This is a genomic window from Hymenobacter fodinae (assembly GCF_004745825.1).
Classification (GTDB): Bacteria; Bacteroidota; Bacteroidia; order Cytophagales; family Hymenobacteraceae; genus Hymenobacter; species Hymenobacter fodinae.
In genome coordinates this window covers 1-49,869 of sequence record NZ_SRLA01000009.1, presented here as the reverse complement: position 1 = coordinate 49,869, position 49,869 = coordinate 1, and the positions used below count along the sequence as shown (strand labels likewise).

Annotated in this window: 55 protein-coding genes and 2 pseudogenes; 28 read left to right on the top strand and 29 right to left on the bottom strand. The window is 54.3% G+C overall.

Features of this window, described 5'->3' with window-relative positions; translation table 11 throughout:
• Both EU556_RS25840 and EU556_RS25835 read right to left on the bottom strand, forming a co-directional pair.
• A partial coding sequence (locus EU556_RS25840; RefSeq protein ID WP_135437119.1) for a PAS domain-containing protein occupies positions 1–3,005 on the bottom strand: 3,005 nt, incomplete at its 3' end.
• A gap of 143 nt (positions 3,006–3,148) precedes the next feature.
• Positions 3,149–3,454, bottom strand: coding sequence for a hypothetical protein (locus tag EU556_RS25835; RefSeq protein ID WP_135437118.1), 306 nt, complete (start codon positions 3,452–3,454; stop codon positions 3,149–3,151).
• Positions 3,455–3,761: 307 nt separating this feature from the next.
• Here EU556_RS25835 and EU556_RS25830 point away from each other — a divergent pair.
• Positions 3,762–4,112: pseudogene (locus EU556_RS25830) on the top strand (Tn3 family transposase); the annotation flags it as partial.
• Between the two features lie 100 nt (positions 4,113–4,212).
• On the opposite strand, the gene EU556_RS25825 reads toward EU556_RS25830, so the two are convergent.
• Both EU556_RS25825 and EU556_RS25820 read right to left on the bottom strand, forming a co-directional pair.
• Positions 4,213–4,524, bottom strand: coding sequence for a hypothetical protein (locus EU556_RS25825; RefSeq protein ID WP_135437117.1), 312 nt, complete (start codon positions 4,522–4,524; stop codon positions 4,213–4,215).
• A gap of 79 nt (positions 4,525–4,603) precedes the next feature.
• Positions 4,604–5,260: a nucleotide-binding protein gene (locus tag EU556_RS25820; protein WP_135437116.1), complete on the bottom strand. Its 657-nt coding sequence runs from the start codon at positions 5,258–5,260 to the stop codon at positions 4,604–4,606.
• A 221-nt stretch (positions 5,261–5,481) separates the two neighbouring features.
• On the opposite strand from EU556_RS25820, the gene EU556_RS25815 reads away from it, so the two are divergent.
• From EU556_RS25815 to EU556_RS25805, 3 genes are all read left to right on the top strand, one after another.
• The gene (locus EU556_RS25815; RefSeq protein WP_135437115.1) at positions 5,482–5,925 is read left to right on the top strand and encodes a hypothetical protein; all 444 of its coding nucleotides are present in this window, start codon (positions 5,482–5,484) and stop codon (positions 5,923–5,925) included.
• Between the two features lie 236 nt (positions 5,926–6,161).
• Positions 6,162–6,830 carry a recombinase family protein gene (locus tag EU556_RS25810; protein WP_135437114.1) on the top strand — a complete coding sequence of 223 codons (669 nt, stop codon included), beginning with the start codon at positions 6,162–6,164 and terminating at the stop codon, positions 6,828–6,830.
• A gap of 81 nt (positions 6,831–6,911) precedes the next feature.
• A complete protein-coding gene (locus EU556_RS25805; RefSeq protein ID WP_135437113.1) occupies positions 6,912–7,325 on the top strand; it encodes a hypothetical protein in 414 nt (137 codons plus the stop codon).
• An 18-nt stretch (positions 7,326–7,343) separates the two neighbouring features.
• Here EU556_RS25805 and EU556_RS25800 read toward each other — a convergent pair whose 3' ends face one another.
• Positions 7,344–7,685 carry an STAS domain-containing protein gene (locus tag EU556_RS25800; protein ID WP_135437112.1) on the bottom strand — a complete coding sequence of 114 codons (342 nt, stop codon included), beginning with the start codon at positions 7,683–7,685 and terminating at the stop codon, positions 7,344–7,346.
• A gap of 204 nt (positions 7,686–7,889) precedes the next feature.
• Between EU556_RS25800 and EU556_RS25795 the strand changes: the two genes are divergently transcribed.
• Positions 7,890–8,291 (top strand): hypothetical protein, encoded by a 402-nt coding sequence (locus EU556_RS25795; RefSeq protein ID WP_135437111.1) that lies wholly within the window; start codon positions 7,890–7,892, stop codon positions 8,289–8,291.
• 168 nt (positions 8,292–8,459) lie between these two features.
• On the opposite strand, the gene EU556_RS25790 is transcribed toward EU556_RS25795, so the two are convergent.
• The 4 genes from EU556_RS25790 to EU556_RS25775 all read right to left on the bottom strand — a co-directional run bounded on the left by EU556_RS25790 (position 8,460) and on the right by EU556_RS25775 (position 14,863).
• The gene (locus EU556_RS25790) at positions 8,460–12,626 is read right to left on the bottom strand and encodes a coiled-coil domain-containing protein (protein ID WP_135437110.1); all 4,167 of its coding nucleotides are present in this window, start codon (positions 12,624–12,626) and stop codon (positions 8,460–8,462) included.
• Positions 12,627–12,664: 38 nt separating this feature from the next.
• Positions 12,665–12,940 carry a hypothetical protein gene (locus EU556_RS25785; RefSeq protein WP_135437109.1) on the bottom strand — a complete coding sequence of 92 codons (276 nt, stop codon included), beginning with the start codon at positions 12,938–12,940 and terminating at the stop codon, positions 12,665–12,667.
• 878 nt (positions 12,941–13,818) lie between these two features.
• Positions 13,819–14,424, bottom strand: coding sequence for a hypothetical protein (locus EU556_RS25780; protein WP_135437108.1), 606 nt, complete (start codon positions 14,422–14,424; stop codon positions 13,819–13,821).
• A 118-nt stretch (positions 14,425–14,542) separates the two neighbouring features.
• The gene (locus tag EU556_RS25775; RefSeq protein WP_135437107.1) at positions 14,543–14,863 is read right to left on the bottom strand and encodes a hypothetical protein; all 321 of its coding nucleotides are present in this window, start codon (positions 14,861–14,863) and stop codon (positions 14,543–14,545) included.
• A 117-nt stretch (positions 14,864–14,980) separates the two neighbouring features.
• Between EU556_RS25775 and EU556_RS25770 the strand changes: the two genes are divergently transcribed.
• Both EU556_RS25770 and EU556_RS25765 read left to right on the top strand, forming a co-directional pair.
• Positions 14,981–15,403 carry a hypothetical protein gene (locus EU556_RS25770; protein WP_135437106.1) on the top strand — a complete coding sequence of 141 codons (423 nt, stop codon included), beginning with the start codon at positions 14,981–14,983 and terminating at the stop codon, positions 15,401–15,403.
• 189 nt (positions 15,404–15,592) lie between these two features.
• Positions 15,593–15,775: a hypothetical protein gene (locus EU556_RS25765; protein ID WP_135437105.1), complete on the top strand. Its 183-nt coding sequence runs from the start codon at positions 15,593–15,595 to the stop codon at positions 15,773–15,775.
• On the opposite strand, the gene EU556_RS25760 is transcribed toward EU556_RS25765, so the two are convergent.
• From EU556_RS25760 to EU556_RS26245, 9 genes are all read right to left on the bottom strand, one after another.
• Complete coding sequence (locus tag EU556_RS25760) at positions 15,772–16,419, bottom strand: hypothetical protein (RefSeq protein ID WP_135437104.1); 648 nt, start codon at positions 16,417–16,419, stop codon at positions 15,772–15,774. The two genes, EU556_RS25765 and EU556_RS25760, sit on opposite strands and share 4 nt — an antisense overlap.
• Before the next feature lie 24 nt (positions 16,420–16,443).
• The gene (locus EU556_RS25755; RefSeq protein WP_135437103.1) at positions 16,444–17,298 is read right to left on the bottom strand and encodes a hypothetical protein; all 855 of its coding nucleotides are present in this window, start codon (positions 17,296–17,298) and stop codon (positions 16,444–16,446) included.
• Positions 17,299–17,328: 30 nt separating this feature from the next.
• On the bottom strand, positions 17,329–19,356 hold the full coding sequence (locus tag EU556_RS25750) for a primase C-terminal domain-containing protein (protein ID WP_135437102.1): 2,028 nt from the start codon (positions 19,354–19,356) through the stop codon (positions 17,329–17,331).
• On the bottom strand, positions 19,353–19,862 hold the full coding sequence (locus EU556_RS25745) for an HNH endonuclease (protein ID WP_135437101.1): 510 nt from the start codon (positions 19,860–19,862) through the stop codon (positions 19,353–19,355). Before EU556_RS25745 ends, EU556_RS25750 begins: the two co-directional genes overlap by 4 nt.
• Before the next feature lie 40 nt (positions 19,863–19,902).
• Positions 19,903–20,796, bottom strand: coding sequence for a hypothetical protein (locus tag EU556_RS25740; RefSeq protein ID WP_135437100.1), 894 nt, complete (start codon positions 20,794–20,796; stop codon positions 19,903–19,905).
• A gap of 12 nt (positions 20,797–20,808) precedes the next feature.
• Positions 20,809–21,240 (bottom strand): hypothetical protein, encoded by a 432-nt coding sequence (locus EU556_RS25735; RefSeq protein ID WP_135437099.1) that lies wholly within the window; start codon positions 21,238–21,240, stop codon positions 20,809–20,811.
• Positions 21,241–21,273: 33 nt separating this feature from the next.
• A complete protein-coding gene (locus tag EU556_RS25730) occupies positions 21,274–21,729 on the bottom strand; it encodes a hypothetical protein (protein ID WP_135437098.1) in 456 nt (151 codons plus the stop codon).
• Between the two features lie 192 nt (positions 21,730–21,921).
• A complete protein-coding gene (locus tag EU556_RS25725) occupies positions 21,922–22,704 on the bottom strand; it encodes a KilA-N domain-containing protein (protein WP_135437097.1) in 783 nt (260 codons plus the stop codon).
• Positions 22,704–22,919 carry a helix-turn-helix domain-containing protein gene (locus EU556_RS26245; protein ID WP_167855722.1) on the bottom strand — a complete coding sequence of 72 codons (216 nt, stop codon included), beginning with the start codon at positions 22,917–22,919 and terminating at the stop codon, positions 22,704–22,706. The genes EU556_RS25725 and EU556_RS26245 overlap by 1 nt, the downstream gene beginning before the upstream one ends.
• Positions 22,920–22,930: 11 nt before the next feature.
• Here EU556_RS26245 and EU556_RS25720 point away from each other — a divergent pair, with 11 nt between their 5' ends.
• From EU556_RS25720 to EU556_RS25705, 4 genes are all read left to right on the top strand, one after another.
• A complete protein-coding gene (locus EU556_RS25720; RefSeq protein ID WP_167855721.1) occupies positions 22,931–23,773 on the top strand; it encodes an XRE family transcriptional regulator in 843 nt (280 codons plus the stop codon).
• A 188-nt stretch (positions 23,774–23,961) separates the two neighbouring features.
• The gene (locus EU556_RS25715) at positions 23,962–25,002 is read left to right on the top strand and encodes a CBASS cGAMP-activated phospholipase (RefSeq protein ID WP_135437095.1); all 1,041 of its coding nucleotides are present in this window, start codon (positions 23,962–23,964) and stop codon (positions 25,000–25,002) included.
• A gap of 23 nt (positions 25,003–25,025) precedes the next feature.
• Positions 25,026–26,111: a nucleoid-associated protein gene (locus EU556_RS25710; RefSeq protein ID WP_135437094.1), complete on the top strand. Its 1,086-nt coding sequence runs from the start codon at positions 25,026–25,028 to the stop codon at positions 26,109–26,111.
• Positions 26,112–26,120: 9 nt separating this feature from the next.
• Complete coding sequence (locus EU556_RS25705; protein ID WP_135437093.1) at positions 26,121–27,116, top strand: GTP pyrophosphokinase; 996 nt, start codon at positions 26,121–26,123, stop codon at positions 27,114–27,116.
• Between the two features lie 205 nt (positions 27,117–27,321).
• Here the strand turns inward: EU556_RS25705 and EU556_RS25700 are convergent, their stop codons facing one another.
• A complete protein-coding gene (locus tag EU556_RS25700; RefSeq protein ID WP_135437092.1) occupies positions 27,322–27,765 on the bottom strand; it encodes a hypothetical protein in 444 nt (147 codons plus the stop codon).
• Positions 27,766–28,067: 302 nt separating this feature from the next.
• Between EU556_RS25700 and EU556_RS25695 the strand changes: the two genes are divergently transcribed.
• Both EU556_RS25695 and EU556_RS25690 read left to right on the top strand, forming a co-directional pair.
• Entirely contained in the window at positions 28,068–28,556 is a 489-nt protein-coding gene (locus EU556_RS25695; RefSeq protein WP_135437091.1) for a zincin-like metallopeptidase toxin domain-containing protein, read from the top strand.
• On the top strand, positions 28,553–28,873 hold the full coding sequence (locus EU556_RS25690; RefSeq protein WP_135437090.1) for a hypothetical protein: 321 nt from the start codon (positions 28,553–28,555) through the stop codon (positions 28,871–28,873). Before EU556_RS25695 ends, EU556_RS25690 begins: the two co-directional genes overlap by 4 nt.
• A gap of 143 nt (positions 28,874–29,016) precedes the next feature.
• Here EU556_RS25690 and EU556_RS26905 read toward each other — a convergent pair whose 3' ends face one another.
• The gene (locus tag EU556_RS26905; protein ID WP_394346136.1) at positions 29,017–29,466 is read right to left on the bottom strand and encodes a type ISP restriction/modification enzyme; all 450 of its coding nucleotides are present in this window, start codon (positions 29,464–29,466) and stop codon (positions 29,017–29,019) included.
• 17 nt (positions 29,467–29,483) lie between these two features.
• Positions 29,484–32,174, bottom strand: a pseudogene (locus EU556_RS25685) (type ISP restriction/modification enzyme); the annotation flags it as partial.
• A 258-nt stretch (positions 32,175–32,432) separates the two neighbouring features.
• Between EU556_RS25685 and EU556_RS25680 the strand changes: the two are divergent.
• Complete coding sequence (locus EU556_RS25680) at positions 32,433–32,765, top strand: TfoX/Sxy family protein (RefSeq protein ID WP_135437089.1); 333 nt, start codon at positions 32,433–32,435, stop codon at positions 32,763–32,765.
• A gap of 20 nt (positions 32,766–32,785) precedes the next feature.
• On the opposite strand, the gene EU556_RS25675 is transcribed toward EU556_RS25680, so the two are convergent.
• Entirely contained in the window at positions 32,786–33,118 is a 333-nt protein-coding gene (locus tag EU556_RS25675; protein WP_135437088.1) for a hypothetical protein, read from the bottom strand.
• A gap of 116 nt (positions 33,119–33,234) precedes the next feature.
• Here EU556_RS25675 and EU556_RS25670 point away from each other — a divergent pair, with 116 nt between their 5' ends.
• Positions 33,235–33,660: a hypothetical protein gene (locus EU556_RS25670; RefSeq protein WP_135437087.1), complete on the top strand. Its 426-nt coding sequence runs from the start codon at positions 33,235–33,237 to the stop codon at positions 33,658–33,660.
• A 51-nt stretch (positions 33,661–33,711) separates the two neighbouring features.
• Here EU556_RS25670 and EU556_RS25665 read toward each other — a convergent pair whose 3' ends face one another.
• Positions 33,712–34,386 carry a hypothetical protein gene (locus tag EU556_RS25665; protein WP_210116385.1) on the bottom strand — a complete coding sequence of 225 codons (675 nt, stop codon included), beginning with the start codon at positions 34,384–34,386 and terminating at the stop codon, positions 33,712–33,714.
• A 1,394-nt stretch (positions 34,387–35,780) separates the two neighbouring features.
• On the opposite strand from EU556_RS25665, the gene EU556_RS25660 reads away from it, so the two are divergent.
• From EU556_RS25660 to EU556_RS25645, 4 genes are all read left to right on the top strand, one after another.
• Positions 35,781–37,076, top strand: a complete 1,296-nt coding sequence (locus EU556_RS25660; protein ID WP_135437085.1) for a PDDEXK-like family protein — start codon at positions 35,781–35,783, stop codon at positions 37,074–37,076.
• A gap of 305 nt (positions 37,077–37,381) precedes the next feature.
• Positions 37,382–37,678: a type II toxin-antitoxin system HigB family toxin gene (locus EU556_RS25655; RefSeq protein WP_135437084.1), complete on the top strand. Its 297-nt coding sequence runs from the start codon at positions 37,382–37,384 to the stop codon at positions 37,676–37,678.
• A 27-nt stretch (positions 37,679–37,705) separates the two neighbouring features.
• Positions 37,706–38,083, top strand: coding sequence for a helix-turn-helix domain-containing protein (locus EU556_RS25650; RefSeq protein WP_135437083.1), 378 nt, complete (start codon positions 37,706–37,708; stop codon positions 38,081–38,083).
• A 58-nt stretch (positions 38,084–38,141) separates the two neighbouring features.
• Positions 38,142–38,372, top strand: a complete 231-nt coding sequence (locus tag EU556_RS25645) for a hypothetical protein (protein ID WP_135437082.1) — start codon at positions 38,142–38,144, stop codon at positions 38,370–38,372.
• Positions 38,373–38,374: 2 nt separating this feature from the next.
• Here EU556_RS25645 and EU556_RS25640 read toward each other — a convergent pair whose 3' ends face one another.
• Both EU556_RS25640 and EU556_RS25635 read right to left on the bottom strand, forming a co-directional pair.
• Positions 38,375–38,920 carry a hypothetical protein gene (locus tag EU556_RS25640; protein ID WP_135437081.1) on the bottom strand — a complete coding sequence of 182 codons (546 nt, stop codon included), beginning with the start codon at positions 38,918–38,920 and terminating at the stop codon, positions 38,375–38,377.
• Positions 38,921–38,971: 51 nt separating this feature from the next.
• Entirely contained in the window at positions 38,972–39,244 is a 273-nt protein-coding gene (locus EU556_RS25635) for a hypothetical protein (RefSeq protein ID WP_135437080.1), read from the bottom strand.
• Positions 39,245–40,496: 1,252 nt separating this feature from the next.
• Between EU556_RS25635 and EU556_RS26740 the strand changes: the two genes are divergently transcribed.
• Both EU556_RS26740 and EU556_RS25630 read left to right on the top strand, forming a co-directional pair.
• Positions 40,497–40,628 carry a hypothetical protein gene (locus EU556_RS26740; protein WP_262709691.1) on the top strand — a complete coding sequence of 44 codons (132 nt, stop codon included), beginning with the start codon at positions 40,497–40,499 and terminating at the stop codon, positions 40,626–40,628.
• Positions 40,629–40,846: 218 nt separating this feature from the next.
• Positions 40,847–41,173, top strand: a complete 327-nt coding sequence (locus tag EU556_RS25630; RefSeq protein ID WP_135437079.1) for a hypothetical protein — start codon at positions 40,847–40,849, stop codon at positions 41,171–41,173.
• Positions 41,174–41,184: 11 nt separating this feature from the next.
• Here the strand turns inward: EU556_RS25630 and EU556_RS25625 are convergent, their stop codons facing one another.
• Positions 41,185–41,409: a hypothetical protein gene (locus EU556_RS25625; RefSeq protein WP_135437078.1), complete on the bottom strand. Its 225-nt coding sequence runs from the start codon at positions 41,407–41,409 to the stop codon at positions 41,185–41,187.
• A gap of 359 nt (positions 41,410–41,768) precedes the next feature.
• Between EU556_RS25625 and EU556_RS25620 the strand changes: the two genes are divergently transcribed.
• The 4 genes from EU556_RS25620 (at position 41,769) to EU556_RS25605 (ending at position 43,881) form a co-directional block, all read left to right on the top strand.
• Complete coding sequence (locus EU556_RS25620; protein WP_210116384.1) at positions 41,769–42,365, top strand: LuxR C-terminal-related transcriptional regulator; 597 nt, start codon at positions 41,769–41,771, stop codon at positions 42,363–42,365.
• 82 nt (positions 42,366–42,447) lie between these two features.
• Positions 42,448–43,050: a BLUF domain-containing protein gene (locus tag EU556_RS25615; RefSeq protein WP_135437076.1), complete on the top strand. Its 603-nt coding sequence runs from the start codon at positions 42,448–42,450 to the stop codon at positions 43,048–43,050.
• 105 nt (positions 43,051–43,155) lie between these two features.
• Positions 43,156–43,353, top strand: a complete 198-nt coding sequence (locus EU556_RS25610) for a hypothetical protein (protein WP_135437075.1) — start codon at positions 43,156–43,158, stop codon at positions 43,351–43,353.
• 186 nt (positions 43,354–43,539) lie between these two features.
• Positions 43,540–43,881, top strand: coding sequence for a hypothetical protein (locus EU556_RS25605; RefSeq protein ID WP_135437074.1), 342 nt, complete (start codon positions 43,540–43,542; stop codon positions 43,879–43,881).
• A gap of 4 nt (positions 43,882–43,885) precedes the next feature.
• Here the strand turns inward: EU556_RS25605 and mobV are convergent, their stop codons facing one another.
• Positions 43,886–45,523: a MobV family relaxase gene (gene mobV / locus EU556_RS25600; RefSeq protein WP_135437073.1), complete on the bottom strand. Its 1,638-nt coding sequence runs from the start codon at positions 45,521–45,523 to the stop codon at positions 43,886–43,888.
• Positions 45,524–46,697: 1,174 nt separating this feature from the next.
• On the opposite strand from mobV, the gene EU556_RS25595 reads away from it, so the two are divergent.
• Genes EU556_RS25595 through EU556_RS25585 form a run of 3 tightly spaced genes read left to right on the top strand, consistent with a single transcriptional unit; the run spans position 46,698 to position 48,716 of the window.
• A complete protein-coding gene (locus tag EU556_RS25595; RefSeq protein WP_135437072.1) occupies positions 46,698–47,636 on the top strand; it encodes a replication initiation protein in 939 nt (312 codons plus the stop codon).
• A 25-nt stretch (positions 47,637–47,661) separates the two neighbouring features.
• The gene (locus EU556_RS25590) at positions 47,662–47,952 is read left to right on the top strand and encodes a hypothetical protein (protein ID WP_135437071.1); all 291 of its coding nucleotides are present in this window, start codon (positions 47,662–47,664) and stop codon (positions 47,950–47,952) included.
• Positions 47,949–48,716: a Fic family protein gene (locus tag EU556_RS25585; protein WP_135437070.1), complete on the top strand. Its 768-nt coding sequence runs from the start codon at positions 47,949–47,951 to the stop codon at positions 48,714–48,716. Before EU556_RS25590 ends, EU556_RS25585 begins: the two co-directional genes overlap by 4 nt.
• A 135-nt stretch (positions 48,717–48,851) precedes the next feature.
• Here the strand turns inward: EU556_RS25585 and EU556_RS25580 are convergent, their stop codons facing one another.
• Both EU556_RS25580 and EU556_RS25575 read right to left on the bottom strand, forming a co-directional pair.
• Positions 48,852–49,262, bottom strand: coding sequence for a response regulator (locus EU556_RS25580; RefSeq protein WP_135437069.1), 411 nt, complete (start codon positions 49,260–49,262; stop codon positions 48,852–48,854).
• 11 nt (positions 49,263–49,273) lie between these two features.
• A partial coding sequence (locus tag EU556_RS25575) for a sensor histidine kinase (RefSeq protein WP_135437068.1) occupies positions 49,274–49,869 on the bottom strand: 596 nt, incomplete at its 5' end.

Sequence of the window (49,869 nt, the reverse complement as noted above, 5' to 3'; positions counted from 1 at the left end):
GCCGTAACCGGCAGCTGCGCGGGCGCGTGCAGGCGGGTCACGTCGGTCAGGTGCTTGAGCGTGTGCTGGAACCGCTGCACCGAGTCGTCCATCAGGTGCAGCACGGTCGCCGTATCGGCGGTAGCGGGGGGCAGGACCAGCTCCTCCCGCAAGGCCGTGAGCAGCCCTTCAATGTTGGTGATGGGGCCCTTTAAGTCGTGCGAGGCGGTGTAGATGAACGTGTCCAGGTCCTTGTTCACGCGCGTGAGCTCGGCGTTGCTGGTGTGCAGCGCCTCGTTGGTGGCCGTCAGCTCATCGTTGACGGCCTGTTCCCGCTGGCGGGCCCGGACCTGCGCGGTAACCTCCGTGGCCACGCACACGATGCCGGCCACCAGGCCCTGGGCGTCGCGCAGCGGCTCATACACAAAGTCGAAATAGCCCACTTCCCCGGCGGCATGGCGCGCCAGGTGGATAGCCTGCGCCTGGGCGCGGTAGGCCTCGCCCGTGGTGCGCACGGCGTCGAGCAGCTCGGGGAACCCCTGGTCCGCCAGCTCCGGCAGGGCCGCAAAAAAGGCCTGGCCCAGCAGCTCGGCCGGGGCGTGGCCGAGCATCTCGCCCATGAGCGGGTTGACCACGTCCAGCACGTACGCAGGCCCCTGGAACACGCAAATCGCCACGGGCGCCTGCGTAAAGACGGCGTGCAGCTGGCGCTGCTGGGCCTCGCGCAGCTGCCGCGCCACGACCTGTTCGGTCACGTCGTAGACGAAGACCGATACGCCCACGATGCGCTCCTGCTCGCGGTAGGCCTGGTAGGTGAAGTTGATATACCGCTCCGGCCCGGAATTGAAAGGCGCCAGCGACAGCTCCACGCCCACATGGGCTTCCCCGGTTTGGTAGACCCCGTCGAGCAAGGCCACCAGCCCCAGCTCGACCGCGGCCGGCTGGCTCTGGGCAATGGTGGTGCCCACGGCCGGGGGGTGAGGAAACAGGGTGCGGTAGGCGGGGTTAAAGTACTCGACCCGGTGGTCGGGCTCGCGCAGGAGAATGATGGCCACGGGGGCTTGCTCAAACACCTGGTAGAGGTTTTGCCGCTGCCGGGCCTGGGCCTGGGCCAGGTGGAGCCGCTCGGCTTGCAGGGCCTCGGCCTGCTGGCGGGCAAGCACCTGCTCGGTGACTTCTACGCCGAGGGCCAGCAGTCCCGTCACCTCGCCCTGCTCGTTGCGCAGGGGATGGAAACCGAAGTTGACGTAGGCCGGTCCGGGGGGCTTGTCTCCGCGCGCGGGCAGCCGGACGGGGGCCTCCGTCACGAAGAACGGCTCGCCGGTGGCCAGGACGCCGGCCAGGATGGCCTCGAAGCCCTGCCCGGCCGTTTCGGGCAAAGCCTCGAAATAGGGCCGGCCGACCACCTGGGCGGCCGTACGGCCCCAGATGGCCTGCACGGCCTCGTTGGCCAGCTCCACCACGAGGGCCGGGCCGCGCAGGATGGCAATGCCCACGGGGGCCTGCGCGAACAGGCGCTCCAGCTCGGCTTGCTGCGCCCGCTGGGCCTGGCGGGCGCGCACGCTCTCGGTTACGTCGTAGGCAAAGACGAGCACCCCGTCCACCTGCCCGAAGGCATCGCGGCGGGGCTGGTAAGTGAAGGTCCAGTGCAGCATTTCCACCGGGGCCGCGGCCTCGCGGGCCAGCGGCACCGGCATCTCCTCGGCGTGAAACGCCTGGCCGGTGGCCATGACCTCGCGCAGGATGCCGGGGATGGGGGAGTCGCGTAGCTCGGGCAAGGCCTCGAGCAGGGGCTTGCCCAGCAGCAGCCGACCGGGAAACGCCTGCTGGTACCCCGGATTCACCAGCTCGTACACCCACTCGGGGCCGTGGAGCACGCAGATGGCGGCCGGGGCCTGCATAAACAGCGTGTTGAGCTGGGCGCGCTGGTGCTCGGCCGCGGCCTGGGCCAGCGTGGCGGCGCGGGTGCGCTCCTGCACGCGCGTTTCCAAGTCCTGGGTGAGCTGCTGCAACTGCAGCTGGGCGCGCAGCAGCTCCTGATTGGTGGCCTGCAACGCGTCGTTAGCGGCGTGTAGCGCCTGGTTCGCGTCAACCAGGCGCTCGTTCAGGTGCTGCACCTGCTGCCGCGCCACCACCTGCGCCGTCACGTCAATGGCGATGTCGAGCACGCCGAGTAACTGCCCGGCCGCGTCATAGAGCGGCTGGTACACGAAATTGAAGTAGTGGGTGGCCACGTCGCCGGCGGGTTGCCGCAACGCAGCGGCCACTTCCGTGCCCACGAACGGCACCCGGGTGCGGGCCACCTCCGTCAGCAGCGTGTCGAAGCCTTGCTCGCGGAGCTCGGGGACGCCCTCCAGCAACGGCCGGCCCAGCACGTGCTCCGGGGCATAGCCCCACATGCGGCACAATTGGTCGTTGGCCGCCGCGACGGTTAAGTCGGCGCCCTGAAACACCCCGATGGCTACCGGCGCCTGCGTCAGGACCGCTTGCAGCACATTCCGCTCGCGCTCCGCCGCTGCCAGCTCGTCGTGGCGGGCCGGCTCTTGCCCCAGGCGGTGGCACAGCTGGCTCGGCGGCTGCTCCGCGTCGACGCGGCCGGCCGCGTCGCTCGCCGGCCTACTGGGCGGGCCCCCCTTTAAGTCTGGCGCGAGCCCGGTTAGTAAGCTACCGACCAACCACTCCCCGCTGCGCCGCGCGGCGACGGTATCCTGCTGGGCCTGACCCTGGGCAAGGGAATCCACCGAGTAGCGCCCCGGCTCCCCCGTGGTAAACACCTGCCGGTAGAAGGCCAGCAAACCGGGGTGGTCGGTCGCCGGGAAACACGCCCCCAGGGTACGGTCTGGTCGCTCGGGCAGGCCGAGCAGCGCTTGCCCGGCGGGGTTCAGGTAGGCGAGCGTAAAGTCGGTTATCACCCCCTCGGCACTGTGAACCGGGCGGCCCAGGTACATGGGCGTCAGCGACGTGGCCAGCACATCACGCAGCAACGCCAGCAGCTCGTCAGCGGTGGCCGGGAAAAGATACGACATGGAATAAAGGCAGGATAAAGCCGACAACTACCGCGCAGCCGGTGCAAGTTCGGCAAATCCAACTAGCATACCAATGGCCGTTGCGTAGGGAGAGAATCACGCCTTACTATACAACAATTCAGCCCTACGGACAGCGCGCCCTGTTAGCGTAAGGAGCGCGCCAGGACAAGCAGGTACTGGTGCTGGGTCACTAGCACGGAAGGTAAGTCGGCCAGATCGGCTATCACACGCACCTGCTCGGGTATCGGGTACCCCTGTGGGCTGAATTGAGGCCAGGTCTGGGCGGGCCAGTGTTGCACGGCATACTGCATCTGATCTGCGATGCGCCGCAGGCGAGCCGATCGGTAGGGCGTTGTTTGCTGTAGGGCCAGTAGGTCCCAATAGAGTAGGCGAACGATTCGCGCAGCAGAAGAGTTGCTGCACTGGCTAGAAGTGGTACTAGTGGACATACACGAACGAGAGGGCTTGTAACGCTACATAGTTCAGGAGCAAACCGAAGCGGACAGCCCCGGCACAAAGTCGTCCAAGACTCGTAGCGGTAAGCAGCGGCAATAGACTTGGAGGTGCACGGTAATACTCCGGCGCCCTGATAGATTGTTCGCAGCTCGGGGTACGCGATACGACCTTACACGACCCTACGCTTCTTGGCCTTTTGAGCCAGTAGAAACTGGCACGGAATGGTCTGGGGTTGGGCTAAGTTACGCGTTTGGCTCAAATAGGTAGATGGGTATCCGGTGGGTCTGCTTGGCCCTCTGCGGGCTGGGGCGGGCCGTGGCCGAAGTCGGGCGGGTGGAGAAAACCCTGTACCTGCTGGCCTACATGCAGGACGAGGCCTAACGGCGGCGCATCCTGGGCCAGCTCAACCGGGGCGAGGGGCGGCACGCCATGGCCCGAGCGGTGTTCCACGGCAAAAAAGGCGAGCTGCGCCAGACGGCCGCCGAACCACCGGAATCAGGCGACGTGGTCCGGCTCTCGCCCTTGCTGCACGAGCACATCAACATGCTCGGCCGCTACGATTTTACCTTGCCCGAGGGCATTGCTGCCGGGCAACTGCGCCCGCTACGCGACCTGACCAGTTTAGAAGAACAGCTCGCCCAACTGTCCTAACGGGAATTTCTGTTCTTACTCTTGTGCTACCCCTCTACCAATGTGAATTGGTAGAGGGGTAGCAGGCTTTTTGCAACTAGAACGACAACTAACCCCGCAACTACTTTGGGTTGTTCTTTTTTGCTGACTTATCGATTTTCTCCTTTACGGCAGCCACGACGAAATCGTGAATGGAGATCCGGTCCCGCTTGGGTAGGCTATCCTGAATGGCCCGGATCTGGGCCAGCTCACTCTCGTAGATTTTGAAGGTAAACGACTTGAGTTTGTCCTCTTCAGGCTCTGCCTTGGTAGGAGCCGTTACCACTGGCTCCAGCACAGAACCGCCCTTGTTAATCATTTCCTGCATGGCAGAATTTGAAAGAGCAGCAGGTGGCGTAGGAGGGAGGCCTAGTTTGGGTTTCTTGGTGGCCATAGGTTGCGAATAACGTTGTACAACAGGACCTGTTTTTACAACTTATTTTAGTTGTAAAACAAGTTGCAATTGTGATTCTCTACTTAGTTGCTTCTACCGCAGCTTGTACACTTGCACACAGCTCGTTGACTTCAGCAATTGCCTTGTCGTCTGCCGGCTTTACTTCCAGCACGCCCAGCCCGGATGCAGCTGCATTCGCAAAAGAGATGCGGTTGCCAACAGAAGCCTCCAAAAACTGCATGTACTCCGAGCCACGCAGGAGTTCTGCTGCTTCCTCTTTGTAGGTGCCGCGTGCATCCGTCTTGTTGATGAAGGTGAGCGCACGCAGGCCTGGATTGAAGGGCGCTACTTCGGCGATCAGGTTCTCCACTTTTCGCAGCGTCCAGATGTCCAGGGAGCGAGGAGCGAAAGGGACCAGGTACACGTGGGAGATAGTCAGGGCGGATCGCTGGCTGACGGTATCTCGACCACCGGTGTCAATCACGATGTCGTCGCACTTCGTGGCTAGGCGCTGCACCTGCGCGTTGAGCTCCCGGCCGGTCACCTTGACAGCGGTATAGCCCAAGTCTCCATCGAGCGACTGGTGACGGAAGGAAGTAAAATCCGTGGCCGACTCTTGATCATCAGCATCAATGAGAATAACGTCACGGCCCTGCTGGAGCAGGTAGACTGTCAGGTTCGTCGCTATTGTGGTCTTGCCGCTGCCGCCCTTGATGCCGCCTACCGTGTAGATCATGTTGCCGTGGTTGAACTTATACAGGTTGCTGATTTAGTTGTAAATCTAGTTGTTCTACTCGAAGTAGCATAGGATGTGTAATTGTATAGCCAGAGTAACTATACGGCGAGCGATTAAATTGCCTACTCCTGGTCGACGCAAGAAAATGTGTTGTGCAGCAAAGGGCAACTATCCTTTCTCGAAAGTATCCGCTCTCCAGTTACCTATATCCACGTATGCTTATGGCTCCCATCATAACCGCGCCTTCCCTTACGTCTCTTGCCGGGCGTCTGCTCTTAGCAGCCCTACTGCTGGCTTGTCAATCGGAGGTGTCTCCAGCCCTCCCTGCCGAAACGACCTGGGGAGCAAACCAAGCCGGCTGTTTGGTCGATGGCACGGTCCTGATTCCTCGAAATGGCTGGGGCCGTTCTGGTACCAGCTTAGCCTTCCGGCTCGGCACCACCGCCGACCGATCAAATTTTTCGCTTAGTATCAAGGACGAAAAAAATTCTGGTTCCCCCTTACTTCTCCTTGAAGCAGACAGTATGGTGCTAGAAGAAGGTGCAACGTACCCTTTCTCGCTTTCCCCTCATAAGGGGGTGGCTAAAGGCTGGTACTACTCCTCAGATGGCCAGTACAGCTCCCAAGCTCCAGCTTCGGGCACGCTGACGATTAACCCGAGTTGATCGGCAAACAAGGATTTTGGCAGGGCGCTTCGAATTTGTGGCCACGAATCGGTCCACTGGTAAGCACGTGCAGGTCACTCAAGGGCGTTTTGATTACAAAGTGGAATAGCAATACTTCGCTTGGCATAAAACTTATCAGCAGTATTATGAGTGTATAACATTTTTTAAACGACCGTTTGTAAAACGTTATAGACCCTATCTTGCGGGCCCTTTCTTCCCCAACCGCCCCAGCACGCATGGCCATCCCGTCTAAGAAGTACATTCCCTACTACCGCGTTTCTACCCTGAAGCAGGGGCAGTCCGGCTTAGGCTTAGAAGCGCAACGGGCGGCTGTGCATAGCTTTGCCGCAGGACAGGGGCAGCTCGGGGAGGAGTATGTAGAAGTAGAGAGCGGCAAGCGCAACCACCGGCCCCAGCTGCTGGCCGCCATGGCCGAAGCCCGAAGGGTAGGAGGGACGCTGCTCATTGCCAAGCTGGACCGGCTCTCGCGGAATGCCGGCTTTATCTTCGCCCTGCGCGACTCGGGCGTCGACTTCGTGTGCTGTGACATGCCCGATGCCAATACGCTTACGGTGGGCCTGTTTGCCGTGATCGCCCAGCACGAGCGCGAGACCATATCCAAGCGTACCAAGGATGCCTTGGCGGCCAAGAAGGCCCGCGGCGCTCAGCTCGGTACGCCGGCCAACCTCACGACGGAGGCCGTCACGAAAGGACGGGAGGTGCGCCAGGCCAATGCCCGTACCCACCAGGCCAACCGGCAGGCTGCTCGCCTCGCTGCCTTGCTGCAGGCGCAGGGTCATACGCTGCAGCAGATCGCCCATGAGCTTAATGAGTCAGGGTACCGCACCCGGCGAGGGAAGGAATTCTTCCCCATGTCTGTGCAGCGCCTGCTCCAGCGAATATAAATTCATCCGTTACCCCCCTACCTGAATTAAGAACGTACTACTGGAAGGGCCTTATTCTGAAGGTCCGTGTAATACTAGGCCATGGACACGCACGTTCGCTTGCCAGCTGGAGACCTGTGGGTTCGGCCGGAAGGCTATATCCACCTAATGTGGAATGCCAACTCAATAGACTCTTCTGCCGCACAGAACGTCTTTTATAAATTGCTACACTTGTTGCAGCACACAGGCCATCATAAACTGTTGACGGATCAACGCCAACGAGCGACGGCAACAGAGGAGTACATGGGCTGGTTGCTGGCCATTTGGCTCCCCCAGGCGGCAGGGGTCGGCGGCCTGACGCACGTCGCCATCGTACTGGCTCGTCCACTAGAATTACGGTTGCAGGCAGTGGATGTCTGCGCGCAGGGGATGCATCATTACGGCATTCACTGCGAATTTTTTACTACTCTCGAAGCCGCCCGCGAGTGGCTTCAGTCTCCGAATAGTTTAGCCTAGTATTCAGCGGCACTGCGCCTATAGAGCGCGATAGCTGCTCAGGGGCACGTTGTGGAGCAGTAGATACAAGCCCGAGTCCGCCAACTCCTGCTTCACGCGCGCCGAGAAGCCATACCAGAACAAGGCCAGGTTCGCAGCGGCGGCGCGGCGCATCAAGTTCAGGATGGCCTGTTGGCCATAGTACGTCAACGACTCTAATTGCTGGCAGTCTAGCCAGAGCCGTCGAATTCCCCGGTGGATGAGCTGCTCCAATGTCTGCTGAAGTTGGGCGGCTACCGTGGGGCCGAGTTGACCGCTGCGTATGGTGACTTCACATTGGCCGTAGAAGTGGCCTAGTTGGATAGGGTGGGAGCGAGGCATAGGTGGGTCAGAATAGCGGAAGTTTTCCCTGCCTAGGAAACTCCACATTAGAAGGATGCAGGTAAATTATTGCATTTATCTACGCACTATGGACGCACCATGGTTTGCTGCCTAGTTCACCTTTGACTATATGGTGGATCATAGAAAGCTAGCACCATCTTTGTATTGCGCTATTTGTATTAGTTTTATCCTACCCTATATCTTATGTCACTCGTGGAAGCACACGCGGCTGGTTGCCTCGCCCTATCTCCCCAGGGCGTAGTTATGCTCACGCTGGAAGCGGGGGCGGTTGGCCTAGAGGCCGCGCAAGAACTGTTCGAACGCGCGCTGACGCTGCTCAAGCGCAGCCAGCGGCCCAAGCTGCTGCTAGACCTGCGGTATTCGGCTGGATACGAGCCGCCACTGCTGAACTGGTTAGTGCTGGATTGGGCTCCCCGAGCCATCGCCACGGGGTATTTGCGGCAAGTAGCGGTGCTACTAGCCACACTGCCACCAGTTCGTTTACAAGCCACCCAGTTTTGCCTGGAAACCCAGCGGCGCTATGGCTTAGTTAGCCGGTTATTCTGCGCTCAGCCCCCGGCTACGGCCCTAGAGTGGCTAGCGTAAACGATACAGCCGTACCTTTGCCCTCGCCTGCCGGGTTTCTCAGGTGTGGGGTACCGGCTGGTGGGCCCGCCTGTTGCAATTAAAAAGCCCCATCTGGTTGCAGGATGGGGCTTTTTCATTCTACTCCTCATCACCTGTAGCAATAAGAGAAAGCTTTTAGAGGCTTAGCTATTCATACGTGGTCTGTACTACACTTCTAGTAGCAGGGTCATAGGCTACTACCTTACCGTCTGGTGTGGTAAATACGTCCGGTCTAGCTGCCGTCGCGCCAACGTGCTGACGAATAGCAGCTAGTTCAGTTTTCATCCCTTCGAACTCCCGTTGCATAGGGGCAAACTGGTGCAATACCTTTAGTTCGGCTGCGGCCTGTTTCTCCTCGCGCAGCTTTTTCGGCAGTTCCATATCTGGCAGAATAGCCTTCATAGTGGGGTGCTGCCAGTCAATATCTTGCGGCCGGCCTTTGTGCAGGGCTTCAAACAAGGGTATCCGGTACTTCTCCGTAACCTCGGCGGTGTGCACGAATTCTTTGCCATGTACTACACCGCGCTCCTCATGCTTATCGCTGCCGCCGGTGTAGCCTCCTTGAAAGTATCCTTCACTATTGGATTGGGCGGCGCTCTTGGCCTTGGCTTTCGTAGCTACAAACGAAGCAACCATGGCCGCGGCGGCCACGGCCCCCAGAATGGAGCCGACCAACGGAATGGAGGACCACCCCGCAATCACATTCGCGACTGCCAGGGAAATAGAGCTGACGGCCTGTAGATCATTAATAAGCTGCTGCTGTTTGGCGGCGCGCTTTTGATCCTCCAGCGCTTCCCGGCGGGCAGCTTTGGCGGCCGCAATCTCCGCGTGGGTGTTGGCGATGTTCGATGCGCTTCCCTCCTTATTGTACTGTAGCTCCCGGTCCAGATTACGCTGCAGATCATCTATCTCCCGCGTTTTTGCATCAATCTTGGCTTGGGCGGCCTGTTGTTCCGCGGCCAGAATCGTATTGATGGTAGCCAGCACCTGTCCTACGACCGCATCCACCTGCTGCCTTGCCTCGTCGGAGTCCTCCTCACCCAGTACGAGCTTGTAGAGAAAGTCTTCGGCGGGGTGCGCGGCCTTTTCTCGCTCTACGTCGCGGATGGCATTCTTCACCCGCGCCAGTTGGGCCGCCGCGGCCGTCCGGGCAAGTGTTCCTTCCTCACCGGTGAGCTTCAAGGCATTGTTGAGCGTGTCTTGGGCATGCTGACGATCAATTTCCAGCAGTTCGGCCTTCTCTTTGCGTTTGGCTTCAATGACGGAGATGCCCGTACCCTCCCCGTAGACTTCACCTACCGTTTGGCTCACTAGGTTACGGCTAATGTCTGCCCTGGTATCGATGGTCCGCTGCTCCTGCCGTTGCTGGAGCGCCAGCAGGTCGCGCTGTTTGGCTTCTTCAAGAGCGAGCTCCAGATCCGCTTGGCCCCGGGCGGCAAACGCCAGCTTCTCATACTTGCGGTCAATCGCCTCTGTTTCCTTCCGGTCGGAGTCGGCTTGCAGATCAAACAGCTCATCGCTGTGGCGCTGGGCTATCTCACGCAGGGTGCGGTAGTAGTCATCGAGCTTACCAAGTCGTAGGGAGTTTAACTGGTCGCGCTGTACGTCGTCGATCACACCATCCCGCCCGGCGAGTTTCTCCAGTCGCTTGAGGTTCTCCTCGACGCGGTTGATTTCCGCTTGGGCCTGGCTTAGTTGCTCGGCGGCTTTGGCCTGGCCCTGATCCTTGAGCATTTCCAGCTCCAGCTTGTTGGCGTCGTCCCGTAGCTTGGCTTCGGCCGCCAGCAGCTGTTTCAGGTAGTCGGGACCCTTGCGGGCTTCCTTCTGCTTGCCTAGTAGGCGTTCCAGTTCCTCCCGTTCCTGCTTGAGCAGTGTTACCTGGGCTTTGCGTTTGGTCTCGAAGTCCGCCCCCTGGGATAACTGCTCTAGTATCTTCTCGTCCGCCGCGATCTTCTTGCGGAGGGCCTCGATAACGCCCAGTTGCTCTATCTCCGACTGGTTGCCCTTCAGCGCCAGCTCGTACCGTTCTTTGAGGGTATTGCGTTCCCCCTCCGCCAGCTTCAAGCGCGTCTTCGCCGTGATCTCCGCATCCTTGGCCAGGCGCATGCCCTCTACTATCCCGGTATCTCGCCGGAACTCGTCGTAGAGGGGGCTGGCCACGGGGGAACCAGCCTGCCGAAAGTCGGTGATGGCCTTGGCCCGGGCGGCCGCTTGCTGCTGTTGCTTGGCCAGCAGGGCATCCTGCTGCTCGAATGCGGCTTTCAGGGCGGCATTGCGGTCGGTGCCGGCTCTCTCGGCCGCGGCAGCCGCATCGGCAAATGCCTGATCGGCAATCTGCGCGTAGTCCTGTATTCCTTGGGCAGCCGCTTCCGTTGCTTTCCGATCCGTGCTTTTGAAGAACTCCGCTACCGAACGGGTAGCCCGGGTGACCCGCTGAATGAATTCGGCCAGTGGGCCGTTGGTGCCATCTCCCAGCACATCGAAGAGCTCGGTCAGGCTGGCGCTGAGCTTCCCCGAGGAGCCCGCGAATCCATCGGCCGCGGCGGCTGTGGCGCCCATCACGCCCTGCACGTCTCCCAATCCGAAAAGGTAATCGGCGACGGCCTTGGTGCTGTTCTGTACTTCCGTCGTGGTACCGCGGAAGGTAAAGGCAATCTTGTCGCCGTTTACCTTCGCTTTGATGCCGAACTCCGTCAAACGCTCGAATTGGCCCTGCTGGGCATCGACAATGGCTTCGACGTACTGATCGACCGTCTTACGGGAGGTGATGGCGACATCACTGAGTTGCTCCAGCTGCCGGCGGGTCGGCTCAATGCCCCGGTTCACGAGCGTCAGGTAGCTGTCCGTGAGTTTGGTGACGTTCTGTCCGGTATCGCGGGCAAACGTGGCCACGAGGCTCAACGCCTGCTGGGCCTTGCCCTGGTTGCCCCCGAAGGTGTTGGTCAGCACGGCCTCCAAACGTTCGAACTCGGCGCGGGTGGAGACAATGTTCTTAACGAAGTCTACGGCCTTGTCGGCGACAAACACCCCGGCGGCCAGGCCCCCTACGGCGGCGAAAGCATTGGACAGCCCCCGGGTTGCGCCGGTGGTCTTATCCACCCCACCTTTCAGGTCATCGATCTGTCGTTTAGTGTCGGCAATCTGCTTGCTGTAGCCTTGTACTTCTACCTTGGACGTGGCGCGGGCCCGGGCTTCCGTCAGGTCGGTCAGTTGCTTTTCCAGCTTAGTCAGCAGGCCAGCCGAACGCACGTGCTTGTCAGCTTCCTCGCGGGCCTGCCGTTGCAGTTTGGCTTGCTCGCGTTGCGTCGCGGCGACTTCCTTGGCCGACTGGGCCAGTTGCTTCTCGGCGGCCGCCACTTCCCGGGCCGACTGCTTCTGCGCCTCGGCGGTGGATTTGGCCTCGGCCGTCAATGACCGTTGGGTCTGCTTCTCCACCTCAATCGCCTGGGTGGTTTGCTTGATGTCGTCGGTGAGGGAGCGCTGCGCGGCGGCGTTCTCGTTGAGCTGAATCTGCAGATCGTTCTTGCGCTCTCCCGGGGCCGTCTGTGCTCGTTCTGCCTTCAACGCTTTCTCGGCCTCTTTCAGGGCACCCAGCTGCTCCATGTCCAGTTGACGCGCCTCTCGCAGCTCCTTCTCGCGGGCTAGGGAGATGTCCGTCTGGGCTGCAGCCGTTTCCTTGGCTTGTGCGGCGGCTGCCACCGCCTGTTCGTGTCGATCTGTAGCGGCGGCTACCGCACGCTCCGCCTCGGCCTGCTGCTGCAGAGCGTCCGTGGTTCGCTGCAGGGCTGCCTCGTAGGCCTCTTGCTGGCTGGTAGGTTGCCGGTCAGGAGCTGCACTGGCTGCCGCAGTGGTGGTCGGTGTGCCCGGTGGCTTGCGTGGGGGCACGGCGGCCGCCGTTTGTGCGGTAGTGACGTAGGTCTGCTCGGCGGCGGTTACCCGCTCGATCTCTTCGCGTAAACGCTGCTGGGCGGCGCTGCTGGCTTCCAACTGCTGCTTGAGCTCCGCCTGGCGCTTGGTACTGACCGATGCTTTCTCGCGCTCCGCGTTGAGGGCTTTCTCTGCTTTCTCCTGGGCGCGTAGCTCCGCGGTGAGCTCCTGGTAGACCTGCCGGATCAGGCGCTGTTGCTGGGCCTGCTGCATCACCTGTTGGGACGCTTGCAAGGCCTGCTGGGCCACCTGCTGCATGACCTGCCGTTGCTCGGTGCTGCCCTGCTGAATGGCCGTACGCAGGGTACGGTCGGCATCGGCCAGCTTCTGGAGGCCGGCGAGGGCTTCCGTGAAATCTAGTTTGTAAACGGTACCAACATCAGGCATCGGCGTAGCGGGTTAAGCAGGAGGTAGAGAGGTTGAGGCTATTGATGCAGGAGGTCCCGCAGCTGCTGTTGGCGCTCGTGGATGGAGCTGACAAAGCCCTGGTTGGCCGAAGCGACGTGGCTGGGGAAGAGTCCGTCAAAGAGGGGGCCCACTTCCTCCATGGGCATCTGGTTGACCGTGCTGTAGAGCTGCATGACAAAGCCGGACATGAGCGTGATGGTCGCGTGCTGGGAGATGATGGTGGCGCTTAGCGCGTGCAGCAACTCGTCGGTTGTGGCGGATGGTATGGTCAGGGAAGGAGTTTGGTTGGACATAGTGGAGGGGTGATGACGTGAAGTAGATAGCGCTCCCGTGCGCGCGGAATGTTCGGGTGGGGCGAAACCGCTGCTCGCGCACCTGCGCGCGTACTGGGCATGAAATTCCCGCAGTGGAAGGTACTGCGCGTGATGCCAATGCCAGCTGAGCATCCGATTTCTTTGCCTTCGCCTCGCGCGCCCGCGTATTGGCCCCGAAACTCCCGCTTGACTTTCCTTCCCATACCTTTCGCAGGTGCCGTAAGGGTATTCAGAATTGCGGGCGAGTCCTCGCGGGCGCGCGTATTGGTTGCGAAACCCACAGAAAGTCTGAGGTTTTCTGAGGTTTTATGAGGTTTTGGGGGCGCATTGAAGCTTGCACCGTCTGGTAACCGACTTGTTTTACTGACACTAGTTTGGGTAGATAGCATATCAAGTCTCCGGTCACTACGCTTGGTTGGGACTTCACACGCGCACGCGAAGGCTTCAGGTTTTATCAGGTTTTCATTCACCTCTTCTGAGGTAATAAGCCCGTCAGTGCGGGCAAAGAGTGATAAGACATACCACTTCGCGTACGCGCGTACTGCTGACGAAACAGGGCTAGGGGAGCCCTCTCGCGTGCGCGTGCACATGCGCGTACTGGGTGCGAAACTCACCGAGGCAGGGTAGACGGCGGCTGGTAGACAAAAACCTTCTACATTTTTATACATTTCTCTACATCTAGTTGAGCAGTAAGTAGCCTGAGAAAATGTCAGCATATGACAGCATGGAGTGGGGGTTGTCTCGCGCGCCCGCGCGTACTTCTCCACAAACTCAGGGGCGAATGGCCGGAATGTTCAACATTCTTCAACATTTGCACCTTCCAGCGGCTCCAAGACAAGTGGCTACTTGTGGGACAGCTACCGACGCTTGCGCTTGAGGCGCCGGCGGTTCTGGGCTTGGTTTACCCGCAAGTGAAGGCGTTTCAATTGAGGTGAGGCAGGTGGGTGTGGTGCCGGAAGAGCTATCACTGGTGGGCTGGGGATAGGGGTAGTATCTACCGGTATAGGTTCGGGTGCCGTATGTTGTGCAGGCTCTCGCTGCATGGGCTTGCTTTTACCCAGGCCGGCGGCGATGGTGTGACAGTCATCATTTAAGCGGGTGTCGCTGTTACCCTCCTCAAGCCGGTGTTGGAGGGTGCGCTCTTGGGCTAGCACATGCCAGACGAAGCCAACGAGAGTCTGGTGGTAGAAGACCGCCGCGGCGAGTTCAAGCTCATTGGGGCTCATGCGGACCAGCAATTCGGGCACCTCGTATTGGAGGCGGTCTTCGGCAGCCTGCAGGCGTTTACCCTGCTTGGGTCCGAAGCACGTGGTAATAGCTAGGTCCAGGTCCCACCATTGAAAGAGCACCTCCCGGTAGGCGCGTAACAGCTGCTGTTGCAGGCGATAGGCTGAGGCGGGAGTGGGGACGTCCAGATAGAAGGCGTTGGGGCGCGGTGTAGTAGGATGGGTGTATAGCTTCATAGCAACCGTTCGAGAAGTACTACAAGAGAGTACACGAAGGTGCGCAGAGCTTCAGGGGGTTACCAGCGCGAAAGGGTTTACTTCCGTACAACCGCTTGCTGGTACTTTGCGCTTAGCCTTATGCGGCCGGACGAAGGGGGACGAGGCCCGGCGTGGTCTGGGGATCCTCTGCCGGCACCAACACGATCTTCTGCTTGGGGGAGTTGTGGGGGAAGACCCGTTCGAGGCGGTAGCCGCTCCGAAATTGCCAGGTGGCCCGGCTCGTGCTCACGGGCTGGGGCGCATCCGGGCGTAGGTCCAGCCACCAGGGTTCGGTGGCAGAGCCGGGGCGTAGCTCGGCGGTGGAGCCGATGTTGAAGTAGGCGGCCGCAGCCTTCGTTAGGCGCACACGACCGTCGCGGTAGAGAGTGATTCTAATTAAGGCAGTGTTCGCAATCATATGTAATTTTATATGTATTAAAAATACTATGTAACAGGGCTTTACATAGATGAAGACCGCTGCCAAGCTCGACTATTTTGTGTATTTTCGTGCTGCGCCTCTCCCCACTAAAGCCTTGTGTCCAGACCTGCTTCTCTGTGCTATGAAAACGACTTGGCCATCATCTTGGCAGAAGCCGAGGGGCAGTACTTGCGGGTGGAATGGAAGCGGGCCGCGTGGCACCTATCGACGGCGCAACTGGTGATGGAGCAGTTGCTGGTCTGGGTGCGTCACACCGGTTACGGGAAAGTGTTGATCAAGCAGCCGCCGCTACCAGCCTTTCCGTTGGGCTATCACACGTGGCTGCTCTACAACTGGCTGCCGCGAGCGAAGGTGGCGGGGGCGTGGTGCTTTGCCCTGCTTCCCCCACGGGATGTGTTCGCGCACTTAGGGTTTGTTGACTTTCTTTCCCAGATGCGCCAGTGTCAGATTTGCTACTTTGTAGCCAGTTCGCGGGAGCAGGCCGTCGCGTGGTTGCAACAGCAAACTCCCATCGAATAGAGGACAGAATACAGATAGTTTGCACAACTCGAAGTAGAGGAAAGGGGCTAATGGGTGCGGGAAGCGCTAGGCACCTGTTATTGTCCATCTTTGTCTACGCTCATTGCTAGTCACAAATGGGGCGGCTATTGCCTGGCAGCGAGGCGAAAGCGCACGCTACTTTTGTGTACCTCGCTCGCTACATACCTCATGCACACCGACCTGCTTGCCTCTACCCAACCCTCGTTGGCTATCGTTGCTTTACTGCTGCTTGGCAGCCCCGAGTTGCTTAACCCGGTTACTTTCTCTCAGGCGTCTTTACCTGATCCTGCTTGGCTGCCGCGTACGCTGGCTCTTACGCCAGCCGAAGAGATCGAGCGGCTAGCAGCCTAGTCCTGCTCCAAGAGGTCCAGAATCTGCTGTAGGTCTCCCCGCGTGCTGGCCAGCTCCTGCACCCGTAGCATGTCCGTAGCGTAGGTCGTGGCAAATAGGCTTTCCTCCACCGCATTCAGCACGGCTCGGTTGCCCTTCCGCAAGAGTTCGCCGCGTGTCATGGGACGGCTGGTGCCGTCGTCTTCCACGTATAGCAGTACGCCGTCTTTAGCCTCCACGTCGCGCTCGGCAATCTCGGCGGCTACCTCCGGGAGTAGTTCGATGAAGCGCAACAGGGCCGGGCTAAGCGTCAGGCAGGAGATGTTACCCCCACCGGTCAGATAGCCTAGGATATCTACGTAGGGGTCGTAGGGGCCTTCCGGTTCTTGCACGTCTTCGTGCCACTCGTAGCCGTACTCCTCGAAGCCTTCCGGACTGGTGCCGGCCAACCCGTGGTGGCAGGCGTCCTCGATGTGGCGCAGGCTGTCGCAGTGGTCATCGATTTCAGCTTGCATGATGGTGCCCTGCCCGACGCTCTTGGTGTAGTTGTCGAAGATATCGGTGGTGAACTCGTACTGGTCCAGGCGTAACAGACGGGTGATGTAGTAGTGCAGACGGATCGTTAGGTGCGTGTGCACGGCTTCCAAGCGGCTGATTTTGCTCATGATAGAAAATGGATGTAGGGGTTGTTAAGAGGCAGGAGTAAAGGCTACTTGGTGAATGGCAACTAGATGGTCCAGCAGCTCCCGGTAGTGCTCGGTTGTGATAGCGAAGACCTGCAGGGCCGCGGCCGTGTTGAGGTGCACGAGTGCTTCGTTGAAAGTGTCAGCCAGACGCTGGTTGCGCAGGTCCTCATTGAGCTCATCTTCAATCTGGTCAGCCAGCGACATAGGGATAAGCTCTCCTTCAGGGGTGAGTTGGCTGACGGTGAGTTCCGGTCCGCCCGGATAGCCCGTCATCTTGCGTAGGCTCGTATCGGTCTGCGTGGCCACCGCTCGAGTGTAGGGGGCAAAGTCTTCGGGGCCGCTGGTGCCGATGTACTCGCCGCGCGATTCGTGACCGGTGAAAAAGACGGTGAGCTCGTGGCGTAGCGTGTAGTACACCAGACTCTGCTCGTCCTCTTTAAGCACCGGCTTCCACTCTTCATTCTCATCGTCTTCGTCATCACGGTACCAATCCGTTTCGTCGTCGCTACCATACTCTTGGAGGCTGGCCAGGCGATTGGCTACGGCGTAGCGGTGCAGGTCCCCGCCGTACGTGGTGAAGAAGTCCTGCAGCAAGGTGATGGCACCTACTACGCTACGGTGGATCCCGTGCAAAGAGGTCCCTAGAACGGTGAGCTCATAGAACACCTGGGCCTGCTTGGCCATGGTATGATGCGAGCCTTCCCGGACGGTGTTGCGCGCAAAAGCCTGCCGGCACTCGTGCATGGTTTCGCGGGGCGTGAAGACGATCTCCAGGGTAGAGAGTCCTTCCATATAGGCATTGAACAGACCAGCCAGCGGGTCTTGGGCAGTGATTTTAGGCAGCATGTTGGGACGCATAAGGGGGTAGTTAGGGATCAGGGATGTGCCTTAAAACGGATCGTCGTCTTTGGCGGCCTGACGGGCTTTCTTGTGGTATTCCCGCACGAAAGCGTCGTGATCGGGGTAATTCAGTAGCGGCGCGGGCGACACGCCGAAGGACTTGCGCAAGCCGTCGAACTCAAGCAACTGGTTGAGCATCTTACCCGAGCCCCGCTTATTGTAGTACTTGATGTGGGCCAGGTGGGAAGCATACTGGATGTTCTCGGGCGTGCTTTTCACTGCGTCGATGATGTTGGCAAAGCAGATGGAGAAGTCGGAGTTATCGAGGATCTTCTCCGAGCCCCGCACGAAGGGTCTAGCGTCGCGGGTGTGGGCGGCGCAGGCCTTGGTCGTGTGGCAGATCAGCAGGATGAACAGGTTGTAGCGCTTGGCCAACTCCTTCAATTCAAGGGTGATCTGGTTGAAGCGCTCCGTCTCATCCTTACCCTTCCCGCCCATGGCGGACAGCCCGTCGATGGCCAGCCCGTCGAGCGAGCCGTAGAGGGCAATCGTGCGCTGAATGTCGCGCTCGTAGTCCGCCGTGGTCTTGCCGCCGTTGCCGGTGAGAATGAGCTGGTCGGCGATGGTTTGCGAGCCGATACGCAGCATTTCCCGAGTCTGCTCCTTGTTGGCGCGGGCCAGGCCCTGCAGCTGCCGGCTGGCGGGCATCCCGTCTTCCGCGTCGAAGTACATGTCCAGAAAGCGGTTGACGGTTTCGGGCTTGCCCATCTCCATGGAGGAGTACAGGAAGCGGTTGCCGTAGCCGAGCACGTTTTGCACGATGACGTTTTGCAGGAAGTAGCTCTTGCGGGTTCCGCCCGAGCCGATGAGCACGCAGAGCTTACCCTTGAGGCTCATGCCCTGGTCCTCGTCGATTTCCGGCACTAAGCACGTCATGGGAGAGGGGGCTTGGGTGTAGTAGTCCAGCCACTCCTCCGTCCAGTCCGACCATATTTCGACCTTCTCCGTGGCGGGTGCCTCGGGAGTAAGGACCGTGGCTTTGGCCTGACCTTGCGTTCGCTGGGTGCGGGTGAAAGCCGATTTGACGATCTGGCGCACTTCGTCGTCCGGCAGGGGTACCGTGCTGGATAGGTTGATGCCGGCGATCAGTTGCAGCACGTGGCTTTCGTAAAGGGCCGAGTGGTCGAACAGGTGGCAGGCCTGGCGGAACAGGTCGTTGTTGCGATTCCCTGGTTGGGGAGGGGCGAAGAAGTCCCGATCGATCGGTCCCTTGCCCCCGGTGCCGTTTTTCACGCCGATGGTCGCTTTAGTGAACGCGGCTACGTCCAGGGTGCGGGCGTACTCCCACAGGGCGGCGAGTTCGGCGATGGGGGTTTGGGTCGTGAGCTTGGCTTCAGGCTTGTAATCAGGCCGCGGAGTCTCCGCCAAGGTCAAGATCTGTTCCAGCGGGAGGGTCAGCAGCTCGTGGCTGGTCAATCCCACCTTGTAGCGGCCCTTCTTGTTGCGGGAGTTGATGACCCGGAAAATGCGGTTGTTGTTGTAAATCCCCAGGTCCACGTCGGCGAACTGGGTGCCCGCCTGCTTGGCTTCGTAGGCTTTGGTTTGCAGTTCAACGAGCGTCAGCCCGTGGCACTCGGCGAGTAATCGGGCGGCGAGCACATTGAGCTGCAGAGGCAAGTGGGGAGAGGGGGCGAATCCGCCGAACAGGCTCTGGTGCAGGCCGACGTGAAAGCCCTTGCTGCCCGAAAAGCACAAGAAGAGCTGCTTAGGCGAGAGTTGAAAGCGGTTGTAGAGCCGCTTCAGAAGATCACGAGTAGCTTCCAGAGAGCCAGCCAGATCCCCGTCCCGGTCGATATCGAAGTACAGGAATTCGGCGAAGTAGCTGCCGGCAAACCCGGATACGCTGGTCTTACCGGTCTGCGGGTCGCGGTTGACTTCCAGGTGCTCGTAGATCGTGTTGTCGAAGCCGAACAGCGAGAGGTAGAACTCCTCGTCGGTGGGCGTAAGCTCGATCTTGGCTTTGGGCTGCACGAGGCCCCGGTTGGTGAGGGCGCCGCGGACGAGTTCGTAGTTCAAGACAGTACAGTTTTAGTTGACCAGTTTTTGTTCGCACTGATGAGCTGCACAGTTGATGGCGTAACTGAATACATGGCGCCTATCTCTTTCTGAGTCAGCTTTTTTTGAGCAAGCAACTGACGGATCTCACTCACTTGCTCTTCGGAAAGCTTTGCTCGTGGATGTTTTGCTCGTGCATTTCCAATTGGCGTAAGACCATGCTGGTTAGCATGCAGAATATTCTCGCTCTTCGTGACCCATTCTAGATTCTGCAAAGTGTTGTTGTGTTTATCACAGTCCTTGTGATTCACAAAGTCTTTGCCTGTTACAGGAGGCAAGTGCGCCAGTGCTACCAGCCTGTGAACTAAATAATTGCTTGATCTTATGCCAATTTGCAGATACCCGTTTCGGTGATTTACCAACTTTCTCAAAGCACCTGTAGTCTCGTTTTTCACACGACCAAGTGAGCTCACTGCATAGCCAGGGGATGAGGCTATAGGCTTCCATATTTCTGTTTCGTAGTTCATCGGGCTAGGTGGGGTTAGGCAGTGAGAGACGAGAGGGCCGTTAAGCCGTCTTTTCCTGCTTCTGGCGGCGTCGCAGCCAGCTTTGCGCAGTCAGGTTCGCGGAGTCATACTTGGTGAGCAGTACGGGCATATTTTGCATGTCCTGCAATACCCCGGTTACCACGCCGCTGCCGTGCTTGTGGATCAGGGCCACCAATTGGGCGGGCAGCAGGGGCTCAGCCATCTGGAAGAGCTTGGGTAGGGGGTTGTCCCGTTCCCAGGCCACGAACCGCTCCCAGGTGGCGTGGGCTTCCGCATTGAGTTCGGCAACCAGTTCGGGCCAGCGCTCGGCGAGGGGCAGTTGAGGATCGATACCGGATGGCGCGGCCCGACCGGCGGGGCGGCCCTTCTTTCCCTTCTTCCCAAGGTCACCTGGGGGGGTAGGCGCTTGCTCCTCGGCTGAATCACCACCAGAATTCAACTCTGAATCCTGCCCACGCACACACTCAGTGACAGCGTTAGCTGTCTTTTCTTTTGTTTTGTTTAGTTTAGTTTTATGTAGTAGCGGGGTTCCAGGGGGGGAAAGGGGTGGCAAAAGGGTAGGGGAAAGGGGTGGCATAAGGGGGGTGTTTTTCTTACCCCTTTCGGTTTCTTCTTCCTGGAGCTGCTCTTCCGTATCGAGCAGATAGTAGGTCGTCGTACGCCCCCGGCCGTCCCCGTTCTTGAAGTCAATCAGGCCGGCTTGCTTCAAGCGATTGCGGGCCGTCGTAAAAGGGTCCTTGGTCTTCAGTCGCAGCTTCAGCAGTAGTTCGTCTACTGAGAAGTTGAAGGGATTCTTCCACCCTAATGCGTTGCAGCGCTCCAGTAGTCTGAAGTACACGGCGATGTCATTGGGGGTGAAGGAATGCTCCAGATCCTTGGCCCAGAACTGATTGATCAGGCTGAGGTAATTCATAGAGGCCGGTGGCTACGCGGCCTGGGAGGAAGGCGTCATGGGTAGGCTACGCGGCGCATCGGGCAGGCAGGCCGCCATGATAGCGTCCGTTTCAGGCAGTGGCCCGCCACCGGTGTCTTCGTTGAGTTGCGCCAGCCCGGCTCGCATGGCGATGATTTGGCGTTCCAGTCCGGCCAACTGTGCGAGCAGGGGCTCCACGAACGCGCCGAAGATGTCTACTAGGCTGCCCGCGACGATCACGCGGTGATTTAAGCTCTCCAGCGTGATGCGGACGCACCCTTCCGTGTCGACCATCTGAATGCCGTGGTAGGTTTGCACCAGCTGCGCGTAGACGCGGCGCTTGCGCTCTATTTCATCCTGGTTGAAGTTTTGGCTGGCGGCCGTGTGCGGGCCGTCCTCCTGGAATTTCTCTAAGTCGGCAAAGCTGAACGTGGAAGTAGTCATGGGATTGAGCACTAAGAAGGTGGAAGAGAAGGACTAGGCGGCGGGCTGGAGAGCCGTGGGTTCGCTTTCCGGCTGGGGCAGGCACAGGGCGTGAATGGCGCAGGGTACCGGGTCTCCCTCGTAGGTGCCGGCCCGGGCAAACTCAAGCTCCTGATCCTGGAGCTGGTGCAGGATGTTCTTGTTGAGCCGGCGCAATTCTTCCGTTACCTCATCTTCCAATGCTTGGCCGATAGTGCTGCCCGTCTCGCGGGGGCCCACCTGCAGGGTAATCACCTGCGAGGCGCTTCGTACCGTGACTTCGTAAATGCCTTCCTCGGCTGCTTGCGACAACTGCTGGTACAGGGCGTAGAGGCGGGCGTAGTTGGCGCGCATGCGCCGCAGGATCAATTGACCGCACCGGGCATCGTAGCCGCTGTTAATTTGCTGCTCAGCATGCTCGATCAAGCTGGCAAGCGAGAGGCAGGGGTTTTCGGACTGCGAGTTTTTCATTAGCTTTAAGATGTTGTTTGTGAGATGTTTGCCGTAGAGCGGGTTCCTGTAGGAGGGGGCCCGCTTTATCTTTTCATGAAATGCGTAAGCGCGGAAGCAACCTTTTGCACTTTGTCGCCATCTTTGCACTATGCTTACTCGAGGAAGAGAAAGCGAGAGGGGCAACGTCGGTGAGAAGGCGGGGCCCCTCGTCTATTGCGGATCCGGCAGTCCGGGCTTGCCGTCCTGCTCGTGCGAAACGATCATGCGGGCCACCGACTGGGCTGCCCGCCGGCATTCGGCGGCGCACTGCTCATTGCCTCTAGCCTGCACCCGCTCGATGCTCTCGGCCGCCAACAGCTCGGCCAGGTGCAGGCCCACGAGTTCCTTCTCGCTCATATGCTCGCGGGGATTGGCCTTCTGGGGTAAGTTCTTCTTCTGCCGGATATCAGCTGCCTCTCCGCCCCACAGGGGTTTGTATGTCGCGTTAGTGCAGTTGCGGTAGCCACTGGCGCCGCGCACACCATGACGAGCCAGCACCGATACCAGACGGCCGCGGGTGGCCTTCCCCAGAAAGCGGGCCCGGATCTGCGCGTCGGTGAAGCCGCGGCGCCGGTAGGCTGCTTCGGCCCGGTCCAGAATCTTGTCGGGACTCTTCTCCTCGGCCTGGCGCTCAAAGAAGACTTGGTTGACCGCTAAATGGAGTTCAGGAGAAAGCCACTTGGCGTAGGAGAGTGCCAGCGTCTGCTGGGCATAGGTCCCGCCGTAGCGCCCGGCCTGGGAGCCCACCAATTCTAATTGCCCCATTTTTGGGGTAATTAAACTCTGGGCCATTTCCAGCAGCTCCTGGGTGCTCTCGCGGGCCAGCCACTCGGCCGGCTTCTTCTTCTTGGGGCTCTGGGCGGCTTTCCACAGGTCGGTGAGGCTCACCCGGCCGGACTCGTCGCGACGGATGATCACGCCATTGAAGGCGAAGGGAATGGGGGCCGTGCTCATCAGGCGGCCGCGTTGAGGGTGGCTAGGTCCTTCGCCGTGTCCAGCGCCCCGCTCTCGCGGGCAATGCGCATGGCTTCGATCACCACTGGATTACCAGGTTTGCAGCGCTTTAGGGCATCCCCTACGGCCTGTCGGCTCATGCCTAATGTCTTGGCTATTTTGCTCTGTGACCCGTGCGGCAACAGGTCGACAAGCTTGGTTGCGGTTTCTTGCATGGTATCTAGATTTGTTTACTTTTGCGCGTCATTCACTTGACAAATCAAACATACGCAATTCACTTGACAATGTCAACAGACAAAAGCAAGTAATAGCAAGTGTAAAGCAAACTTCTTTACAAAAGCAAATTATGTCTGTCCAGGTTTCTATTGCGGCCCGCATAAAAGAGTACCGTCAACTCGCGGGAATGAACCAAGCTCAACTAGCTGAAAAGGTTGGTATTACAAGAGCTGGTATCTCTGCCATAGAAAAAGGCAAGAGCGGTGCGAAAGCAACCACCCTTGCCTTGATAGCACAAGCGCTAGGCGTAAAACAAGAAGATCTACTTTCTGAAGAAAGTGTCTTTACAAAAGCAAGTAAAAGGGATCATAACCCCAACAACGTACAAGCAATTGGCTTCCTCGCCGACATGGCAGCGGTGGACCTTCCCTTCGTTTCCTTCCGGGCCCGCGCCTCCTTTGTTGAGCTAGGCCTGGGCATCCAGCATCCCAACAACTTTGAGACGCTACGTCTATATGTAAGCAGCGAAGAGGAAGCCGCACGCTATACTGGTGCCTTAGTATTCGAAGTAGAGGGTGACTCTATGGAGCCCATACTCCGCACTGGTGATAAGGTCATCGCCTGGCAGGTCCCAGATAGTAAGTGGGAACAGGTATACAATCAAGTCTGTGTAGTGGCCTATGACGATACCGTTACTATAAAGGCTGTGCGGGAAAACGAACTGTTCACGCGCAATCTGCTCACTCTGTACTCTCAAAATCCTGCCGCTGGGTTCTTACCAGTGCAACGCCAGCAAATTCAAAGTGTTTGGAGGGTAGAGGAGTTCTTTGATAGACCGAAGATTCGGCTGTAGAAGCCGATTTACATCGTCTACCTAACATAGACTAGGTATTTGATTTACTTTAGGTTAATGGGGACAGACGGATCGAATTATAATTCATCATTCATTTCAATTTGAGATCTCTCAGGATGGATGCAATGCTTAACGGACAAACAAAAGCTTAATCTCGTCTAACTACAAAAGAGCCGTTAGTAATAATTATGGCAGAAACATTTAAAATCCTTTCTCTTGACGGCGGCGGAATACGCGGTTTATATACTGCTGAAGTTCTACGTCATTTCGAAGAGGCATTTGGTGGAGGCATAGGGGAGTACTTCGATATGATATGCGGCACATCAACAGGAGGCTTAATAGCGCTTGCATTGGCTAAGGGGGTACCAGCAGCTGAAATGGTTTCCTTCTATAAGGAGAAAGGCCCAAGCATTTTTCCTTCTAAAAAGTATTTCAACAAGTCTCGAGGCTTTTTAAAACAGGTTTTCGGGACAGGTAAGTATGATAATGACCCTTTGGAAGCTGCACTTGAAGAGGTCCTCGGAGAAACTCAAATGAATGAATCTAGGAACCTACTCTGTATTCCATCCTATAACTTGACAACTGGTCAGCCGCGTATCTTCAAGTATCCTCACCAAGAAGGACAAAACTACGCTACAAAGTATGGGAGCATGATAGAGGCCGCTTTAGCTACTAGTGCTGCACCCACCTATTTTCCTGTGAAGTTTCTACGTAACTGCTACTACACAGATGGAGGTGTATGGGCTAACAATCCAGTTCTATGTGGCATTCAAGAGGCACTAGAGTATTTTGTCGGTGAAGACAAAGTACTACAAGGCCCAAATGCTGATATAGCATTTGATAGCTACTCCATTCTCTCTTTAGGTTGCCTACCTGAAAAGAATGGATGGGAGCATACTGGAGACACGAAAGACCTTAATATGTCAGCAGCTGCTTGGAACATAAAGTTAATTGATGCGATGTCTGACGGGCAAAGCTTTGCAGCAGAACGACTTGCTTCTAAGCTTATTCATATGACAAAAGCCCCAGGGCAATATGTTCGTATTGATGGTGCAAGTCATTTGTCTCCTGCTCAACGTAGAAACATATCATTAGACAATGCGTCTGCAGCAGCGATGCAAGCCTTGGAACAGGTGGGTAACACAGTGGGAGACCACTATAGAACGCGTGCCATAAACGAAGTCAGACCGTTCTTTTCGCAGAAAAAGAACTACAAAACCGCTCAGTAATTCCAGCCCCCACCTCAACAAATATGCGTCAGCTAAATTTTCAAGCATTAACTATTCGCCGGATGGCTAGCCACTCAATTCTTGAGAAACAGCCCACAGCGCAAACCTCTATAGCTGATGTAACTGATGAGCTCTTAGATTTTACCTATGACTTACAGCAGTTGATCCTCTCACGTCTACAGGCTGCATTAGGGCGCAAAGGAAAAGGCTTTTATTTAGAGATCGCAGATTCAGCGCCTAGCAGTTTCTTTGGCCAGTGCGTTGATCTAGAAAAGGTTAATGATCCAACATTCTTAAAACGTTCACAGAATATTGCTCACCTTTTAGCAGGTTCCCAAAACCGGAGCAACATTAAAGCTGGTGATTTGTACGTTATCGAAGCGGTTGATAGTTCTTACCAGAACAGTCCAGTTTATATTGTTATTAAGGCAGAACCTCATGAAGGTGTACGACGCAACAAAAAATCCCTTGAACACCTGAAGGACATTGTTCTTAGCCCTTCGCAAAAGCTGTATAAAGTTGGCGTCCTTTATAAGGATGAAAACGAAGGGAAAACTTATCCTAATGACTCGTTCAGTGCTTATCTGTTCGATGAGCAGTTTGGTAGTGGCAGCCAGACGTTGTCATCCTATTTTTACAAAGAATTTTTGCGGTTTGACTACACAAACAATGGTCCTATTCAAACCAAAATTTTCTACGACAAGACTAGAGACTTTATTGACAAGAATATTAAGGATGAAGATAAGCGTGAGGAATTAGGAGAAGCTTTACGAGTTCTACTAAAAACTGATAATGCACAATACATACGGCCAAAAGAATTTGCCCAACATTATTTAGAAACTGACGAGCAACAAGCTTTATTTAACGCTACTGTATCAAGGGATTTCCCTCCAATGGTGGAGAAGAATAGTCAATTAGTGGACTTTTCACTTAAAACGCGCAAAATTAGGTTTGGTGATGCTCAAGTTTCGGCACCTGATTCAAATTTCAACAATCATATACAAGTAATTAAGAGCCAAAATGATCTGATGAATTTAGATCCGTCAGATGACTCTTACACAATTTTGAAAGTTGCAGGAAAGCCAAATTCAGTAAAAAGAACTAAATGATATTCCAGAATGGTCGCACACGAGAGGGAATTATCTGAAAAATTCTCATCCGTAAGAGACTCTCTGGCAAAGTGGGGGGCTTTCGTGGACAGCAAGGTTATGGAGCTTGCTTCTGAGGCTTTCCGTAATACTAGTTTTTTACAGATTCCTCCTAAGTTCCGGTGCAAAGATGAGACGTCCTTTATAAGAAAAGCTCTATATAGAGGTAAGAACGACAACTACCGTAACCCGATAGTTGATATTGAAGACAAGGTAGCTACACGTATTATCTTGTTGACCACGGACAACGTAGAGACAGTAAAAGGCCTAATTACAGAGTGTCAGGCTTGGGATCATAAAATTAGCAAAGACACTAAGCAGTTTAGCAAAGAAAACCCGAACTTGTTTGATTACCAGTCTGTTCACATAGTAGTCTGGCCAAAAGAGAATTTTGATAATGTACCTAAAGAGGTGCTAACATGTGAGATACAGATTAGAACTCTGCTCCAACATGCTTACGCCGAAGTCACGCATGACTCGGTGTATAAAGGCCCTCACCAGAACAACAATGACATCAAACATGAACTCTCCAAATGTATGGCGCTCATGGAAACGACTGATGATATATTTCGCAGTGTATTTAATGCCATCTCGCTCAAAGCGGATAACAGCCAGGATGCGTTTACTCAGTTGCTAGCTCAGGCAACAAATATTTATAATGGTATAATCAGTGGTGTATCAGACTATAGAAACTCAGATGTATACTTCTTGGATGCCGTACGTTTCGTTTTTCAAAAGAAACCTATTACCATCGATCTAATAAGAGCATATACTAGTACTCATGAGCAAGACATTAAGATTGCAATAAAAACTAATGGTTCGATATTGATGAGAGAACCAGTAGTTTTAATTCTATTTTGCTACATCGAATATTTCGATGATTTCTTATCGGAGCACTGGCCACTATCAATCAAGATTATTGATAATATGAGAGAATCATTAGGGATTTCTGCTGGCGAGTATTAAATTAAAAAGCCCCACCCAATGGTGGGGCTTTCTGTTTCTACAATTTTTCCGCTGCTCGCTTTACACGCAGCTCTTTATCACGTTGCTCTTTCTCCTTCATAGGAATGCTGGAGATCAGCACGTCGAAATCATCTTCATCAATAGGGATCGATAGAAAAGCTGTTGCCTTCTGCCCATGCCAGTAATAATGTCCATCAAGCTGGTCCTATGTCTGTTCCTGCTCAAAGGGCGTTCCATAGGCTTGTGTGAGCACCTTTAATACTTCGTCAGCATTGGTTGAACCAGTAGCAGAGAAGAGGATATCGGAGAGTTGTCCCTTATAAAAGCAATACAGCACTTGCTTTAGGTGTGCATTACCAAGTGTCTTATTCTCACTGATCTTAGTGTAGACCGCTTTGTTGCCTCGGTTAGCAACGAACTTCAGTCCCTTCACTTGCGCTAAGGGTGTTTCGAATCGCAGACCACGGAAGCCATACCGCTTATCTAGCTCAGCAGAGAACCCAGGTATGTCTGCTTCGGATAAGGTGTCAGCAGCAATGTGCCGCACAGTATCGGTTAGGAATTTAGGCTTCTCCTTCGTGAGCCAGTCTTGGGCCTGGGCGGTGGTAGTAATGAGTAAGGACAGAGCAAATGTATAGATGTACCTCATATAGGAAAGATAATTGGCATTCCTTGTACACAAAGGACCTCGTCAATAATGTGAGTAGTTTGCTTCTAATATTATATCTGACCTACTTCTACATTTAAGTCATTTCTTAACCTAGATACTATACTTGTTCAATATAGATCAATTGGATAAGTGTGCATAATGGATAGCCCTCAATATCAGTTAGAAGCGCCCATTTAAGTTAGCATCGACTACAAACAACTTCTTAACATCAGTGTTTAAGGGCCCTATTATTAGTTATTTTGCTACTGATCTTTACATCGTATATAACCTGTGGACTGTAAATGAGTAAAAGAGAGGACTTTAAAACAAGAAGAAGGCTCTTGTTTGCTCGAATTCAGAGTAGGCGAGGGTACTTAGATAGTCCTAGACTTGAAAGGAGAGACATCAGAAGATACTCAAACGTTCTTGAGTCAAACTTTGGAATAAGTCTAGAGGTCATGCATAAGGATTCTCCAGTACTCCAATACATGGATGAGAATGGTATGAGAGCAGGATTCTCTTCTTTACACAGGAAAATCTATGTAAGGAGAGCAGTGACATATTATGAACTGGTCCATGAAATGAAACATGCCCAGCACTGGGCTAATTTAGGAGAGCAACAATACGACAGGCTTTCTGTGCTACAAAAGGAAACCTATGTTTTTGAGGAGCTTATGAATGAAAAGCATAACTTAACATCAAAGGAAGTTGTTGATGCTTACCGTTACTTAAACAAATTGAGGGCAGATTATGGAATTGATCCACTCTCTTCAGATGTTATAATGCCATGAACACAGCAACATTAATCGAATCGGGGGCAAGAATCAGTAAGCGAGATGCGTTGCTTATTGCTTCTTATACCCTCAAAGAGATGCATCTTAAGCATGATGTAGAGTGTGGCTTTGTAGCAACACTAGATAGGAAGCATGATACAAGTCCTCTAATTTGGACTGTTGCTTATCATACTGAGCAAAACCCATTTGGCTTTGCTCAGGAGAAGAACTATATTGAAATAAATGCAGAAACAGGTGATCTAATTGCCATTCTTACTCCTCGAGGTGATCTTGTGAAGCGTCAATTCGAAGACACTAGAATTCATGCTTTTTAAGCAAAATGCTCTAATAGAAACGAAAGAAGCCCTACCAATTGGTAGGGCTTCTTTCGTTTCTATACTTTACGCTCAACGCTCTGTCGTAGTTCCCCTCGGTTCCGATGTTGTTGCAAGCGATACAAATGCTACACCATAACAAGCTACTTCTTCGCTTTCAATGGTGAGAGAGCAGCTAATTCTGCTACTATCTCCTGCGTCCTGACACTTACCGTACACACCTTGGACAGTAGCTGTATGGTCTCATCACGATAGGCAGCAAAACGATAGGGGTTGAACCGTTCGCGAATTGTGGCGTCTTTCGGAGTCTTCTCTTTGTACTGGTCAAGTACCCATTCCAACGCTGACCGATTACCCAATTTGTAGTCCCACGCCACGGCCGGCACTCCTGTAAGTGTGAGCTCGTCATCGAGCACCAACTCTCCCTTTGCCACATTTGCTTTGAGACGTGTTTTGACACTTTTCCCGGGCGGGTTGTGGGGTTGTGGGGTTGTGGGGTTGTGGGGTTGTGGGGTTGTGGGGTTGTGGGGTTGTGGGGTTGTGGGGTTGTGGGGTTGTGGGGTTGTGGGGTTGTACGTAGCTCTAGCGGCCAGGATTCAGCGTTTTCGTATTCTAAATGCAGCTCAAACAACTCCTTGCCAGCTGTCGCCCAAGTATGAAAAGCCGGGTAAAATGGAATGCGAGGAAGCTCCCTTTTTAAATTCTGTTCGTACCTCGTGCGGTAGTGACTATCATGTAGTACTGCATAGATGTAGTGGAATATATCTTGTCCACTGATGCTGGTATCTTCATAGTAGGTCTGAAACTGGCCAAGCCCCCATTCTGTAACATTAGACTGACGCTCGCCAGCCTTATTGTATCGATACATAGGCAAACACTGTGTACCGCATCCTGCACCTACATAATGTAAATCAGCTACTATGTTAGAGGCTCCCACCATAAAAGGCTTTGAAGAACTCGGCGCAGTAAACAACAACACCTTGTTTTTCTTCACCAGCTTCGGGCCAAAGAACTCAAATTGACTACCTGTTAGTCTATCAGAGAAATACTTAGAACCATAGTAAAATTGCTTCACGAATGGACGGTAAAGCGAACTAACAATCTGAGAACTTTCGAAATTCTGTGGGCTTTTTTTAAGCGCGCGGTTGATCAGAGTTTCGCTCCACTTTACCCAAGGTGATAGAGATGATCTGATAGCTTTACCTTTCTTATCAGCAGCAATAGTAGCTAGACTCTCATTATGTAACTGGACTAAGCACGCGGCTTTTTCCGCCAGTAACTCTTTATCAAAGTCATAAACCCATTCATCTCTAGCTGTATTTACACCAAGTGCAGCAGTGGTGAACAACACTTCCTTATTGTCTTTCGACGTATTGTCGACTAACGGCAGCAAATCGTCCCAATTATTTTTAGTTATGTTCAGCCAGTTGCCTTTAGCATCCGGTCGAATACGATCGAATTCTAATTTCCCAAATTTAGATTCGTGGAGGAATGTCAGCTTGTCAGCCGCCGTTTCATCAGCCGCACGTCCTAGGTAATAAATCTTTGCCTGCTGGCCACGCTTCTTTTTCCTCTTGACGAAAAAGCCTATGGCGACGCCTGCTTGGATACCAAAAACGTTGTGTTTAGTGCCTGACAACTTTGGGTTTGATCGTACGTCACCACCTAGATCGACAAGATAGATTTCTGCGAACTCATTGGCTACAGATTTCCTAAAGCCATCGAAAGTACGTGAATGGATAAATGATGAGTTCGTGATAAAGCACAGAAGTCCTTCATCGGCAAGTCGATCAGAAGCCCATCTAAAAAACCTTGAGTACATGTCATAGGCTTTAGTTTTTTGAGCTGTACTGTGCTTAATGTATGTATCCTTAATACGCTTGTCAACAGCTGGATAGCTACGATTCTTGTTATGATCGTTCTCGTTCTGCTGGTTTGCGTTATATGGTGGATTTCCTATTATCACTGATATCTCGCGCTCGTTTTGACGACGAATGCGGGCCGAGTTTTCCATACCTAAACCAAAATTCAGAGCTAATTGTCCTTTACGAACCTTCTGAAAGTTGACGTTGTCGAGTGTATCGACAAAGCAGATGTTGTGAAACTCTGCATACTTGCCGACCCGTTGTTTATAAGTGTACTCTATGTTCAAGTTGGCTATGTAATAAGGTAGTATAGCTATCTCATTAGCATACAACTCGTGTTCGTATTTGTGTGGCAAGCATTTAGCTGGCAAATAATCCAGTAACTCCGTGATGAACGTACCAGTGCCAGTTGCTGGATCCAAAATCTCTACACCTTTGTCTGAGAGTAACTTTTCAAAATAGAGTTCTGTCAGATATTCGGTGCTTTCGATCATGAATCGCACTACTTCATTAGGAGTATAGACTATACCTAATTTATCAGCTCCTTTGGGGTTATAAGCCTGGTAGAAGTTCTCATACACTACTTTTAGAAACTTCTGTTTTTCCTTATGACTAGCAATGCTCGCAGCTTGCGCATTGATCACATCGAAGTAAGGCCTAATGCGCTCTAAAGTATCGCGACGTGTACTGCCCGTGAAAAAAGTATTGATGACCTGTTCAAGCTCGTGAGCGATATTATTCTCTCGATGGAACTGAGTTTCATCGAATATGCGGTTGAAAATATCCTCAGTCAGGATGTGCTGAATCATCATTTCCCGAGCTTCGGTGGTACTAAACTCAGGATTGATAGTTCGTTGGCCAAGCACTACGAATGCAGATAGCGCCTGTTGAAACGCTGTATTTACACCTTCTGCAGCAGCTATAGTAGAGCGAAGACTTTCTACTACCAGCGGCAGATCATCTCGAAACCGCTCAATAGCTTGACGAAAGGTGCTGACTTCAGGTCGTTCATAATGTAGAAACTGTTGGAGTATAGCATCTGTAGCTTCAATATCGTCCAAGTCAGCTCGTAGTGTTTCTTCACCACCCTGAATCAGCACTGCGCGATGGGAGTCCTCGAACAGAATATTGTCTTTAGGATACCCCTTGGCAAACTTTTTTTGAATCTCTTCATCCAAGTCGTCTGCTTCATCCTTACTCTCCCAGTAGCCCCAGGTGAGCCTTAGCGCATCCTTAACAGTACCATCTGGATAAACTGTTTTTCCGTTCGGAAGCTTAAAGTCTAGCTCGGGAATGAGCAGGAAATCCTTCTGCTTACAGTAATCATTCAGTAGATTCTGGAAGGCTACTCGAATGGATGTCTCCTTACGCGAACCCCCATATCGGATAATCTTTTCAACTTCAGACTGATAACTCTGAATAAGGATACGAGACATATAGCTCTGTTTAAAGGAGAGCTTAAATGTACCAGTGTACCAGCGAGTTAACCAAATTCGATTACTTCCTCTTGAGCTAGCCAATGCATCTCCATCAGGCCTTCGACGTAGCGTAAGACCGTCCTAGATGATTTGGAAGCCAAGGCGGGTAGCCGGAGTAGCGGGCATGAGCGACAAGTTACAAGTTGCAGAACCAGCGTATTGGAATGCGGAACGATGCTTCTATCTTTTGCACATCCTCAACCCACATTCCCGTCCATGGCTTCCGATCAGGCCTTCGTCGACTTCATCCTCGATCAGCTACAACCTGCTGGTCCAGTAAGCGCCCGAAAAATGTTCGGCGAATACGGCCTCTACTGGGACGACTTACTCTTTGCTCTCGTCTGCGACAACAAGCTCTTTGTAAAGCCCACCGCCGCCGGCCGTGCCTACCTAGCACCCGCCCTGGTGGAAGCACCACCCTACCCGGGAGCTAAGCCTAGCTTGCTCATCGAAGAAGGCCTAGACGACCGCGCCTGGTTGCAACAATTAGTGCGTCTGACTGTGGCTGAGCTGCCGCCGCCCAAGCTTAAAAAGAATAAGGCGAAGTAACGGATTCTGCCTAATACTACTCAATCTACAAACTCCACTTCATCGGGGTCTGCAGGTCGTCCAAAGTCCCGCCTTGGGTTGCCTGGCCACTCGGGGTCACGCACTTCCACTCGGTAGCGCAACTTGCCCTCATAGTTGTACTGTACGCCCACAATCTCGTGCGTGTATTGGCGGATTTGCCCCGGCTTCTTGGGATCATGCCGATAGGAGTCAGCATCTGAAAAACGCACGCGGCGGCCGATATGCTGGTCCAATGAGTTGGCGCCCACATCGAAGTGGCCATCACGGCCCAGCATATTCTCCAGTGCCGGATGCAGAGGGGACTCAGGCGTCAGATCGTCAGGATCAGGCATGGGGCGGGCGCTTTATGAGGCTGGTAAAGGTAAATGATGTGGAAGCAGTAGGTGAGATGTAAAGAAGTAACGGATTCTGCCTAATATGAGCCTTCCCTTAAATTATAGCCCCTTGCATGTCAACAGCCCAGTTTATCCGAGTAACACTAAATGCCGATTTTATCATCAACATTGCTCACATTATCTATTTAGAGCGAAAAGATGCCCCCGGTAATTTTGCTCCTACAAAAAACAGTGACACCTCTACTAACCCAGTAGAGTTACCATACCTTATCGACATTGCCTTAGTTCGCACTACAGTTACGTGGGGGTTTCACACAAAAGAGGAGCGAGATGCACGTTTCGGGCAACTACAAGACATGATGCATCCGGTGACTTTGCCAAAGCTTCCTAACGGCACTATAAAAAACACCGTGCTCGAAGCCACGCCGGGACGATCAGACCAATCCAGTTCGAAGCGGTCAAATAAGAAGCCAACCTCATCTCGCACCAGTAAGGTAGTACAGGACGAAACAACCAAGTCAGCTGATGATCTGACATAAAGTACAGATCCTTATCAATTAATAGAACTTCTTTTATCTATTGATCAAGTACTAAACAGACACCTGTACCCTTACAAACCGCGGTGGTCCAGTTTCTATCATGTCTGGTATATGCACATTAGGAGTTCTCCTCATCTCGAAATTCATAGTTGTAGGCCCATCGTTTCCCCACCGACCTTTATTCTCGAAAGGCTGAAAGCGAGGCCTACGAATAAAGGAAGCACTTATAGCTCCTAACCCGAATCCCAAGGTTACCTTTCCCTTTAGCGTATCCAAAGTATAACCAATATTACGTTGGCTCTTACACACTAATCCTAAGTTCGCATTAGCCAGTGTTGCTGTAGCAGTAGGCAGTTTATGCTGGGCTTCAAATTCTATCTCTGCTTCTTGCGACCCTTCATTGGAAATAGCCATCAAGCATTTCTGAGCTTGGTAGAGATCTGTGACAATCACCCAATGTTTGCTCCATTTACCGCTATTGTATAGGGCTAAGACGGCATTGGTGACTGACTGATAATTCTGGATTTGCGTGTATTGGATTCCATAAGCGTTAATACTCACGCCTTGCCCACCTGTGAAGCTCACTTTAAGCTTTGCTTTAGCAGAGGATGCTGCACGTATCTGCCCTCCGCCACCAGCATCGAAATTGTAGCTTACGCCAGTTCCAGACGAGAAAGTTTGATGTGCCCTGACTTGAGACTTGGAGGGTGTAATAGTGATTCCCATTCCCTCGTCTCGGATGTTACCTACTCTTGTGAACAAGCCGTTGAGCAGGGTGCCATAATCGCCTAATTCACGGTTCGTTGTTGGGTCCCAATTTGGATGGTATAACTGGCCATAGTTGTTGACTAAAACCCTCTTGTATATCGAGTATATGCTGCTGCTCATGAATGCTTATAACTAGGTGCTTTTAAGTAAAAAACCAGCCTCCATATTCGGTAAAATAACGCTTAGTTTTTACAAGAAATTAGGCAGATAGTAACGCCACTGTAGACCTATCAATTTGCAGAAAAGTATTACACTTTGTAACACATTGTAATGATTGTAAGTATATCTTACCGTACTTACAATCGCAAAAGCCTTTACCCGTTTGAAAGACGAGTAAAGGCTTGAGCAACCTGACGCTCTGCGCTGGTTATGGTTTCGGAAGGAAGGTTCTGCCAACTACCAAAATGGTAACCAACAAATCAGGTCGATAAGCCAGGATGGCGACGACAATAAAGAATGCCAAAAGCATGGCATAGAATCTAGCCTCTCGCATCAGGAGAGCTAGTCCTTCAAAATGGAATTTTTTCATCTTCTCGAGGGATGAATTAAGGTGGGTAATACCGCCGCAGAAGATCGCCTTGCCGGGCGATCTTTTTGCGTTCACGCGGGTTAGCTTCTAAAACACCTAGTGCTATCGAAGCTCGTGTGGTGAACTATACTACATGAGAAAAGCAGATTTTTAGTACTTGTAGATTACTGGGTTGTCATCAACACTTGAGTAATATCCACTTTTACGCAAAGAAGTACCGTGCCGTTAAACTCTGTCAAAAATTTTAGTGAATACCATAGTGGATACTTACTAAGGTAAGCCCGAGACCGGCCCTTTGTTACCTACGCAGTTCTCTCATTTTGTTATAGCAACATGAGGTTTCGTTTATACAGTTGTTATCCTGTGGTGTATATACAAAACAATGTTATTCATAGTCCGAAGTAAAGGACCCAAAAAGATGCGTTTGCAGCTCATGGAAGCATATGTCCTTTTCAAAAAATGCGTTTGCGCGTTGTATTGGCACTTTCTGTTGGGACCCAACCGGAAAGTTTTTATTTTACTTCGGGCGAGTAGGAAGGCACTAGCAAATAAACACAGTAAGTAATCCCAAGAATAGGACAGGGTATAGGCCATTTAGACCCAATAGAGGCATATCGCCTTGTGAAATATGCCTCTGATTTGCTGGAAATGCAGTTTATGTATAGGACAAAGTGGTGCACACTTTCTTTATGCTAAAACCTGGGCCTGCGTGGATGATCTGGAAGCTGCGATGAGCAAGTTGAGATGGCGATGGCACATATATGTATGTTCAAGGGCTGTAAACAAATAGATTTCTGCCTAACTAGGCTCCTCTATTCAGCATATGGATCCCTTACTATCCTGCCTGCAGGCAGTAGCCTCCACCGCCCAACGCGTGGAGCACGAAAATCGCCTCGTCAATCAGTACACCGCCCGTGACTTCACGCCCTTCCGGTTCATGGCTTGGAGTGAAGTGCCGTCCACACACATGCTGGCCTTCTTCCTCAATCCAGACGAGACGCACGGCCAAGGCACTCTATTTCAAGACATCTTCTTTGAGCACCTGCGCCAACTGCCACTGCTTGGGCCTCGGTTGCCACGCACGCGTTGGACGGTAGAAGCGGAAAGGCGCCATGGGGACACAGGCCAAATCGATTTGCTGCTGACTACAGTTGATCGGCAATTCGCTATCTGCGTGGAGAACAAACCGCGTGATAAGACCGGCGATCAACACAGGCAGTTAACACGGTACCGGCGCTTTCTCAAACAGCGTCACGGTCGTCATTATGCTCTGGTCTACTTGAGTAGTATTCCGCGGCGACCTCAGTCTCACAGTTTGCGTCCCTCCTTGCGCTGGCGCCTCATTAAGAGCGGCCATTATGTCAACATCACTTACCAGAGCTTTATCCTAACAGTAATTGATGCATGGCAACGGGCTGTGCATCCTGAATCCTTACGATTATTTCTAGGGAATTTTCGTCATCAGATAGAACAGTGGCTCAATTTCCCTAGCACAAAGCCCGCTCAACTCATGCAAGACAAGGAAGTCGTTAAGACACTCATAGCCATTCCGGCGTATGTGCACACTGCGTTTGATATTGCCAGTGCATTGGATACTCTCAAGCATCGACTTCGGGACCAACTGGCACAAAAACTAGGTAGCACGATACCTGATATAGAAGGAGCAGTGCACTGGAAATGGAAAGGCTTTGTGGACGGTGATGACGGAAACCCTTTTCTACTGCGCCGTACTCTGTTGAATAGCTCGTCTGCACCAGCTTGCTGGCTGTGGGGACGCTACGCTATCGCGATTGAGCTCAATGAAGGACGATTGATATACGGTATCCGCTTCGACAAAAACTTTTGGTTCCCTGGCGATTCGTCAGTGGAACAACCCATTCCAACTGGTGTACCGGAACAGTTGGCGTCAATGCTCGGTGATAAAAGTCAGCACACCGACTGGTGGCCCTGGTGGGAGTGGGCAGGCCCTACTACAGAGAAGGACCTCTATAGCGCCATTGCAGAAGGCACTCTAGTCAAGAAACTGCAACAAGAGGTACTAAGGCTTGCCAGCGTACTAGATCGTTACACTAGCCTTGTAAACACAAAGGACGTTGACTTTATGTTGAGCGCAGACTAGTTGATTGTCGGCATCAGCCATACGTAAGCTAGCTCCAAAAGAAAGCCCCGGCTATTTGACCGGGGCTTTTTGGGTCTATATCATTCTGATTTTGGTAAATAATTTCTGAATTATGTAAATAAGAACTATCTTTGTAGTGTATTCATATATAGCTGACACTATACAGAATTCAAAGGCCATATGGCTAGGCCTGACCAATAGCCTAATTGTCACTTAGCAGCGTGCAGCAGACACTGTCCGAGCTAACACACATCGTACAACATGAAGACCGTATTTTTCACTAATCCAAAGCCCCCAGACTGCTTATGCAAGTCTTCACTAAACGCGCCCTTCGCGAGTACGGTATCCAGAATCCTTCTGTCGCCCTTGAGCTATTAGAAATATTCAATGACCTGGAAGCCCTCGAGTTCAACAACGGGGCCGACGTACGGGCCTGGAAACCCAAAGCCGACTATGTAGGAGGTGACCGCTGGGTCATCAACGTGGGGCATAACCGCCACCGCCTCATTGTCCGCATCTTTTTTCCAGCCAAACAGGTGTATATCCGGTTCATCGGCACCCATGCCGAATACGATCGTATACCCGATATCACCACCGTATGAGGTACCAGGTCACTTCCCATCAGGTCAGTGAAACCACTCACAGAAGACCGCACCATGGAAATCAGAAACGAAACCGAGTATCAGGCAGCTATGCAGCGCCTGGAATATCTCGTGGACCATGAGCCCGAGAACCTAACCGAAATCACGGAGTTGGGCAACGTTGTCAACGCCTACGAGAATGACAACGGCCACCGTCCTGTGCACCCCGATTCCCTCATTGCTCGCATCGAGCGGGAGATGTTTGAGCGCCGCTTAAACAAAGGACAGCTAGCGACTCTATTGGGTGTGCCGGCCAGCCGCTTGAGCGAGATCCTGAATGGTAAGCGCGGCGTGAACTTAGACTTTGCCAAGCGACTTCACGCCAAGCTGGGCATTCCGGGGGACTTCATCTTGGAAGCAGCCTAGACCGACTAGTGAATCGACTTATCAGCCCTGCCCTTACAGGCTGGGCTTTTTACTTTGTATGCCATTCGCCGAAGATTTTACTACCAAGCTTGAGCTTCTGGATCGTTTCTTTCAAGAATATGAGGAACTGCTTAAGCGTCTACCACACCTGAAAGGTCATTTGTCATTCGACACGTATGTGCAGGTATCTATAGCGCAAGAAGATATAGTACAAGAACAAAGGTCAGCACCTAAGAAGATACGCTTAAAAGAGTTAGCGAGAAAGACGAATATGGCCAAACCACGCTAGCTTCACTCACTAGGTGGAGAGTTCTCCCCTTGTGACGTTGTCCGAGTTTCCTCCAAGGCCCCATCAGCTCTCAACTTGTCGCGTTGCTTCATGGCTTTGCTCAGTTGCTGCACACTGATGATGGGAAGTATGAAGTTGGGCCATCGGGATCCCTGAAAGCGAGGCAGTAAATGCCCACGGGCTAACCCGACTACTATACCAAGTGCCATATTGAAGGGTGGCAACGCGATGTCAAGTAGCCGAGGAAACTCAAGCCTTGTGTTGTCATTATCCACCATGATAAAATGGGTAACACAACCCAGAGCCATAAACCGGTTTGTAGCTCCCTCTTCTTTTACTTGAAATCCTTCGATAGAGAGCGCAAGTGTCAACACATTCCTGTTCTGTTCATCAGGTATGACCACGGCATCCGCCAGGAAACGCATGTCCTTTAAAGCGGGCTGCTTATCACAGTCTAAGTATTGCCAGAAGTCATTTACATAAGAAGTGAGTGGTTGAAGCTGGAATACAGGGGCCGGAACCAAGTGTGGCTCAAAGGTGATGGACATAGTAAGCTGGTGTGATACTTAGATCAGTTATCGAGAAGTCTAGTGAATAGGCTAAAGCGGTAGCCCCAGCGCCTGGTGCACGCATGCCGTCACCACCTCACGCCCCACCCGCTCACCCTCCTCAGGATGCTCCAGCAAGTAGCGATCTACTACATAGCTGATAGCCTGACTAGGCCCCATAGCTTGCCAGCCCAGCCGGCTGATGCTCACATGCGCCGGGTAGTCGTTGAATAGGTCGGACTGAAATTCAAACACCAGTGGCTCGGCGCCGGCATCGAGAAGTCGGGCGGCCAACAGAAACGGGATAGGAGATTTATTTGCCATTATAGTTAGTATTTGTGTTCAATATACTAATATTAGTAGCAAATACTATTTTTATGGCAGCTGAAATCTTCTGTGACCTCTTAGGCAAGCCTCTTCTTGAAGGAGCTTGGGTAGAAGCAGTTCGGTGGGAATACCAGGACGGCACCCCTATCCAACGGTCTTTCCTCTGGCGAGTGGAAGTGCGTCGTAGTCGACGATGCTTAGTGGCGCAGGAAACGCAACAGGTATTGCTGCTTACTGCTGATAGAGCTACACAAGTTGTCTGTATTCAACCATCCCGTGTGGTATCCATTTATGACTATCCCTCCCAGTGGCAGGCCTGGCGCGACCAGGGCTGGGGAGTTTACCTGATAGACACCTTCGACCAGGGAATTATGATTTCCGCCCATAGCCGACGGACTATTTTTACATGCCGTATCAGCGGCGCAGATTTCACTGAATTACTTCGCACACCGGGTGGCATGGAGGAATTTTTGATGAACAGTTTGCACAGCGCCAACCAGCCACGCCCCCGGAAAGCCGCTAAGCACAAAAGGACTTGACGTACCCCCCCGTTACCCGCCAAAGGGTCTACAATTAGCAGGTCAACCCGCAAGTTGTTCTCAAGCAATTCACTTTTAGTATACAATCGCAAACTATACGTGGATATACTCTGTATATTTGACAAGAAGTTTTTGGTAGAAAATAGCGGGCCGAACCACAGTCCGACCCGCTACCTCCTAATGGCGATCCAGCCAGTGAGAGACCACTGCTCGGATTACCGCTCCCAGGGCTGTCTTACACAGCTCAAAGGAGACACGAAACCAACCGCATTCATCGGTCCGTTTCGCTTTCGCACGTTTACCCATTTTCGCTTGGGAGTAAGGGTGCTAGATCCACCCACTTCCTGAAGCCCCGGTTGCGTCAACAGCCGGGGCTTCGTCTTTTCAGACAAGGCCGGCTGGGTGACTTACCGTGCGATAGGCTAAAGATACACTACCTGAGACCGTTTTTCCGTCCTCTGTTCCTCGCAGCAGAGCATAGCAAGACCTCGAGGCCATTGCCACGGTGGGAAGAGCGCATGCAAAGGATTCGCTCTTCCCTGTCTAGCTACTACTTACCGGAGGTTCTTGTCAAAAAACGCAATCACGCTGGCATTCATGCTCCGATGGAAGGATGGTCGATCAAACGACCCTTGCTCGGCGCACAACTGCGGCGGGGCTAGCAGGCCACAGGGAACGAGAAACGAGAAGTGCCCGGCCCCTTTCACGGGATGAAACTCGACCGCCCCACCGAGCACCTAGCTTCTTTGAATAAACGCCGGCAGCAGATGCAGTTGGAGCTCGTACAGGACTATTTGCAACGGGCTACCACAATGCACCGGCAAATGAACGCCAACAAGTAAGGGGCATCAGAACTTGCTCCTGATCCGGTAGGGTCTGGAGCAAGGCTAGAGCATTTCTCTTCCATAGCCGTAACGATTCTCATGCCTTAGCAATCCAGCACTGAGATTGCTTCGTACCTGTTGCCCCCTCACTGGGGGCATCGGTTGTCTGCTTACTTTAGGTGAGCTATCTTATTCCCCTGTATTACTATCGGCTCTAAACAGCTCGTTGTATCCATATGGTCCACCGTCGACCGGTTGCCCGCCCCAACGCCCGCAAGACTTATCGCGCGCACGAGCACGTGCTTACGATTACCCTGCATCCTCACTTATTGCGCACCGGGCTCGTTCCAAGCCGTTATCCGGCCATCGAGTATACGCTGCAGCCCATTGCCGGCAGTACCGTGCCGACCCGAACCCGCACGGCGGTCCACTGGTACCCCACGCTGGCGAGTGCCCGACAAGCGTTTGAGGCCCTGCAACCGCATGAGTGCCAATCCCTACTCGCCGGTGTGCTCCATCACCTGCCCCGCCACGCGGTGGCATCAGGCACCTCATCTTCGTAAGCGTGGTGGCCTCAGGCAGGGTGCGCCCGCACGTCGAGGGCGCCGGCTAAGTCCAAGATCGAGGCCGCGAGGTGAGCGGTAGCCGCCGTCTCAGCATGCACGGTTATGTGAGCGGCCGGGCCACCGGGAGCGCTGCCGTCGGTGCTCTCTATCGCCACCTGCTCCGCGCTAAACCCGGTGTCGAGCAGTTGCCGAAGCCCATGGTGGGCGTGGGCCACCGAGTCAAACTGTGCCACGATGATCTAGTTCATATACTTTGGCTTAGGGTAGGTCCCCGGCCGGCATATATGGCCTGGGATACACCTACCTACGCCTGCCAGCGGGGCTAGTTGTGGTGGGGGAACTGCCCGGCCAGTGGACGACATGCCGGTGGGAGCCTGTTGTGCAGCCGACGGGGCCGGTTAACGAGAGCTTTGAGGAAACCACCTACTTCCCACCGTCATGAGCGTGCTAGCCGGTACTTCTACCCGAGTTGCTGCAACCACTCCCGCCCCCCACGGGTCACTGGCCTATTCTGTTTTCTACCCTGTTACTCATGGTTCGAGTCCTGGCGGTCGATGGTCTTCCGCATATTTGCAGTCGCTGGCGCCGGCTCTTGGCGTCGCTACCTACGGTGCAACTGGTAGGCCAAGTACGGACCGAGCAGGAGTTGCTGGAGCAGTTGCCTCATACGCCCACGGATATCGTCCTACTCAGCTCTACCCGGGGAGAGGGTGAGACCCACCCGCTACTGCGCTACCTGCGGCAGCAGTACCCCTCTCTGGCTGTACTGGTCGTTTGTGCCGAGGCTGATGTGACACTCGCCGGGGATCTGTTCCGGGCGGGCGCGGCCGGCGTGCTGTTGCCTACGGCCTCGGCAGAGGAGTTGACGCTGGCTCTGCATCTCATCACCATGGGCCGGCCGTACCTGCCCGCGGAGGTTGGCCTGCTGGCCCTGCACGCCGCGGGTCCGGCTCCTTCCGCGCGCCCGACTCCCACGTGCCTGGTTTCGCCGGCTGTGCGGCTTTCGCAGCGGGAGCGGGAAATCGTGCAGCTGCTGGCTCAGGGTTTGACCACGTCGGAAGTGGCCGCGCAGTTGTGCACCAGCAAGCGTACGGTCGACAGCCAACGCCAGCAATTGCTGGAGAAAACTGGCTCCCGCAACTCGGCCGCCTTGATCCGCTACGTGCTGGAGTGGGGGTTCATCACCTGAGGGAGCTACGCGGAACTAAAATCCGTAGTTATCCCCGGTTTTACCGCATTTATCCCGTGCTTCGGTTTCGTATACCCTGGGTATGGAAGATTCCCTGTTTACCAACGCTACGCAACGACGTCGGGCTGTAACCCTGGCGGTGACGCTGGCTAGTGGCACGTCGTTGGCCCCCCAGTCCTACGAACGCTACATGCTGTCCCTGTTTCAGCGGGGACATCTCACACTGGCCGAAGTAGAAGAGCAACTTGAACTCAGCGTGTATCAAGTACTCTATCACAGCCGCGCAAGTCGCTCACCAACCGACATGGACTTGCAGCAATTGCTGACTGAATCCCGCGCTTACAATGAACAGCATCAGATCACGGGGCTGCTGCTCTACAGCCACGGCCGTTACGTGCAGGTGCTGGAGGGAAGGGAGCAGGCGGTGCGAGCGCTGTACGCCCACATTCAGCAGGATCCGCGCCACGAGCAGGTCTGCACGCTTTACCACGGACCGGGGGCACAGCGCCGGTTTGCCGACTGGCACATGGACTTTCAGCACTTGCCCGACCCGACCGCCGTGGACCTCATGCTAACTGCCCTGCAGGCTGCCTCCTCTCGGACGGAAGGCTCCGTGGAAGACGACCACCTGCGGGCCTTGCTGGAGGCCTTCGGGCCCCATCCCTTGACGGCGGAAGTTCCCTGACATCGCCCTTGGGCCAGCTACGCGGCCACTACGCGCCGGAAAGCTCGACCGGCTGCATCCTTTTGGGCCCGTTGCCAGTAGGAGGAGAACTATTCTGCTCCCCCTATGTCCTGCTCCGCTCTGCCCTCCCCGGCGCTGACCACGGCCGCCATGCTGCGCCTGTTACGCCTGGAGGTGCTTCAGTTGCCCGCCACGTCTCCCTACCGAGAAGCGCGCCTGCGCCGTCTCACCGACCAATTCACCTACATCGTGCAGACCTGGGCGGGCCTGCCCTGGCCGACCACCTCCCGTCAGGGGGGATGAAGTCCCCTCCCAAGCCCAGGTCTTACACCAGTTGACCCACTTGCCGGCGACACCCGCGGATCAGCAAAAAGCCCTGTTGGTGCTGGCGTTGCTCCTCACCTGACGCTACGCCGCCTTGCTTCCTGTACTCTGCTGGCCTCCGCCAGACGGGAGTAACCTCTTTTCACCTCAACAGTATGTAGGCAGGTGAAACCCCGCCAACAAGCATTAGTCACCGAGCTCACGGCCGCTCTGGCCGCGCAGCTGCCCACGACCGCCACGGGGGCCCTGCCCAAAGCAATTGCGCAGGCCGTGGGAGACTTGGCCGACCGCATCCTGCGCTGGCGCGCCAGCCAACAGCGTCCCCCGCGTGTTTTACTCGGTAAGAGTACCCCGTCCGTATCGGATGCGCTGGCTCGGCTGATAGACAGTCAACTGCACGAGCACGAGGATACGAACGAACCAGCTCTGCCGCCAGCACCTGATCGGGCAACCTTTAGGGAGCAAGCCAACACCGCGCGAAAACGCCGTCCCCGCTTACCTCGGTGACGGCCTACATCGACAGCCCCCGCTCCCTACCTCTGGCTTGGTGATCCTGTAGTAGGGTGCGCACCGCACCAGTACGCGTAGACTGATCGCCGTAGCTTTCCTCCACTGCTACACCCTCGGACCGGTGCGCCTTGTCCAACACCGCGCTGATCTTGGGAAGCTTCTCCCACTCAAAGCGGTAGGCCACGCTTAGTGAGGTTCGGTGATCGTCTAGAGTCCGCACTTGCCACACGCTGGCGCCAGCGTCCTCGAATGCAAGGCGGATGCGCTCGGCCCGCTCGGCATCGACGAGCGTAATCGTCGCCTTCAGCGAGCGCGGGTCGCGGGCTACTTGGAGACGTTCCTGCTGTCGCTGCTCTTCTCGGGTGCGCTCGATTGCCTGCAGTACCTGCTCCTGCAAGGGCTGGCCATTAGGCCGCAGGTGATCAAGGGGAAACTGCACGGCGGTTTTTGCCTCCCGCACGAAGAAGGATTTCTCCTTTGTCTGGTGAATCACATAGCCCTTCTCTTGTAATGCCTGGTCTACCTCGCTGACTTCCTTGATAGGCCCCTGTAATACGGTGACCACGACCTGCTCCGCCCGGCGCTGGCTGTAGGCTTGTTGTTTGCTGGCCCACTCCACTAGGTTCGGTGCCAGCGCTTCGCTTTGGGCCGTTTGCACGATCAACCGGTGGAACCGTTCGCGTAGGGTCCCCAGCTCTTCTGTCTTGGCCGTGAGCTCCTGCGTCTTCTGCTGCAGCGCCGCGGCGGTCTGCTGCTCGCGCTGCTTACTGGTAGCTAATTGCTTTTCCAGCACCCGTACCCGGTCCTGTGCCAGCACGTTGGCCGTGGCAATGGTGGCCAGTTCCGCGAGCTTGGCGTTGGCTTCCGCCAGTTGATGGGCTGCCTGCTGATTGAGTCGTTCCAGCTCCCGCTGTAGGTGCACCCCGCTGTCGACGTACCACGCTTTCTTGCCGATCTCCAGCGGGGTGTGCACGACCGGCGCCACCACCTGCGCCAACTGCTGCTGACTGGTCTTTTGGGCCCCATAATAGCGGCGCACATCCTGATGAATAGCGGTGCTGCGTTCAATGCCTCGCTTCAACCCGTAGGGTGCCATGGCTTCAGCGTAATCCGTTTGCAACTGCCGGAGTGCCGCGGGACTGAACAGGTCCCGTGCGGAGAGCCGCTCCTTGGCTCCCACTTTCTCACCCTTGTGCACGCGTTGCTCTTGGGTGACGGGCACCACAATAGCATGCAGGTGCGGGGTGCTCTCATCTTGGTGGAGCATGCACCCAATCACATTTTCCGCCCCGTAGCGCTGCTGCAGAAAAGCCAAATTGTCCTTCACCCAGAGAGAGTTCCGGATATCCGTCTTTCGCCCGGTGGTGGGGTCCCTATCGAACCGTTCTTCACTAGCTGTAAGCAAGATCTCCACGGCGCGAATAGCATCCTTCCGCTGACGTGGTAGCTGCAGCTCGGCAATGCGTTCGCCTGCCAGATCCCAGTAGCTACGCTGCTCATGGTTGATTAGCTCCTGGTTCAGGTGCCGCAAAGCCGGGTCCGCGTTGGGTGTTTCCTGGGTGCGATAGTTGTGGTGGGCGACGCTTTGCGCCTGCTCGCGGTTGGCAATTTTGGTCACTCGGATAATCGCGAAAGCCATACGGATAGAATAAGATAGATGCGTATCAGATGCCACTTACCAGAAGAAGCTACCCCTCTCCTACGCACCAATGTGTAGTGAGTTATACATTGAACGGATATTATTGCGTTTAGGCTAACGGTTTACTTGTCTGTTCTATTGCTATGCTCTTCCGAAGGAAGTGTATATTCTCTAGTTATGCAGGCTGCTGGTTTAGGATCTCTATTTAAGCCGGTAGCAGCATCTCTGACCCTCAACTATCAATGTTGCAGACGGCATTTATCGTAACCTGATATTTTTAATAACGTGCACCATGATAGCGTGACTCATTTAGATTCCTGTACCCTCTAAGTATCTCCAAAGTGTAAGAACCATAAGCATCGTACCCAGTTGCCTATCGCCGTGGCTACCAAAATATTCCCCTTCTATTCATGATGTAACCAAAGTATCAATAGAGCCAGCGGCACCCACTGTCCTTTATAAAATTCAAATTGACAGTCACAATCTTCGGGGATAGAATCAAGGCGCAACTGGTTCGTAGTACTGCTTTTCGTCCTGATAAGTGGATCAAAAAAAGGGGCACTTGAAAAACGACTTTTTATCAGTCAAACCCCATCAAAGATGCCTTTAGATAGCGCAGTCCCATCAGAGGAGAGCAGTAAACTTGGGACGACTGATAAAAGGTCGTTTTTATATCTCGCCGGTATACTCGAATAGAAATGGGGCATCTAGGATCAAGAAGTGGCAGTACATTAAGCACAACAGAAGCTAACCGAACAAATACGCAAAGTATAATTTAGTATTAAAAAAGTACAATCACTTGATGCGGTTTTGAACTAATTTGTGCTTCCCGTTTTGCTGCTTCCTGCTGCACTATTCCAGTTATATACCTACACCTTGAAAGCTAATCTTTTGAACTCGCGTGTGTATCAACAACTTGTGTATTTTTAGATATTTGTCTATTTGCAGGACTTGTAACTCGCTGTAATACTGATACATGCATGCATTATAAACTACCTTTTATCAGTTTAAAACGACTTTTCATCAGTGAATTACTACCTTTTATCAGTTTAAAACGACTTTTCATCAGTTATTCTGCACAGGTGAAACGACTTTTTATCAGTCAAAAACGTCCTGTAAAAACAGTTGTAGTTTTTAGCTATTTCTCTATATTTGTTGCCTATCCCTCCCTGCTATGGATCATTCGGAATCACTGGAAGTTAGACAACATAACGCGATCACTACGGCTCGCTATGACTACACGGCCTGTCAACTGGACCTGCTCTTCTTTTTGCTTTCCAAGCTACGGCGGGAAGATGCTCCCAATCAGGAGTACCATATCCATATGAACGAGGTGGTGGCCATGACCGGGCGGGAGTGGCACTACAAGCAGCTGAAGGAAGCAACAGAATCCATGGGCTCTCGCATGTTTGAGGTGGAGAATGACCAGTCCTACGTGCAGCTCTGGATGTTTCAGAAGGTGGAATACGTGAAGGGTCAGGGCTACCTACGTATTCGCCTTTCGGAAGACATCCGTCCGTACTTGTTTGAGTTGAAGAACAACTTCACCTCCTATCAGCTCTTCTCAGCCCTAAAGATCTCCAGCAAGTACGCCAAGCGTATTTACCAACTGGCCTCTCAATGGAAGGATATCGGGGAAACCAAGACCTATGACTTGAATGAGTTTAAGCACATGCTCAAGCTGAAGGATCCGAAGGGAAAAGAACCGGAGCAGTTTCAGCGTATTAGCGATCTGAAGGCCAAAGTGCTAGATATCGCGGTACGCCAGATCAATGAGAACACGGAACTCAAGATTGGCTACACCTTGCTCAAACAGGGCCGATCTTTCCACGCGGTACGGTTCTACGTGACCAAGCAGCAGCCCAAGCAACTTCCGATTCCTTTCGATGAAACACCGGAAGATGCCAAGATTCTCATGGCTCGCCGGCACCTGGAGTCGTTAGGCATTAAAGACACCAAGCTTGTAGCTCAGATCCTCGGGGATGAGAACCTCGTAAATGAGCTGTTCAAGTTTATGTACAGGCTGAAGACCGATAAGATCAAGGCCGATAAGAATCCAGCCGGCTTACTGCTGACAGTACTGGGGCTTAAAACGCCGGCTAAGACCAGCTAACACCCTCTTTCTCCCCTACCCTGCTATGACCTCGCATAACCAAGAAGCGTATCGCGTGCTTAGAGCCTACCTGACGCACTTGTTAACCGATCCACGGGACAAAGCCTTGGAGGAGGTGCCGGCGCCGTTACGGGCCAGCGTAGAAGCGTTTATGCTGGGCAAAACCGTATACCATGATGCGGCCGATCGTCCAATCATCTACGCGCATGATCTAGCTGCCTGGGCCCACCAGGTGATTCACGTCTCAGGGCTGGAGTACCCGGTATCCCTGGCCAGCGTGGACGTAGATAGTTTGCGCCAAGCCATGGCGGCATGAGTTGGAGTGAGATTGAGCGCTTAACGGCTCTCGTGCAACAGTTGCCGCCTGCCGACCGCCTGTCCCGACAGCTGCTAAACCACGTGATGGTGTCGGCCCACTCGACGATGATTGAGGGCTCGAGGGTAACGGTGCAGTCAGCTTTTGATTTTCTGGTAGGCGACGAAGCCAAGATCGATCCGACCCTACCTTGGGACGGCTACGATATGCTGGCTGACCATGCACAAGCCTTGGACCTGGCGCTGCTATGGGCTGAGCAGCGGCGGATGCTGACCCCAGCCCTACTGCAGGAGATTGCCGGTGCGGTGATGCGTACGACTGGCCTTCAAACCAACAGTATCATGGGCAGGACAGATGCAGCACGAGGCGACTTTCGCCTCGATAAAGTATCGATCATGGGGGCCAGCTCTTTCCCCAATGCGCAGAAGGTACCCGTGCTGGTGCAGCAACTTACTCAACAGCTTCAGCATCGCATGCTACAGGCCTCAACCTTATCGGAGCAGCTTGACATCTCCTTCGATGCGCATCAGCAGCTAGTGAGTATTCATCCGTTTAACGATGGCAATGGCCGTACCTCCCGGCTGTTGATGAACTATATCCAGCATTACTTCGGGCAGCCCTTGACCGTCGTGTTTCGGGAGGATAAGGCAGAATACTTCGCGGCACTCGAGCAAAGTCGCCAAACGGATGATCTGACAATCTTCCGGGAATTCATGTTACATCAGCACCATAAGTCGCTGGCACATCAGCTTATGAAGCTCTAACCCGCAACCACTCTTACAACTGAATACAGTTGTAAGGGTGGTTGATGATATTATCTGTTTCGGCCCGTTAAAAAGCCTGCTGCCCTTCTCTACGGGGTAGCGCAAGAGTAAGAACAGAAATTCCCGTTAGGGCAGTTAGGCGAGTTGAAATGCTTCGCCTAGTTGCTGGTGCAGCACGCGGGCCAGCATGGCCGCCGTCAGGGGCTTGGGCAGCATCGGCACGCCCAACTCCCGCGCCCGCTGCTCTTCCGCGGGCATGTCGGAGGAGGAAACGATGACCACCCGGACCGCCGCGCGCCGGGCGGGCGGCCACCCAAGCTGGGCGCGCAGAAAGCCGAACCCATCCAGCACGGGCATGTACAGGTCCAGCAGGACCAGCGTGGGGACCAATTCTGTGGCGTAGTGAGCGAGCAGCTGCAGGGCCTGGTGGCCGTCTGCGGCCATGAGCACCCGCACCCGGTCCGCATAGGGCCGCAAGAGGCGCGCGGCCAAGTACCGGGCGGTCTGGTCGTCGTCCACCAGCAGCACGGTTGGGAGAAGTTGCATGAACTTCTGCCTTACGAGACGTCGGGCGCAAAAGTTGGGCTGGGCTGGGGGAGCACCACCTGGAACAGCGACCCGACCCCCGCCTGGCTTTCGAGACTGATGCGGCCCCCCGCGGCCTCGATCACCTGCTTGACCAGATACAGGCCAATGCCGGTGCCCTCAATGTGCTCGTGCACCCGCTGGAACAGGCCAAATACCCGCGCCTGCTGCGGCTCCGTCAGCCCCAGGCCATTATCCTGTACTTCCAGCATAATTTCCTGGTCGCGCAGGTGACAGCGCACGACAACCTGCGGCGCCCGGTCGGGGGAACGATACTTGAGCCCGTTGCTGATGAGGTTGTAGAGGATGCTGCGCAAGTGCTTCTCGGCGAAGGTTACCAGCTCACAGCCATCGGGGTCGACCGTGACGTGCCCGCCGCTGATGACGAGCAGCGGGTGCAGGTCCAGGCGAATGTCGGCCACCAGGTCGGCCAGGGAGACGGCCGTAACCGGCAGCTGCGCGGGCGCGTGCAGGCGGGTCACGTCGGTCAGGTGCTTGAGCGTGTGCTGGAACCGCTGCACCGAGTCGTCCATCAGGTGCAGCACGGTCGCCGTATCGGCGGTAGCGG

What these genes read in the sequence shown, in the direction of transcription:
- EU556_RS25835 (WP_135437118.1), bottom strand. Translation starts at nt 3,454, where the DNA reads ATGTCCACTAGTACCACTTCTAGCCAGTGCAGCAACTCTTCTGCTGCG.
- EU556_RS25825 (WP_135437117.1), bottom strand. Translation starts at nt 4,524, where the DNA reads ATGGCCACCAAGAAACCCAAACTAGGCCTCCCTCCTACGCCACCTGCT.
- EU556_RS25820 (WP_135437116.1), bottom strand. Translation starts at nt 5,260, where the DNA reads ATGATCTACACGGTAGGCGGCATCAAGGGCGGCAGCGGCAAGACCACA.
- EU556_RS25815 (WP_135437115.1), top strand. Translation starts at nt 5,482, where the DNA reads ATGGCTCCCATCATAACCGCGCCTTCCCTTACGTCTCTTGCCGGGCGT.
- EU556_RS25810 (WP_135437114.1), top strand. Translation starts at nt 6,162, where the DNA reads ATGGCCATCCCGTCTAAGAAGTACATTCCCTACTACCGCGTTTCTACC.
- EU556_RS25805 (WP_135437113.1), top strand. Translation starts at nt 6,912, where the DNA reads ATGGACACGCACGTTCGCTTGCCAGCTGGAGACCTGTGGGTTCGGCCG.
- EU556_RS25800 (WP_135437112.1), bottom strand. Translation starts at nt 7,685, where the DNA reads ATGCCTCGCTCCCACCCTATCCAACTAGGCCACTTCTACGGCCAATGT.
- EU556_RS25795 (WP_135437111.1), top strand. Translation starts at nt 7,890, where the DNA reads ATGTCACTCGTGGAAGCACACGCGGCTGGTTGCCTCGCCCTATCTCCC.
- EU556_RS25790 (WP_135437110.1), bottom strand. Translation starts at nt 12,626, where the DNA reads ATGCCTGATGTTGGTACCGTTTACAAACTAGATTTCACGGAAGCCCTC.
- EU556_RS25785 (WP_135437109.1), bottom strand. Translation starts at nt 12,940, where the DNA reads ATGTCCAACCAAACTCCTTCCCTGACCATACCATCCGCCACAACCGAC.
- EU556_RS25780 (WP_135437108.1), bottom strand. Translation starts at nt 14,424, where the DNA reads ATGAAGCTATACACCCATCCTACTACACCGCGCCCCAACGCCTTCTAT.
- EU556_RS25775 (WP_135437107.1), bottom strand. Translation starts at nt 14,863, where the DNA reads ATGATTGCGAACACTGCCTTAATTAGAATCACTCTCTACCGCGACGGT.
- EU556_RS25765 (WP_135437105.1), top strand. Translation starts at nt 15,593, where the DNA reads ATGCACACCGACCTGCTTGCCTCTACCCAACCCTCGTTGGCTATCGTT.
- EU556_RS25760 (WP_135437104.1), bottom strand. Translation starts at nt 16,419, where the DNA reads ATGAGCAAAATCAGCCGCTTGGAAGCCGTGCACACGCACCTAACGATC.
- EU556_RS25755 (WP_135437103.1), bottom strand. Translation starts at nt 17,298, where the DNA reads ATGCGTCCCAACATGCTGCCTAAAATCACTGCCCAAGACCCGCTGGCT.
- EU556_RS25745 (WP_135437101.1), bottom strand. Translation starts at nt 19,862, where the DNA reads ATGAACTACGAAACAGAAATATGGAAGCCTATAGCCTCATCCCCTGGC.
- EU556_RS25740 (WP_135437100.1), bottom strand. Translation starts at nt 20,796, where the DNA reads ATGAATTACCTCAGCCTGATCAATCAGTTCTGGGCCAAGGATCTGGAG.
- EU556_RS25735 (WP_135437099.1), bottom strand. Translation starts at nt 21,240, where the DNA reads ATGACTACTTCCACGTTCAGCTTTGCCGACTTAGAGAAATTCCAGGAG.
- EU556_RS25730 (WP_135437098.1), bottom strand. Translation starts at nt 21,729, where the DNA reads ATGAAAAACTCGCAGTCCGAAAACCCCTGCCTCTCGCTTGCCAGCTTG.
- EU556_RS25725 (WP_135437097.1), bottom strand. Translation starts at nt 22,704, where the DNA reads ATGAGCACGGCCCCCATTCCCTTCGCCTTCAATGGCGTGATCATCCGT.
- EU556_RS26245 (WP_167855722.1), bottom strand. Translation starts at nt 22,919, where the DNA reads ATGCAAGAAACCGCAACCAAGCTTGTCGACCTGTTGCCGCACGGGTCA.
- EU556_RS25715 (WP_135437095.1), top strand. Translation starts at nt 23,962, where the DNA reads ATGGCAGAAACATTTAAAATCCTTTCTCTTGACGGCGGCGGAATACGC.
- EU556_RS25710 (WP_135437094.1), top strand. Translation starts at nt 25,026, where the DNA reads ATGCGTCAGCTAAATTTTCAAGCATTAACTATTCGCCGGATGGCTAGC.
- EU556_RS25705 (WP_135437093.1), top strand. Translation starts at nt 26,121, where the DNA reads ATGGTCGCACACGAGAGGGAATTATCTGAAAAATTCTCATCCGTAAGA.
- EU556_RS25700 (WP_135437092.1), bottom strand. Translation starts at nt 27,765, where the DNA reads ATGAGGTACATCTATACATTTGCTCTGTCCTTACTCATTACTACCACC.
- EU556_RS25695 (WP_135437091.1), top strand. Translation starts at nt 28,068, where the DNA reads ATGAGTAAAAGAGAGGACTTTAAAACAAGAAGAAGGCTCTTGTTTGCT.
- EU556_RS25690 (WP_135437090.1), top strand. Translation starts at nt 28,553, where the DNA reads ATGAACACAGCAACATTAATCGAATCGGGGGCAAGAATCAGTAAGCGA.
- EU556_RS25680 (WP_135437089.1), top strand. Translation starts at nt 32,433, where the DNA reads ATGGCTTCCGATCAGGCCTTCGTCGACTTCATCCTCGATCAGCTACAA.
- EU556_RS25675 (WP_135437088.1), bottom strand. Translation starts at nt 33,118, where the DNA reads ATGCCTGATCCTGACGATCTGACGCCTGAGTCCCCTCTGCATCCGGCA.
- EU556_RS25670 (WP_135437087.1), top strand. Translation starts at nt 33,235, where the DNA reads ATGTCAACAGCCCAGTTTATCCGAGTAACACTAAATGCCGATTTTATC.
- EU556_RS25665 (WP_210116385.1), bottom strand. Translation starts at nt 34,386, where the DNA reads ATGGGAATCACTATTACACCCTCCAAGTCTCAAGTCAGGGCACATCAA.
- EU556_RS25660 (WP_135437085.1), top strand. Translation starts at nt 35,781, where the DNA reads ATGGATCCCTTACTATCCTGCCTGCAGGCAGTAGCCTCCACCGCCCAA.
- EU556_RS25655 (WP_135437084.1), top strand. Translation starts at nt 37,382, where the DNA reads ATGCAAGTCTTCACTAAACGCGCCCTTCGCGAGTACGGTATCCAGAAT.
- EU556_RS25645 (WP_135437082.1), top strand. Translation starts at nt 38,142, where the DNA reads ATGCCATTCGCCGAAGATTTTACTACCAAGCTTGAGCTTCTGGATCGT.
- EU556_RS25640 (WP_135437081.1), bottom strand. Translation starts at nt 38,920, where the DNA reads ATGTCCATCACCTTTGAGCCACACTTGGTTCCGGCCCCTGTATTCCAG.
- EU556_RS25635 (WP_135437080.1), bottom strand. Translation starts at nt 39,244, where the DNA reads ATGGCAAATAAATCTCCTATCCCGTTTCTGTTGGCCGCCCGACTTCTC.
- EU556_RS26740 (WP_262709691.1), top strand. Translation starts at nt 40,497, where the DNA reads ATGAAACTCGACCGCCCCACCGAGCACCTAGCTTCTTTGAATAAACGC.
- EU556_RS25630 (WP_135437079.1), top strand. Translation starts at nt 40,847, where the DNA reads ATGGTCCACCGTCGACCGGTTGCCCGCCCCAACGCCCGCAAGACTTAT.
- EU556_RS25615 (WP_135437076.1), top strand. Translation starts at nt 42,448, where the DNA reads ATGGAAGATTCCCTGTTTACCAACGCTACGCAACGACGTCGGGCTGTA.
- EU556_RS25610 (WP_135437075.1), top strand. Translation starts at nt 43,156, where the DNA reads ATGTCCTGCTCCGCTCTGCCCTCCCCGGCGCTGACCACGGCCGCCATG.
- mobV (WP_135437073.1), bottom strand. Translation starts at nt 45,523, where the DNA reads ATGGCTTTCGCGATTATCCGAGTGACCAAAATTGCCAACCGCGAGCAG.
- EU556_RS25595 (WP_135437072.1), top strand. Translation starts at nt 46,698, where the DNA reads ATGGATCATTCGGAATCACTGGAAGTTAGACAACATAACGCGATCACT.
- EU556_RS25590 (WP_135437071.1), top strand. Translation starts at nt 47,662, where the DNA reads ATGACCTCGCATAACCAAGAAGCGTATCGCGTGCTTAGAGCCTACCTG.
- EU556_RS25585 (WP_135437070.1), top strand. Translation starts at nt 47,949, where the DNA reads ATGAGTTGGAGTGAGATTGAGCGCTTAACGGCTCTCGTGCAACAGTTG.
- EU556_RS25580 (WP_135437069.1), bottom strand. Translation starts at nt 49,262, where the DNA reads ATGCAACTTCTCCCAACCGTGCTGCTGGTGGACGACGACCAGACCGCC.